Genomic DNA, 57671 nt, shown 5'->3' on the forward strand with positions numbered 1-57671 from the left:
TTCGCAGCGAATGTGCTGAGTACTTCAGGCACCTGTTCTTCTTCTAGAACAGCTTTTGCTTCTTGATTATACTCGATCTCATCCGTAAAGAACAAATCAGTCAGCTCAACAATTTCCGCACCGTAGCTCAATTGCTCATGATATAGAGAAATCAGTTTGCGAACCCATTCTTGTTCTTCAGGAGATAGTTCATTGCCAACTTTGCCGGCTTTTTGAAGATGCGGAAGCGTAAGCTCAACAACCTGATCAAGATCCAATTTTTTCACATATTGGTTGTTGACCCATTTTAGCTTATGCATATCAAACAGAGCTGGTGATTTAGATAAACGATTTACATCAAAAATTTCAATAAACTCTTCTTTTGTGAAAAGCTCTTCTTCTCCCACCGGCGACCAGCCCAGCAGGCCGATAAAGTTGAACAGCGCCTCCGGCAAGTAGCCAAGCTCTTTATATTGCTCAATGAATTGAATAATCGATTCATCACGTTTGCTGAGCTTTTTACGGCTTTCATTTACAATCAACGTCATGTGGCCGAACTGAGGAATATCCCAGCCGAACGCTTGAAAGATCATGATCTGTTTTGGTGTATTCGAAATATGGTCCTCACCGCGCAGCACGTGCGTCATTTTCATTAGATAGTCATCCACAGCTACTGCAAAGTTATAAGTCGGCGTTCCGTCTTTTTTCACAATAACAAAGTCGCCGATGCCATCAGATTCGAAAGAAATTTCACCTTTTACAATATCATTAAACGCAATGATTTTTCCTTCAGGGACACGGAAACGAATACTCGGCTTTCTGCCCTCTGCAAGGAATTTTTCCTGTTCTTCCTGAGTCAGATCTCTGTGCTTTCCGGAATAACGCGGCATCTCTCCGCGGGCAATCTGCTCTTCACGTTCTTTTTCAAGTTCTTCTTCCGTACAGAAACATTTATAAGCAAGCCCTTTTTCAAGCAGCTCTTCATAGTAAACCTTATAGATATCGTTACGCTCGGACTGACGGTATGGGCCGTACTCTCCGCCGACATCCACACTCTCATCCCAGTCGATGCCAAGCCATTTTAAATAGTTGAGCTGGCTTTGTTCTCCGCCCTCAATGTTGCGTTTTTTATCAGTGTCCTCAACACGAATAATAAACTTGCCGCCTTGGTTGCGGGCAAATAAATAATTAAAAAGCGCCGTTCTGGCATTTCCAATATGCAAATGTCCTGTTGGACTCGGTGCATAACGGACGCGTACTTCGTTTCCCATTTCAAATACTTCCTTTCATCTCATGTATGGCCTCAGGCTAAATGTATGCATCTATTCTACCACCAAATAGACCGAGCATCAAAACAAGTTAGCCTTTTTGTATCAGTACTGTGGCTTGAGCCGCTATTCCTTCCGCTCTTCCTGTAAATCCAAGCTTTTCGGTCGTGGTCGCTTTAACATTCACTTGGGAAACCTCTGCCTCAAGCCCTTCAGCGATTCTTTTTCTCATGTCTTCTATGTACGGCGCCATCTTCGGCTTCTGTGCAATGATCGTACAGTCAATATTTCCAAGTATATACCCTTTCTGTTTCACAATCCCCCAGACATGCTGAAGTAATTTAAACGAATCAGCATCCTTGAACTCCGGATCTGTATCCGGGAAATGCTTGCCGATGTCGCCCTCCCCGACAGCTCCGAGGCATGCGTCAGCAACTGTGTGCAATAATACATCCGCGTCAGAATGTCCGAGCAATCCTTTTTCATGCGGGATTTCAACTCCGCCGATAATGAGAGGCCGGCCCTCTACTAATTGGTGCACATCAAAACCTTGTCCGATTCTAAACATGATTATTCCCACTTTCTGCTTCCATGATAGCTTCAGCTGACGTTAAATCATCAGGAGTCGTCAGCTTAATATTTGTATAGTTACCTTCTACAACACGAACCGAACGGCCCTCCAGCTGTTCGACGAGACTGGCGTCATCCGTTCCTAAAAACCCTCTGCACTCTGCCTCAGCGTGAGCCTCCATCAATAAAGAAAGACGAAAAGCTTGTGGCGTTTGGACAGCCCACAAGCTTGAACGTTCAATCGTCTCACTGACTTCTAAATCTTGAACGCGTTTAATCGTATCTTTTACCGGAACAGCCAGGATGGCCGCTCCGGTCTGCTCCGCTTCTGCAATCAGTTCGTCAATCTGTTCATGCTTTATAAAAGGACGAGCGCCGTCGTGAACGAGGACAATCTTTTCTTGTTTAACGGCTTTGAGCCCTTTATAAACACTGTGCTGGCGTTCATCTCCGCCTGCTACAAGCTCGATAGCGGTTTGAAACGGATATTGGTTCAGCAATTGCTTAAAGTCGTCCCGTTCGCGCTCGTTAATCACCAAAATGATTCTGCCGCACGGACGATGGCTGTCAAACACCCGTAAAGTGTGAATGATAACCGGGTCTCCTTTCAGCTCGATAAACAGTTTATTTCTCCCTGCCTTCATCCGTTTCCCCTGTCCGGCCGCAAGAATTACCACATCATAATTCATTGTTCTTTCTCCCTTTACAGCGCCTTCTCCAACAGCTTAGGCTTGGCAAAAATCATTCGTCCCGCTGCTGTCTGCAGCACGCTTGTGACGAGAACATCAATGTGTTTGCCGATATAATTCCGTCCTTCTTCAACGACAATCATAGTGCCGTCATCCAAGTAAGCGACTCCCTGATTATGCTCTTTGCCGTCTTTAATGACCTGAACATTCATTTCCTCACCCGGAAGCACAACAGGCTTGACCGCGTTGGCAAGGTCATTAATGTTTAACACTGCTACCTTCTGGAGCTCGCACACTTTATTTAAATTAAAATCATTCGTCACAACGACTCCGGATGTCAGTTTAGCGAGTTTGACCAGCTTGCTGTCAACCTCCTGGATATCTTCAAAGTCACCTTCATAAATTTCAACTTTAATATCTAATTCTTTTTGAATGCGGTTCAGGATATCAAGACCGCGGCGCCCTCTGTTGCGTTTTAACACATCTGAGGAGTCAGCGATATGCTGCAATTCCTCAAGGACAAACTGCGGAATCACGATAATTCCCTCTAAAAAACCAGTCTGACAAATATCTGCAATTCTCCCATCAATAATAACACTTGTGTCCAGGATTTTCAGCTTTTTGTCTTGGACCTCGTGCTCTTCATCAGCTGTTCCTTTTTTCTTTTGCATTCTGGCGGAAATGGAGAATAGGCTGATCAATTCATCCTTTTTCTTAAAGCCCACCTGAAAGCCAAGATAACCGAGAAAGAAAGCTAAAAACACAGGGATGATTGTGCTGAGTATGCGGTAAGGTATATTGTCTAAAGGAATAACGTTTACGATAAGATAAGCAATTATAAGTCCAAATACTAAGCCAAGACTTCCAAATAACAAATCTGGAACCGGCGCTTTTAATAATGAATCCTCTATCCACTTAACCCAGTTCACAACGTAATCTGTACCCCATATACTGATGAGAAAAAAGATAATTGCACCTATTGCCGCAGACGTATATGCGTTTGTTATTAAAGGTATGTCCTGTAAACTTAACAGTACAAACAATTCAGGTATTAAAAATATACCAACAACGCCGCCGAAGATAATGAAGAACGCCTGAACTATTCGTTTTAACATACCCCCACCTCCTTTAAAGAAAATTATTGTATTTCACAAGATTTTACGCAACCTACGAATATCAGAATAAACAAAAACCAACAATAATATACCCGTAAAGATATGGTTTTAACCAAAAATCATAGCTGTCTGTCTAAATAATGCTTCTCTTGAAGGCGTTTTAAGCCCTTTTTGATTTTTTGGGCTCGTACTTCACCGATACCCTCTACTTCATCTAATTCTTCTGCGCTGGCCTCAATAATTCTCGGCAGTACGCCAAATGCCTCCACCACATTCTCCACAATCGGCATCGGAAGGCGCGGAATCTTATTTAGCAACCTGTATCCTCTAGGCAGAACATAGTCATCAAGATTTGTAGAAGCCGGATAACCAAGCAGCTTATAAACAATGGAATCATCAAGCAAATCGTAGCTGGACATATCCTGCAGCTCTTTTAAAAGGACAAATGGATCTTTAATCTTTTCTTTCACATAATCCTTAATAAATAAAGCAGCCTCTTCTTCCATATCAGTAATCAGTTCGATGACCTGCAGTTTAATCAAATGACCTTCTGTTCCCAGTTCCCTGATATACATGTTGATTTCATTTTTGATTCGCAACACCATTTCATAACGGTGCATCACAGACAGAACATCGCTGAATGTAACGAGTTCCTCAAACTCTAATGCGTTTAGTGCATTAATCGTTTTGTCCAGAATTGTTTTATATTTTTCTAGAGTTTGAATGGCTTGGTTCGCTTTTGTTAAAATAAATCCTATGTCTTTAAGTGTATACTTCATACTTTCCTGATATAACGTTATGACATTTCTTCTCTCAGAAATTGCGATAACGAGACAGCCGGTTTGCTTAGCTACTCTTTCGGCGGTGCGGTGCCTCATTCCTGTTTCGGACGAAGAAATTGTGGCTTCAGGCATCAATTGTGTATTGGCATATAGGATTTTTTGACCAGAATCACTTAAAATAATCGCACCATCCATTTTAGCCAGTTCATATAAATGCGCCGGAGAAAAAGCAGTGTTAATGTGGAAACCGCCATCCACCACTTCTTTTACTTTATCATTATATCCAACAACAATCAGACCGCCTGTATTTGCTCTCAGTACATTTTCTATCCCCGCTCTGAGCGGTGTTCCAGGAGCAACAAACTGCAAAATAGAAGACAGGTCTAACTCATGTTTCGCCCCTTTTTTCTCTTTTTCCATCTATTATCCTCCTAATGAAGTACGAAGTGCCTCTGCAACATTTGCTACTCCGATGACCTCAATCCCTTTTGGTTTCGTCCATCCATCCAGATTTGCCGCAGGTATGATCATGCGTTTAAAACCAAGCTTTGCCGCTTCTTTTACACGCTGTTCAATTCTTGATACCCGGCGGACTTCTCCGGTTAATCCCACTTCTCCTATAAAGCAATCTGCAGGATTTGGAGGTGTGTCTCTAAAGCTTGATGCGATACTGACCGCTATAGCAAGATCAATCGCAGGTTCATCAAGTTTGACGCCGCCCGCTACCTTCAAATATGCATCCTGATTTTGCAGCAGCAGCCCTACTCTTTTTTCTAACACAGCCATTAACAGTGACACCCTGTTATGATCTATCCCTGTTGCCATGCGCCGCGGATTGCCAAAGCTTGTTGGCGAGATGAGCGCCTGAATTTCAACAAGAATCGGTCTTGTACCTTCCATAGAAGCCGTTATGCTCGACCCCGCAGATCCCGCCGAACGCTCTTCTAAGAAGATCTCTGAAGGATTCAGTACCTCAGTGAGCCCTTCTTCCCGCATTTCAAAAATACCCATTTCGTTTGTAGAACCAAAGCGGTTTTTTACAGCCCGTAAGATTCGGAAAGTATGGTGACGTTCTCCTTCAAAGTATAAAACAGTGTCAACCATATGCTCCAGCAGTCTCGGCCCCGCGATGGATCCTTCTTTCGTTACGTGACCTACAATAAATATCGGAATACCTTTTGTCTTTGCAATTTTCATCAGCTCGGCTGTACATTCTCTTACCTGTGACACACTGCCGGGAGCCGAGGTGATATCGCTTTGATAGACCGTTTGAATAGAGTCAACAACCACAAACGCTGGATTCATCTCTTCTATAGCAGACGAAATATACTCCATATCGGTTTCGGATAAAACATGCAGTGAGGGATTATTTATGCCCAGACGGTCTGCTCTTAATTTCGTTTGTTTTACCGATTCTTCTCCTGAAATGTACAGAACATGACGTGTTGAACCAGATAACTGAGCGGATACTTGCAGTAATAAGGTCGATTTTCCGATGCCGGGGTCCCCGCCAATTAAAACAAGTGAGCCCTTCACCACACCGCCGCCGAGCACTCTGTTAAACTCGCCGAGCTGTGTTTTAACCCGGGGTTCTTCTGATGTTTCGATTGATGTTATGGGGGAAGGTTTCTGTACGGTTTGAACAGAATGAGAAAAAGCCGCTCTCCGATTGGCCGGTGCTTTTTTAATCATTTCTTCCACCATTGTATTCCAAGCACCGCAGCCCGGACATTTCCCCATCCATTTTGGAGACTCGTAGCCGCAGGATTGGCAGATGAATTTGGATTTTGTTTTAGCCATAAATAGTGTAAGACCTCTCCCTTGTTCTATTTCTTGATACGAAATTGAGGCATACACTTACATGCTGTATGCCTCTTTTTCGTCTTCTATATTAATTCGTTTTAGCTGTCGTTTTTACGACAAATTCGCCATCTTCTACATCAAGAACGATATGGTGCCCTTTATGAATGTTACCTCTGAGCAGCTCTTCAGATAAACGATCCTCCACATGTTTTTGAATGGCTCTTCTGAGCGGGCGGGCACCGTATTCAAGGTCCACGCCCTCTTCCGCGACTTTTGCTTTCGCAGCTTCCGTCAATTCAATAGAAAGATCCTGTTCTTTAAGACGTTTCGTTAATTGATCAGACATCAATGACACGATTTCAGCCAGATGTTTTTTCTCGAGTGAATGGAAGACGATAATTTCATCAATACGGTTGATGAATTCCGGTCTGAACGCACGTTTCAGTTCACCCATCACTTTATCCTTCATGTCTTTATGATTTTGCGTCTCATCCTGAACGTTGAAGCCGACATATTTGTTGCGTTTCAGCTCACTTGCTCCGACGTTTGACGTCATGATCAGAATCGTGTTGCGGAAATCAACTGTACGGCCTTTAGAATCAGTCAATCGTCCGTCCTCAAGTACTTGAAGGAGGATATTGAAGACGTCAGGGTGCGCTTTCTCAATCTCATCAAGAAGCACAACAGAGTATGGTTTTCTTCTTACCTTCTCTGTTAATTGGCCGCCCTCATCGTATCCCACATACCCTGGAGGTGAACCTACAAGTCTAGAAGTCGAGTGTTTTTCCATGTATTCAGACATATCAATTCTGATCATGGCTTCTTCATCACCGAAGATAGACTCAGCAAGTGCCCGTGCAAGCTCCGTTTTACCTACACCTGTAGGGCCTAAGAAAATGAATGAGCCGATTGGGCGTTTAGGGTCTTTTAGCCCTGCTCTTGCACGTCTGACCGCTTTAGCAACGGCTACAACAGCTTCATCTTGGCCGATGACACGGGAATGAAGAATGCTCTCCATATTAAGAAGCTTATCAGTTTCAGTTTGAGCGATTTTTGATACAGGCACCCCAGTCCAGCTGGATACAACCATCGCAATATCATCCACAGAAACCTCTGAGTTTTCCTGTCCCTGCTTCTCTTTCCATGATTTTTTCGTATCTTCCACTTGTTCACGCAAACGCTGTTCCGTATCACGCAAGGAAGCCGCTTTTTCAAATTCTTGGCTTTGCACCGCAGCATCCTTCTCTTTACGAACTTCATCAAGTTTCTGTTCAAGCTCTTTTAAATTAGGAGGCGTTGTAAAGGAACGCAATCTGACCTTTGAACCCGCTTCATCGATCAAGTCAATAGCTTTATCCGGAAGGAAACGGTCAGAGATATATCTGTCAGAAAGCTTAACCGCAGCCTCAATGGCTTCATCAGTGATAGAAACGCGGTGGTGGGCTTCATATCGGTCACGCAAGCCTTTTAGGATTTGAATGCTTTCGTCTACAGACGGCTGATCAACCTGGATTGGCTGAAAACGGCGTTCCAGAGCTGCATCTTTTTCAATATATTTACGGTACTCATCAAGAGTTGTCGCACCGATGCACTGAAGTTCTCCGCGAGCAAGTGAAGGTTTCAAAATGTTTGATGCATCAATGGCACCTTCTGCTCCGCCCGCTCCGATTAGTGTATGGAGCTCATCAATGAATAGAATGATATTTCCTGCCTGACGGATTTCATCCATCACTTTTTTCAAGCGGTCCTCAAATTCACCGCGATATTTCGTACCGGCAACAACTGTTCCCATGTCTAATGTCATAACGCGTTTATCCCGTAAAATTTCGGGAACTTCATTATTGATAATTTGCTGTGCAAGACCTTCTGCGATAGCCGTTTTCCCTACGCCCGGTTCCCCAATCAGAACAGGATTGTTTTTCGTTCTGCGGCTCAGCACTTCAATGACACGCTGAATTTCTTTGCTTCTGCCGATAACCGGATCAAGGCTGTCTTCCTTCGCAATCGCTGTTAAATCTCTTGCCAGGCTATCTAGTGTAGGCGTATTCGCATTGCTGTTTGTTCCAGCCGCTGATGAACCTGTTTCATTACTTCCAAGAAGCTGAAGCACTTGCTGTCTTGCTTTATTCAAGCTGACTCCGAGATTGTTAAGCACTCTCGCAGCCACACCTTCACCTTCGCGAATAAGTCCAAGAAGAATATGCTCTGTTCCCACATAAGAATGGCCGAGTTTTCTGGCCTCATCCATTGATAGCTCAATGACTTTTTTAGCTCTCGGAGTATAATGAATCGTTTGAGACATTTCCTGTCCGCGCCCAATTAAGCTCTCAACTTCTTTTTGGATTTTATCTGAACCAAGTCCAAGCGCTTGAAGTGCTTTAGCAGCGATGCCCTCTCCTTCTCGCACCAGTCCTAATAAAATATGCTCAGTGCCGATATTATTATGACCTAAACGAAGTGCTTCTTCCTGTGCAAGCGCCAGTACCTTTTGAGCTCGTTCTGTAAATCTTCCAAACATCATATCGATTCATCCTCCTGTCTATTCCCATTCATTTCTAAGTGAAGCCGTTCTCTGATAAGAGACGCTCTTCGTATATCTCTTTCGTTCGGACGCAAAGCGCCTCCCGAGTACTGCTGTAAAAATCCCGGCTGTGTTAAAATCATCAGTTCATTAAGTATATTGCTTGAAAGTCCTTTTATAATGCCTAGGTCTATACCCAACCGAACATCTGAAAGACACTTTGCAGTTTCTTTCGATTCTATCATTCGGCAATTGGACAAGACTCCATAGGATCGATACACACGATCCTCAAGCTCAATCTTAGAGGTTTGGTAAAGCGCTTCTCGGGCAGATCGTTCCTGTTCAATCAGTTGGGCAGCTACGCTGTTAAGGTCATCGACAATATCCTGCTCCGACTTTCCAAGCGTGATTTGATTTGAAATTTGAAAGATATTTCCTACTGCTTCGCTGCCTTCCCCATAAATTCCTCTAACAACTAAGCCTAATTGATTAATAGCCGGTATAATTCGATTTATTTGCCTAGTTAAAACCAGTGCCGGAAGATGCATCATGACTGAAGCCCTTAAGCCCGTACCTACATTTGTAGGACAGCTGGTTAAGTAACCCCTTTGCTCACTAAATGCATAATCAACCTTTTCCTCAATCCAGTCATCAACTTGGTTTGCGGCTTTCATTGCTTGCGGAAGCTGAAATCCTGGGAAAAGACACTGAATTCTTATGTGGTCCTCCTCATTCAACATGACGCTTACTTCCTCATTTTCAGAAAGCAAACAGCCGCCAAAAGGAGACTCTGTCAAATTAGGGCTGATGAGATGCTTTTCAACAAGCACCCGTTTTTCTAAAGGCTGTGCGTCGTTCATTCTGATCAAAAGGAATTTGCCGACACCGGGAATTTCTTGTTCTGAAAACTGTTCTTCAAACTGTTGTAAGATGGATGAGGCTTCTTCATTGGAATATCGCGTAGGGAACCGAATATTTTCAAAGTTCCTAGCTAAACGTATGCGGCTGCTGAGTACAATGTCACTTTCAGGGCCTTTCTGCTTCATCCAACTGCTTAATGCGTCCTGAATAAAATGCTTTAGCGACATTACCCCTGTTCCTCCTCACTATCTGTACTTTTGAGTGACTGTTCTAATGAACGAATTTGATCTCTCACATGGGCTGCATTTTCAAATTCTTCTTGTTGTATTAAAGCTTCTAATTCTTTTTTCAGCATTTCGATCTGTCGTCTGACATGCAGGTTGCCGCCTATACGTTTCGGTATTTTCCCGCCATGCACAGTGTTTCCGCTGTGAACTTTGCGTAAGATCGGTGTAATGTTGCTATGAAATGTTTTATAACATTCGGCACAGCCAAATCGGCCGGTTTTTCTAAATTGCTGAAATGTCATTCCGCACTTCGGACAAGCAGATATTTGCTCGGAATGGCTGAACATTTGAGTTCCAGCATTCTGAAATGAAGAATCCATGTTCAGTAAACCTGATAGTAAATTATGAATAGAGAAACCATGACTTGCACTTATACCATATGAATCGCTATGTTCTTTTGCACATTGTTCGCAGATGTGAACCTCTTTTTTCTCTCCGTTAACAACCTTTGTAAAGTGAAAAGTGGCTGGTCTCTCATTGCACTCTTGACAAATCAATCTTTTCACCCGCTTATTTTAATTTTAAAGCGGTCAGCATAGCTTTCATCATTCTCGCTCTTAATTCATCACGTTCAGGCAAATCAATGTACAGTACTGAGCGATCCATCACGCTGACCATCATTTTTGCTTCTCTTTCAGAGATCACCTTGTCTTCTAATAGCCTTAAAATAATGTCATCAGAGGCTGCTTGAGACAAATGGGTATTAATTTGAGAAATAATATTATTGATTAGGACAACTTCATTATTCATTTTAATTTTAATGATTCTGATGTAACCGCCGCCCCCGCGTTTGCTCTCAACAATATATCCTCTCTCGCTTGTAAATCTGGTGTTGATGACATAATTTATTTGGGAAGGAACACATTGAAATTTATCTGCAATTTCACTACGTTTAATTTCTAGAATTTCCTTGCCATTTTGATCTAACACTTGTTTCAAGTACTGTTCAATGATGTCAGAAATATTATGTCCCACTCAACCCCCTCCTTTATTGACTTTGACTATATTTGACTTTAATCTTACTATAAGGTGTTTTTCGAGAATTTTCAACTTTCTCGCTCTATCTTAAGTATTTCCATTTTCTAAATCCATAAAACCTGATTATTCACTTAAAATTTCTCTGTGAAGTTATTATATTATATAACTAAATGAAATTTTATGATACCAATAAGCAGAATGCAAAAAAGGGCAGCTCATATGAGCTGCCCTTTTGTTAATTGCTTGGCGGCGTCCTACTCTCACAGGGGGAAACCCCCGACTACCATCGGCGCTGAAGAGCTTAACTTCCGTGTTCGGCATGGGAACGGGTGTGACCTCTTCGCTATCGCCACCAAACAATTGAGAGTGTTCTCTCAAAACTAGATAACAGGTGTGACATCATTAGAAATTAGGTTAAGTCCTCGATCGATTAGTATCTGTCAGCTCCATGTGTCGCCACACTTCCACCTCAGACCTATCAACCTGATCATCTTTCAGGGATCTTACTTCCTTGCGGAATGGGAAATCTCATCTTGAGGGGGGCTTCATGCTTAGATGCTTTCAGCACTTATCCCGTCCGCACATAGCTACCCAGCGATGCCCTTGGCAGAACAACTGGTACACCAGCGGTGCGTCCATCCCGGTCCTCTCGTACTAAGGACAGCTCCTCTCAAATTTCCTGCGCCCGCGACGGATAGGGACCGAACTGTCTCACGACGTTCTGAACCCAGCTCGCGTACCGCTTTAATGGGCGAACAGCCCAACCCTTGGGACCGACTACAGCCCCAGGATGCGATGAGCCGACATCGAGGTGCCAAACCTCCCCGTCGATGTGGACTCTTGGGGGAGATAAGCCTGTTATCCCCGGGGTAGCTTTTATCCGTTGAGCGATGGCCCTTCCATGCGGAACCACCGGATCACTAAGCCCGACTTTCGTCCCTGCTCGACTTGTAGGTCTCGCAGTCAAGCTCCCTTGTGCCTTTACACTCTGCGAATGATTTCCAACCATTCTGAGGGAACCTTTGGGCGCCTCCGTTACCTTTTAGGAGGCGACCGCCCCAGTCAAACTGCCCACCTGACACTGTCTCCCCGCCCGATAAGGGCGGCGGGTTAGAAGGTCAATACAGCCAGGGTAGTATCCCACCGATGCCTCCACCGAAGCTGGCGCTCCGGTTTCCAAGGCTCCTACCTATCCTGTACAAGCTGTACCAACATTCAATATCAGGCTGCAGTAAAGCTCCACGGGGTCTTTCCGTCCTGTCGCGGGTAACCTGCATCTTCACAGGTACTATAATTTCACCGAGTCTCTCGTTGAGACAGTGCCCAGATCGTTGCGCCTTTCGTGCGGGTCGGAACTTACCCGACAAGGAATTTCGCTACCTTAGGACCGTTATAGTTACGGCCGCCGTTTACTGGGGCTTCAATTCGCACCTTCGCTTACGCTAAGCGCTCCTCTTAACCTTCCAGCACCGGGCAGGCGTCAGCCCCTATACTTCGCCTTACGGCTTCGCAGAGACCTGTGTTTTTGCTAAACAGTCGCCTGGGCCTATTCACTGCGGCTCTCTCGGGCTTGCACCCTAACAGAGCACCCCTTCTCCCGAAGTTACGGGGTCATTTTGCCGAGTTCCTTAACGAGAGTTCTCTCGATCACCTTAGGATTCTCTCCTCGCCTACCTGTGTCGGTTTGCGGTACGGGCACCTCTCACCTCGCTAGAGGCTTTTCTTGGCAGTGTGGAATCAGGAACTTCGCTACTATATTTCGCTCGCCATCACAGCTCAGCCTTATGGGAAACGGATTTGCCTATTTCCCAGCCTAACTGCTTGGACGCGGATATCCAATACCGCGCTTACCCTATCCTCCTGCGTCCCCCCATTGCTCAAATGGTGAGGAGGTGGTACAGGAATATCAACCTGTTGTCCATCGCCTACGCCTTTCGGCCTCGGCTTAGGTCCCGACTAACCCTGAGCGGACGAGCCTTCCTCAGGAAACCTTAGGCATTCGGTGGAGGGGATTCTCACCCCTCTTTCGCTACTCATACCGGCATTCTCACTTCTAAGCGCTCCACCAGTCCTTCCGGTCTGGCTTCACAGCCCTTAGAACGCTCTCCTACCACTGTTCGAAGAACAGTCCGCAGCTTCGGTGATACGTTTAGCCCCGGTACATTTTCGGCGCAGAGTCACTCGACCAGTGAGCTATTACGCACTCTTTAAATGGTGGCTGCTTCTAAGCCAACATCCTGGTTGTCTAAGCAACTCCACATCCTTTTCCACTTAACGTATACTTTGGGACCTTAGCTGGCGGTCTGGGCTGTTTCCCTTTCGACTACGGATCTTATCACTCGCAGTCTGACTCCCAAGGATAAGTCATTGGCATTCGGAGTTTGACTGAATTCGGTAACCCGGTAGGGGCCCCTAGTCCAATCAGTGCTCTACCTCCAAGACTCTTACCTTGAGGCTAGCCCTAAAGCTATTTCGGAGAGAACCAGCTATCTCCAGGTTCGATTGGCATTTCACCCCTACCCACACCTCATCCCCGCACTTTTCAACGTGCGTGGGTTCGGGCCTCCATTCAGTGTTACCTGAACTTCACCCTGGACATGGGTAGATCACCTGGTTTCGGGTCTACGACCACGTACTCATGCGCCCTATTCAGACTCGCTTTCGCTGCGGCTCCGCATCTTCTGCTTAACCTTGCACGGGATCGTAACTCGCCGGTTCATTCTACAAAAGGCACGCCATCACCCGTTAACGGGCTCTGACTACTTGTAGGCACACGGTTTCAGGATCTCTTTCACTCCCCTTCCGGGGTGCTTTTCACCTTTCCCTCACGGTACTGGTTCACTATCGGTCACTAGGGAGTATTTAGCCTTGGGAGATGGTCCTCCCGGATTCCGACGGAATTTCACGTGTTCCGCCGTACTCAGGATCCACTCTGGAGAGAACGAAGTTTTGACTACAGGGCTGTTACCTTCTATGGCGGGCCTTTCCAGACCTCTTCATCTACCTCGTTCCTTTGTAACTCCGTATAGAGTGTCCTACAACCCCAAGAGGCAAGCCTCTTGGTTTGGGCTAATCCCGTTTCGCTCGCCGCTACTCAGGGAATCGCATTTGCTTTCTCTTCCTCCGGGTACTTAGATGTTTCAGTTCCCCGGGTCTGCCTTCTCATATCCTATGAATTCAGATATGGATACCACTCCATTACGAGTGGTGGGTTTCCCCATTCGGAAATCTCCGGATCAAAGCTTGCTTACAGCTCCCCGAAGCATATCGGTGTTCGTCCCGTCCTTCATCGGCTCCTAGTGCCAAGGCATCCACCGTGCGCCCTTTCTAACTTAACCGTTAAAAAGAATCACTATGTGATATCTTGTGTTACTAATTGAATGTGATGTCTACTGTTATCTAGTTTTCAAAGAACACGTTTCGAAGGAATGATCCTTCAAAACTAAACAAGACAGGGAACGTTCTGTTTATAAGACCCAAGGTCTTATATTCCGTAAATATCCTTAGAAAGGAGGTGATCCAGCCGCACCTTCCGATACGGCTACCTTGTTACGACTTCACCCCAATCATCTGTCCCACCTTCGGCGGCTGGCTCCATAAAGGTTACCTCACCGACTTCGGGTGTTACAAACTCTCGTGGTGTGACGGGCGGTGTGTACAAGGCCCGGGAACGTATTCACCGCGGCATGCTGATCCGCGATTACTAGCGATTCCAGCTTCACGCAGTCGAGTTGCAGACTGCGATCCGAACTGAGAACAGATTTGTGGGATTGGCTTAACCTCGCGGTTTCGCTGCCCTTTGTTCTGTCCATTGTAGCACGTGTGTAGCCCAGGTCATAAGGGGCATGATGATTTGACGTCATCCCCACCTTCCTCCGGTTTGTCACCGGCAGTCACCTTAGAGTGCCCAACTGAATGCTGGCAACTAAGATCAAGGGTTGCGCTCGTTGCGGGACTTAACCCAACATCTCACGACACGAGCTGACGACAACCATGCACCACCTGTCACTCTGCCCCCGAAGGGGACGTCCTATCTCTAGGATTGTCAGAGGATGTCAAGACCTGGTAAGGTTCTTCGCGTTGCTTCGAATTAAACCACATGCTCCACCGCTTGTGCGGGCCCCCGTCAATTCCTTTGAGTTTCAGTCTTGCGACCGTACTCCCCAGGCGGAGTGCTTAATGCGTTAGCTGCAGCACTAAGGGGCGGAAACCCCCTAACACTTAGCACTCATCGTTTACGGCGTGGACTACCAGGGTATCTAATCCTGTTCGCTCCCCACGCTTTCGCTCCTCAGCGTCAGTTACAGACCAGAGAGTCGCCTTCGCCACTGGTGTTCCTCCACATCTCTACGCATTTCACCGCTACACGTGGAATTCCACTCTCCTCTTCTGCACTCAAGTTCCCCAGTTTCCAATGACCCTCCCCGGTTGAGCCGGGGGCTTTCACATCAGACTTAAGGAACCGCCTGCGAGCCCTTTACGCCCAATAATTCCGGACAACGCTTGCCACCTACGTATTACCGCGGCTGCTGGCACGTAGTTAGCCGTGGCTTTCTGGTTAGGTACCGTCAAGGTACCGCCCTATTCGAACGGTACTTGTTCTTCCCTAACAACAGAGCTTTACGATCCGAAAACCTTCATCACTCACGCGGCGTTGCTCCGTCAGACTTTCGTCCATTGCGGAAGATTCCCTACTGCTGCCTCCCGTAGGAGTCTGGGCCGTGTCTCAGTCCCAGTGTGGCCGATCACCCTCTCAGGTCGGCTACGCATCGTTGCCTTGGTGAGCCGTTACCTCACCAACTAGCTAATGCGCCGCGGGTCCATCTGTAAGTGGTAGCCGAAGCCACCTTTTATGTTTGAACCATGCGGTTCAAACAAGCATCCGGTATTAGCCCCGGTTTCCCGGAGTTATCCCAGTCTTACAGGCAGGTTACCCACGTGTTACTCACCCGTCCGCCGCTAACATCAGGGAGCAAGCTCCCATCTGTCCGCTCGACTTGCATGTATTAGGCACGCCGCCAGCGTTCGTCCTGAGCCAGGATCAAACTCTCCGATAAAGTAGTTTGACTGACTACGCACATCGCTGTGCGATTTTATTAAAACTTGAATTAACAGGTACGTTTTGTCTTGTTTAGTTTTCAAAGATCATTTTGTTATCGCTTTGTTAAAGCAACTTTATTAGTATACAACGTCGCTTTCTCAAAGTCAACAACTTTTTTAAATCTTTTTTTGGTGGAGCCTAGCGGGATCGAACCGCTGACCTCCTGCGTGCAAAGCAGGCGCTCTCCCAGCTGAGCTAAGGCCCCGTAAAAATGGTCGGGAAGACAGGATTCGAACCTGCGACCCCATGGTCCCAAACCATGTGCTCTACCAAGCTGAGCTACTTCCCGATTTCCCATATTGATAAAATATATGGCGCGCCCGAGAGGAGTCGAACCCCTAACCTTTTGATCCGTAGTCAAACGCTCTATCCAATTGAGCTACGGGCGCAAATTATAATGCCGAGGGCCGGACTTGAACCGGCACGGTAGTCACCTACCGCAGGATTTTAAGTCCTGTGTGTCTGCCAATTCCACCACCCCGGCGTGGATGGTATAGTTGGAGCGGAAGACGGGATTCGAACCCGCGACCCCCACCTTGGCAAGGTGGTGTTCTACCACTGAACTACTTCCGCAGACAGGATGTCCAGTTTTTATTTAACTGTCATCCTATATAATGCGGGTGAAGGGACTTGAACCCCCACGTCATAAAGACACTAGATCCTAAGTCTAGCGCGTCTGCCAATTCCGCCACACCCGCTTAAAAATGGTGAGCCATGAAGGACTCGAACCTTCGACCCTCTGATTAAAAGTCAGATGCTCTACCAACTGAGCTAATGGCTCTTCTTACAAGAGACTTGAATATTATATCATATAAAAGTGGTGCCGGCAAGAGGACTTGAACCCCCAACCTACTGATTACAAGTCAGTTGCTCTACCAATTGAGCTACACCGGCAAATGGTGGAGGATGACGGGCTCGAACCGCCGACCCTCTGCTTGTAAGGCAGATGCTCTCCCAGCTGAGCTAATCCTCCATAATTGCACTAACGTGCAATTGCTTGGCGGCGTCCTACTCTCACAGGGGGAAACCCCCGACTACCATCGGCGCTGAAGAGCTTAACTTCCGTGTTCGGCATGGGAACGGGTGTGACCTCTTCGCTATCGCCACCAAACAATTGAGAGTGTTCTCTCAAAACTAGATAACAGGTGTGACATCATTAGAAATTAGGTTAAGTCCTCGATCGATTAGTATCTGTCAGCTCCATGTGTCGCCACACTTCCACCTCAGACCTATCAACCTGATCATCTTTCAGGGATCTTACTTCCTTGCGGAATGGGAAATCTCATCTTGAGGGGGGCTTCATGCTTAGATGCTTTCAGCACTTATCCCGTCCGCACATAGCTACCCAGCGATGCCCTTGGCAGAACAACTGGTACACCAGCGGTGCGTCCATCCCGGTCCTCTCGTACTAAGGACAGCTCCTCTCAAATTTCCTGCGCCCGCGACGGATAGGGACCGAACTGTCTCACGACGTTCTGAACCCAGCTCGCGTACCGCTTTAATGGGCGAACAGCCCAACCCTTGGGACCGACTACAGCCCCAGGATGCGATGAGCCGACATCGAGGTGCCAAACCTCCCCGTCGATGTGGACTCTTGGGGGAGATAAGCCTGTTATCCCCGGGGTAGCTTTTATCCGTTGAGCGATGGCCCTTCCATGCGGAACCACCGGATCACTAAGCCCGACTTTCGTCCCTGCTCGACTTGTAGGTCTCGCAGTCAAGCTCCCTTGTGCCTTTACACTCTGCGAATGATTTCCAACCATTCTGAGGGAACCTTTGGGCGCCTCCGTTACCTTTTAGGAGGCGACCGCCCCAGTCAAACTGCCCACCTGACACTGTCTCCCCGCCCGATAAGGGCGGCGGGTTAGAAGGTCAATACAGCCAGGGTAGTATCCCACCGATGCCTCCACCGAAGCTGGCGCTCCGGTTTCCAAGGCTCCTACCTATCCTGTACAAGCTGTACCAACATTCAATATCAGGCTGCAGTAAAGCTCCACGGGGTCTTTCCGTCCTGTCGCGGGTAACCTGCATCTTCACAGGTACTATAATTTCACCGAGTCTCTCGTTGAGACAGTGCCCAGATCGTTGCGCCTTTCGTGCGGGTCGGAACTTACCCGACAAGGAATTTCGCTACCTTAGGACCGTTATAGTTACGGCCGCCGTTTACTGGGGCTTCAATTCGCACCTTCGCTTACGCTAAGCGCTCCTCTTAACCTTCCAGCACCGGGCAGGCGTCAGCCCCTATACTTCGCCTTACGGCTTCGCAGAGACCTGTGTTTTTGCTAAACAGTCGCCTGGGCCTATTCACTGCGGCTCTCTCGGGCTTGCACCCTAACAGAGCACCCCTTCTCCCGAAGTTACGGGGTCATTTTGCCGAGTTCCTTAACGAGAGTTCTCTCGATCACCTTAGGATTCTCTCCTCGCCTACCTGTGTCGGTTTGCGGTACGGGCACCTCTCACCTCGCTAGAGGCTTTTCTTGGCAGTGTGGAATCAGGAACTTCGCTACTATATTTCGCTCGCCATCACAGCTCAGCCTTATGGGAAACGGATTTGCCTATTTCCCAGCCTAACTGCTTGGACGCGGATATCCAATACCGCGCTTACCCTATCCTCCTGCGTCCCCCCATTGCTCAAATGGTGAGGAGGTGGTACAGGAATATCAACCTGTTGTCCATCGCCTACGCCTTTCGGCCTCGGCTTAGGTCCCGACTAACCCTGAGCGGACGAGCCTTCCTCAGGAAACCTTAGGCATTCGGTGGAGGGGATTCTCACCCCTCTTTCGCTACTCATACCGGCATTCTCACTTCTAAGCGCTCCACCAGTCCTTCCGGTCTGGCTTCACAGCCCTTAGAACGCTCTCCTACCACTGTTCGAAGAACAGTCCGCAGCTTCGGTGATACGTTTAGCCCCGGTACATTTTCGGCGCAGAGTCACTCGACCAGTGAGCTATTACGCACTCTTTAAATGGTGGCTGCTTCTAAGCCAACATCCTGGTTGTCTAAGCAACTCCACATCCTTTTCCACTTAACGTATACTTTGGGACCTTAGCTGGCGGTCTGGGCTGTTTCCCTTTCGACTACGGATCTTATCACTCGCAGTCTGACTCCCAAGGATAAGTCATTGGCATTCGGAGTTTGACTGAATTCGGTAACCCGGTAGGGGCCCCTAGTCCAATCAGTGCTCTACCTCCAAGACTCTTACCTTGAGGCTAGCCCTAAAGCTATTTCGGAGAGAACCAGCTATCTCCAGGTTCGATTGGCATTTCACCCCTACCCACACCTCATCCCCGCACTTTTCAACGTGCGTGGGTTCGGGCCTCCATTCAGTGTTACCTGAACTTCACCCTGGACATGGGTAGATCACCTGGTTTCGGGTCTACGACCACGTACTCATGCGCCCTATTCAGACTCGCTTTCGCTGCGGCTCCGCATCTTCTGCTTAACCTTGCACGGGATCGTAACTCGCCGGTTCATTCTACAAAAGGCACGCCATCACCCGTTAACGGGCTCTGACTACTTGTAGGCACACGGTTTCAGGATCTCTTTCACTCCCCTTCCGGGGTGCTTTTCACCTTTCCCTCACGGTACTGGTTCACTATCGGTCACTAGGGAGTATTTAGCCTTGGGAGATGGTCCTCCCGGATTCCGACGGAATTTCACGTGTTCCGCCGTACTCAGGATCCACTCTGGAGAGAACGAAGTTTTGACTACAGGGCTGTTACCTTCTATGGCGGGCCTTTCCAGACCTCTTCATCTACCTCGTTCCTTTGTAACTCCGTATAGAGTGTCCTACAACCCCAAGAGGCAAGCCTCTTGGTTTGGGCTAATCCCGTTTCGCTCGCCGCTACTCAGGGAATCGCATTTGCTTTCTCTTCCTCCGGGTACTTAGATGTTTCAGTTCCCCGGGTCTGCCTTCTCATATCCTATGAATTCAGATATGGATACCACTCCATTACGAGTGGTGGGTTTCCCCATTCGGAAATCTCCGGATCAAAGCTTGCTTACAGCTCCCCGAAGCATATCGGTGTTCGTCCCGTCCTTCATCGGCTCCTAGTGCCAAGGCATCCACCGTGCGCCCTTTCTAACTTAACCGTTAAAAAGAATCACTATGTGATATCTTGTGTTACTAATTGAATGTGATGTCTACTGTTATCTAGTTTTCAAAGAACACGTTTCGAAGGAATGATCCTTCAAAACTAAACAAGACAGGGAACGTTCTGTTTATAAGACCCAAGGTCTTATATTCCGTAAATATCCTTAGAAAGGAGGTGATCCAGCCGCACCTTCCGATACGGCTACCTTGTTACGACTTCACCCCAATCATCTGTCCCACCTTCGGCGGCTGGCTCCATAAAGGTTACCTCACCGACTTCGGGTGTTACAAACTCTCGTGGTGTGACGGGCGGTGTGTACAAGGCCCGGGAACGTATTCACCGCGGCATGCTGATCCGCGATTACTAGCGATTCCAGCTTCACGCAGTCGAGTTGCAGACTGCGATCCGAACTGAGAACAGATTTGTGGGATTGGCTTAACCTCGCGGTTTCGCTGCCCTTTGTTCTGTCCATTGTAGCACGTGTGTAGCCCAGGTCATAAGGGGCATGATGATTTGACGTCATCCCCACCTTCCTCCGGTTTGTCACCGGCAGTCACCTTAGAGTGCCCAACTGAATGCTGGCAACTAAGATCAAGGGTTGCGCTCGTTGCGGGACTTAACCCAACATCTCACGACACGAGCTGACGACAACCATGCACCACCTGTCACTCTGCCCCCGAAGGGGACGTCCTATCTCTAGGATTGTCAGAGGATGTCAAGACCTGGTAAGGTTCTTCGCGTTGCTTCGAATTAAACCACATGCTCCACCGCTTGTGCGGGCCCCCGTCAATTCCTTTGAGTTTCAGTCTTGCGACCGTACTCCCCAGGCGGAGTGCTTAATGCGTTAGCTGCAGCACTAAGGGGCGGAAACCCCCTAACACTTAGCACTCATCGTTTACGGCGTGGACTACCAGGGTATCTAATCCTGTTCGCTCCCCACGCTTTCGCTCCTCAGCGTCAGTTACAGACCAGAGAGTCGCCTTCGCCACTGGTGTTCCTCCACATCTCTACGCATTTCACCGCTACACGTGGAATTCCACTCTCCTCTTCTGCACTCAAGTTCCCCAGTTTCCAATGACCCTCCCCGGTTGAGCCGGGGGCTTTCACATCAGACTTAAGGAACCGCCTGCGAGCCCTTTACGCCCAATAATTCCGGACAACGCTTGCCACCTACGTATTACCGCGGCTGCTGGCACGTAGTTAGCCGTGGCTTTCTGGTTAGGTACCGTCAAGGTACCGCCCTATTCGAACGGTACTTGTTCTTCCCTAACAACAGAGCTTTACGATCCGAAAACCTTCATCACTCACGCGGCGTTGCTCCGTCAGACTTTCGTCCATTGCGGAAGATTCCCTACTGCTGCCTCCCGTAGGAGTCTGGGCCGTGTCTCAGTCCCAGTGTGGCCGATCACCCTCTCAGGTCGGCTACGCATCGTTGCCTTGGTGAGCCGTTACCTCACCAACTAGCTAATGCGCCGCGGGTCCATCTGTAAGTGGTAGCCGAAGCCACCTTTTATGTTTGAACCATGCGGTTCAAACAAGCATCCGGTATTAGCCCCGGTTTCCCGGAGTTATCCCAGTCTTACAGGCAGGTTACCCACGTGTTACTCACCCGTCCGCCGCTAACATCAGGAAGCAAGCTCCCATCTGTCCGCTCGACTTGCATGTATTAGGCACGCCGCCAGCGTTCGTCCTGAGCCAGGATCAAACTCTCCGATAAAGTAGTTTGACTGACTACGCACATCGCTGTGCGATTTATAATAAAACTTGAATTAACAGGTACGTTTTGTCTTGTTTAGTTTTCAAAGATCATTTTGTCACTTCGTTTAAGCGACTTTATTATTATAACTCGTTGACTCATTGAAGTCAATAACTTTTTTTGAAGTTATTTTTTTGTCATCGCCTTGTTTAGCGGCAACGAATAATAATATACCACCTTGTAAATAATAGTGCAATAGTTTTTTGAAGAAAAACCTAAGGAATTATAAAAGAGCGTCATCCTTCTATTAGAAAGGTTGACGCTCTTTTAAATTAGCGCTGTCTCATTTGCGGGAATAACAGTACATCTCGGATCGAAGGAGCATTCGTAAGCAGCATGACCAGGCGATCAATCCCGATGCCTAAGCCTCCTGTTGGCGGCATGCCATACTCCAGGGCTTCAACGAAGTCTTCATCCATTAAATGAGCTTCATCATTACCCTCTTCTCGTTCTTTTAATTGGGCTTCAAAGCGTTCTCTTTGATCAATAGGATCATTTAGCTCTGTGAATGCATTTGCGTGCTCACGGCCTACGATAAACAGTTCAAAACGGTCTGTGAAGCGCGGATCCTCTGGATTTTTCTTAGCAAGAGGAGAAATTTCTACTGGATGTCCATAAATAAACGTTGGCTGGATAAGCGTTTCCTCGATTTTTTGTTCGAAGAATTCGTTTATAATATGGCCCACTGTCATAGAGTCTTTAATCTCTACACTATGCTCTTTTGCATATTCACGGGCTTGCTCAACAGTTACATCTTCCCAGAAGTCAACGCCTGTCGCTTCTTTGACTGCGTCAACCATATGGATTCTTTTCCACTCAGGTTTCAGTTCGATTTGCTCTTCCCCGTATTGGATTGTCGTCGTGCCAAGCACCTCTTGTGCGATATGAGCGACAAGGTTTTCAGTTAAACTCATGATATCTTTATAGTCAGCATACGCTTCATATAATTCAATCATTGTAAATTCAGGGTTATGGCGTGTAGAGACGCCTTCATTACGGAAAACACGGCCGATTTCATATACTTTTTCTAAACCGCCGACAATCAAGCGTTTCAGATGCAGTTCAATCGCAATACGCATGTAGAGCGGAATATCTAAAGCATTATGATGGGTAATGAACGGACGCGCGGAGGCTCCCCCTGGAATGCTGTGCATAGTTGGTGTTTCTACTTCTAAGTATCCATGATCATCAAGGTATCTTCTCATCGCTTGAATGATCTTGCTGCGTGTAATGAACGTATGTTTGCTGTCTGGATTTACGATAAGATCCAAGTAGCGTTGACGGTAGCGCTGCTCAACGTCTTTTAAACCATGGTATTTATCCGGCAGCGGACGAAGCGCTTTTGTCAGCAAATCAAATGATGTTGCTTTTACAGACAGTTCGCCTACATTTGTTTTGAACACTTTTCCGGTTACGCCGATAAGGTCGCCAAGGTCGGAAGATTTGAAGATTTCATATTGGTCGTCACCAACACTGTCTTTTCTTACGTAGATTTGAATTTGACCTTCTAAATCCTGAAGGTGCGCGAAGCCGGCTTTTCCTTTGCCGCGTTTTGTCATCATACGGCCTGCGATTGTGACTTCAATCGCTTTTTCCTCTAACTCTTCTTTCGTTAGATTTTGATATGCCGCAATAATTTGCTCAGATTGATGAGTTCTTTCAAAATGTGCGCCGAATGGATCTATACCGTTTTCTCTCATCTGATTCATTTTGTCGCGTCTGACTTGCAGCTGGTCGTTCAATTCTTCATGATTATGCTCTTCTTGACTCATTGTTATCACTCCATTACAGATATTGTTTCATGAAAAAAGCAGAAAAACTGCCAGCGTAAAACTGGCAGTGAGCAGCAAATAGAGGTGAGTGTTATCCTACTTTTGCGTCTTGAAGCTCTTTTGCCTCAACTTCAACAGTAAATGCATCTAAAAGCTGTACAAGCTCTTCTCTTGTCTCGCAATGATTGATTCCATTACGAACCTCCGCATTGCCTCTTATGCCTTTCAGATACCATGCAGCGTGTTTTCTCATTTCTCTTACCGCTACATTTTCACCTTTTAAGTTAATCAGGCGGTCAAGATGCAGTTTGCATACCGCCATTTTTTCGCGTACTTGCGGCTCTTCTTTTAATTCACCTGTTTCAAGGTATTGAACCGTACGGTAAATCATCCACGGATTGCCTAACGCGGCACGGCCGATCATGACCCCGTCTACTCCTGTTTCATCAAGCATACGCTTAGCATCCTGCGGCGTCTTGACATCGCCGTTCCCGATAACCGGTATCGATACAGATTGTTTTACTTCTTTGATAATATCCCAGTTTGCAGTTCCTTCGTACATCTGCACTCTTGTACGGCCGTGAAGTGCAACTGCTTTTCCGCCCGCACGCTCGACAGCCTGTGCGTTTTTCACCGCGAAAATGTGGTCTTCATCCCAGCCCATTCTCATTTTCACTGTGACTGGTTTATCGACGGCATCCACTACTGCAGAAACCATTTCATAAATCTTATCGGGATCGAGAAGCCATTTTGCTCCCGCATCACATTTTGTAATCTTTGGTACTGGGCATCCCATGTTAATATCAATGATATCAGCAGTTGTGTTCTGGTCTACAAACTTCGCCGCTTCCACAAGGGTTTCCTTTTTTCCTCCGAAGATTTGAAGGCTGAGCGGTTTTTCACGTTCATCAATGTAAAGCATACCCATTGTTTTGGCATTGTTGTAAAGGATCGCTTTGTCACTGATCATTTCAGCGCAGACCAATCCGGCTCCGAATTCCTTTACAGTCAATCTGAATGCTGAGTTGCAGACACCGGCCATAGGGGCCAGCACAACCCGGTTTTTTAATTGAATATCACCGATTTTAAACATTTTTCCCCTCCTTTCATTTGTTATTATTTTCTGGCGGCGCTAATTCGTCCGCGCTTATATTTAAAACATCTGCTGCACTTTGAATGATGGCAGCTGACGGCAATCGGTTTCCGCGTTCAATTTCGCCGAGAATAGAAACTGATATACCTAACGCTTTCGCAAATCCTTCTTGAGTATAACCTTTCAGCTTTCTGAATGCACGAATTCGTCTACCCCAGATTTCTGCTTCCATACTCTTACACCTTCTTGGTCGGTTTCCGCGCTTTTTGCCTCTTTTTCAACCCGCGTGCATATTTCCGCAAGCGGCGCGAGGACAAATAAACGCTCATACATTCTCGGATGCGGAACAATTAGTTGCTCTGTTTCAATATTTTCACGATTAAACAGTAAAATGTCAAGGTCTGCCGTCCGCGGCCCCCATCTGACTTCTCTCGTCCTGCCCAATTCATTTTCTATATGCTGCGTGAGCTCCAGGAGCTGAAACGGATTCAGCGACGTCTCGATTTCAACTGCCATATTTAAAAATTCATCTTGAGCTTCGTATCCGACTGGGTCTGTTTCGTAAATAGAAGACACTTTTGTGACTGTCACTGCCTCATGTTGATGCAGCATCGCCACCGCTCGCCGTAAATACGTTTCTCTATCTCCAATATTAGATCCAAGTGCTATATAAGCTGTATTGTTCATGATTTTTTTCTCGTGATTTCTATTGCTACTGATTTATAGTGGCCGGGAATTGGCGGATCTGGCTTAATCACTTTTACAGTACATTGCTGCACCTGATGAAATTTCTTCAGGACAGTGTCCGCAATACGTTCTGCCAGTGTTTCCACTAGTTTCACAGGCTCACCTTCGACGATATCTTTACATACGTGGTAAAGCTCGGCATAGTTAATGGTTTGCTCAAGGTCGTCTGTTTGTCCCGCTTTGCTTAAATCTAATTCTGCGGTTAAATCGACTTTAAAACGCTGTCCGAGCTTGTTCTCCTCTTTTAACACACCGTGGTAGCCGTAAAACTCCATGCCTTCTACGTAGATTTTATCCATGATGCATCCCTCCCTTGTTCAGCATTGCATCCATCATTTTCGCCATTCTGGCTATTTGTTTTACATCATGGACTCTCACAATGTCACAGCCTTTTTGAATGCCTAGACACACGGTTGCGCCTGTGCCCTCAGCCCGCTCCTCAGGCGGAAGATCCAAGACACGGCCGATAAATCTTTTCCGGGAGGTTGCAAGAAGAACCGGATAGCCAAGTCCGCTGAAAACTTCAAGTTTGTTCATGACTGCCAGATTATCGTGATAGTCCTTCGCAAAACCAATGCCGGGATCGAGGATAATGTTCTTTTCCTCTACACCTGCTTCAACAGCAATCTTTACACTTTCCATTAAGTCCGACAGCATATCCGGTATTAAGTCGTTGTAGTTTCTCTCTTTGCGGTTATGCATGAGAACGATCGGAACATTGTGTTCAGCTGCCACAGAAGCCATTTTCGGGTCATACTTTGCTCCCCAAATATCATTGATGATTGAAGCGCCGGCTTTAACAGCTTCATCTGCGACAGAAGCCTTGTACGTATCTACAGAGATCGGCACTGCGAGCTCTTTTGTAATCCGCTCAATCACAGGAATCACTCTGGACATTTCTTCGTCCTCGGACACATATTCGGCGCCGGGTCTTGTCGATTCGCCTCCGATATCAATGATATGCGCACCGTCATCAATCATCTCTTTCGCATGCAACAGGGCATTGTCCAGGCTGTCATATTTTCCGCCATCCGAGAAAGAGTCAGGCGTTACGTTTAAAATACCCATCACCAGCGTCTTTTCTCGATATGATAATGCGCTGGGTTTGGTATGGATTACTTGTGTTTGGTCTATCGTTTGCCGCGCCATTCTCTTCCTCCCTGTCATGAATTCATGTTCTTTATTTCTTGGTGGTATAGCGTTTGTAAAGCGGAAGTTATTTCTCCGTTTTGGCCCGGATAGTTCACTTCTTCTATTTTAGAAAACGGAATGATCTCAAGAACCGAGTTGGTCATCCATGCTTCATCTGCCGTCAAAAGGGCTTCAAGCTGGTAGCGGCCTGTTTTGACATCCATCCCTATTTTCTTTGCGTTCTCCATGACAAAACGTCTCGTGACGCCGTCAAGAATTCCGGTATCAAGTGATGGTGTATAGATAGAGCTGCCTTTTCTCCAGAAAACATTCGAAATGATGCCCTCTGCTACAGCGCAATCCTCCGTTAAAAAGATCCCTTCAAACCGCGGATCATTTCCGATCTCCCGTTTCGCATACATATTATTTAAATAGTGATGTGATTTTAACCGGAACGGCCCCTCCGGTGTGTTTCTCCGTACCGATAAAACCTTTCCTTCCTTTTGCAAAGGAAGACTTTCTGGTTTTAACTGATTAACAAAACATAAAACAGTCGGGTTATCGTAAGTTTGAGCAGCGAAGCCTTTATCACTGATGCCGGCTGATATGTTCAGCCTGACGCGGGCATTGCCGTCTTTGATATCATTCAGCCCGAGCAGCTTGTCCAGCATTTCAATCATCTCTTGTTTTGTCACAGTGTATTCGATTTGCAGATCCTTAAGTGCGCGTTCAAGCCGTTCTATATGCCAATCAAGCAGGAACGGCCGGCCTTCATAAAGCCTGAAGGTCTCAAAAACACCGATCCCATATAAAAAACCATGGTCAAAAGGAGAAAGAACTGCATCTTTCTCCTCTATAAATCGGCCGTTTACATATATCATCACGCAATGACTTCCTTGCGGTACGTTTCAATAAAATTTCTGAGCATTTCTTTTCCAAAGGAAGTCATAATAGACTCTGGATGAAATTGAACGCCTTCTATCGGAAGGTCATTGTGCCGAATAGCCATGATTTCTCCTTCTTTCGTTTGTGCGGTTACTGTGAAACAGCTTGGCAGCGTCTCAGGTTTTACGATCAGTGAGTGGTATCGTGTCGCCACAAGCGGGTTTTGCAAACCTTTAAAGATCGTCTTGCCGTCATGCTCGATTTCTGAGGTTTTTCCGTGCATCAGCCGCTCTGCTCTGACCACGTCTCCGCCAAACACCTGTGCGATAGACTGATGTCCGAGACACACGCCAAAAACGGGAATTTTGCCTGCGAAGTATTTAATTGCTTCAAGGCTGATTCCAGCTTCATCAGGACTGCACGGTCCGGGTGAAATCATTAAGAAATCCGGTGACAGCTCTTCAATTTGCTCTATTGTGATATCATCATTGCGTTTTACAATCAGCTCTTCTCCAAGCTCGCCCAAATACTGCACTAAGTTGTACGTGAAAGAATCATAGTTATCAATCATTAAAATCATTTCTCCGCTCACCTCATCTAATTTTTGTCTCTGCTTCGCTCAGCTCTAACGCCTTTTGCATCGCAAAAGCTTTTTTGAATGATTCTCTGTATTCATGCTTAGGAACAGAATCAATCACAACTCCTGCTCCGGATTGCATAAACGCCTGCCCTCCGGCTGCATAAATGGTTCGGATCACGATATTAAACTGAAGATCCTGATTATACCCAAACCACCCTATAGATCCAGTATAAAGCCCACGGCGTGTCGGCTCAAGTTCTTCTATAATTTCCATTGTCCTTACTTTAGGAGCACCTGTAATCGTTCCTCCAGGAAATACAGCATGAATAATATCTACAGCGTCGTATCCATCCTGCAGTTCACCTTGGACATTAGACACAATGTGCATGACGTGGGAGTATTTTTCAATTGCCATGAATTCATTAACCCGCACTGATCCGTAACGGGAAACTCTGCCCAGATCATTTCGTTCTAGATCAACCAGCATGACATGCTCAGCGCGTTCTTTTTCATTATGGATTAATTCATTTGCGAGCGCTTCGTCTTCCTCATCCGTTTTCCCTCTGGAACGAGTGCCAGCGATCGGTCTTGTCTCTAACAGTTTGCCCTTTTTGCTGACAAGAAGTTCAGGAGATCCGCAAATAATTTGGAAATCTGGTGTTTCTAAATATGCCATATATGGAGAAGGATTCACTTCTCTCAGCTTTTTGTAGATCTCATACGGGTGAGCAGACAGCGGCTGCGACTGCCTGATCGATAGATTGACTTGAAAAACATCTCCGCTGGCAATGTATTGCTTGATTTTCTCTACAGCCTGAGAAAAGCCTTCTTCAGTAAAAGGCGCTGCAAAGGAACCGTCAGCTGTATATGTCATCTCTTGTAACGGCTCACCGGGAAGCTCAGTCAGCCACATATGTTCGAGCTGGGACAGCTTTTCGTCCGCTGATTCGTTCTCATCATTCACATGAGTGACCAGCCAAAGAGCCTGTTCTTCATGGTCATAGACGGCGATATCATCAAAGACAAGAAAATAGATATCAGGTGTCTCCAGGTCATCTAATGAGAGCATTTTAAAATTTTCAATGTAGCGTGCGTAATCATAGCTAAGAAAGCCGATTGCTCCCCCTTGAAAATCAGGCAATTCTTCATCCGTTTCTGTTTCCAGCGTTTTAAACCAACTGTGGAAGGCGCGTAATGGGTCACCCTCTATAAACAGTGTCTCATCCCCATGCTTAATGGTTGTAATTCCGTCTTTTCCCTTGACAGCCGCAATTGGATCAAGACCGGCTATACTGTATCTGCCGCCTCTTGCACTTTCAAGAAGCACGTGCTGTTTTCTGGATTGTGAAAGTTTCTCATATTGTTGCAAGAATGAATCTTTTTGAAAAGGTACTTTTCTGCCTGCCGGTCTGCGTTGTGCCATTTATATCATTCCTCTGTTTTCTTTTTCTGCTTTTTTTATTGTAAAGCAATATCATGAGTGAAAAAAGTGAATTTCTCTTCCAAGGATAAGATTCGTCGCGGACACGGCATATTTGATGCACAAATAAAAAAACTCCCGGGCACCGGGAGTTTTTTCGAGCTTTTTAATCGAATTGATACAGCGGCGTACTCAAATAACGTTCGCCGTTACTCGGAATGATAGCCAATACTTTTTTGCCCTTTCCGAGTTTTTTCGCTACTTCAATAGCAGCATAAATGGCCGCACCTGATGAGATGCCTCCGAGAATTCCTTCTTCACGTGCAGCTCTGCGTGCATATTCAAATGCTTCTTCATTCTTCACAGGGAAAATTTCATCGTATACTTCAGTGTTTAAGATGTCGGGCACAAAGCCAGCTCCGATTCCCTGAATTTTGTGAGGGCCTGGTTTTCCTCCTGAAAGCACTGGGGAATCTGACGGTTCAACAGCGTAGATTTTGACGGAAGGATATGCTTCCTTCAGGACTTCACCCGCTCCTGTAATCGTTCCGCCTGTTCCGATTCCGGCTACAAATGCATCAAGCTGGTCATCACCGAATTGCTCAACGATTTCTTTACCTGTTGTTTGGCGATGGATTTCAGGGTTCGATGGATTGTTAAACTGCTGCGGCACGAAGTATCCGTGTTTTTCAGCAAGCTCCTCCGCTTTCTTAATGGCGCCTTTCATGCCTTCCGCACCCGGAGTCAGCACAAGCTCAGCACCATATGCGCGAAGAAGGTTGCGGCGCTCCATGCTCATTGTGTCAGGCATAACCAAAATCGCTTTTAAACCTTTAGCCGCAGCAACCATTGCCAGCCCGATTCCTGTATTTCCGCTTGTCGGTTCAATGATTGTATCGCCAGCTTTTAATTTCCCTTCTTTTTCAGCGGCTTCAATCATCGCTAAACCGATACGGTCTTTTACACTGCTTCCAGGGTTCATGTATTCAAGCTTCAAATATACATCCGCACTGTTTTCATCAACAAGGCGATTTAATTTAACGATTGGCGTATTCCCAATTAATTCAGTAATGGAGTTTGCTACACGTACCATTCTCGACACCTCAATTTCCGACTATTTGTATTGGTATTATGTATATAATCTATCAATTTCAAAATTTTTTGTCAATCATTTAGTACTTTTTTCCCCATAGAACCAAGACACGTCAGCTTCTTTCCAAAGCGATTTTACAGTTGCTTTATCACCTAACTGATCCATTGCGATCTGGCGTTTAATCTGATTCTTCACTTCATCATATGAGAACGTTCTCGCATTTAACCTTTCTTTCAGTTGAATAATCGCATAGCCGTTGTTTACCTTTATCGGTTCGTTTGACCATTCATCTTGTTTTAGTGTCTTTGCTTCTTCAATGTATGATGACGGAATGTTGTCTGATGCCACGGTGACAAACCCTAAATCTCCCCCGTACGGTGACGTATACCTGTCTGTGGACCGTTCCGCCGCAACAGCTTCAAAGCTCGAGCCGCCTTCAAGCTCTTTTAAAACTTGTCTGGCTTCCTCTTCATCCTTTACAACAATATGCCGAATACGATACGAATCATCAAACTGATACAGTTCTTTATTTTGATTATAAAATGATTTCATTTCTGTCTTTGAAATATCAATATCCTTTGTTAATAATTCCTCAAGAAGAATATTATAGCGAATTTGGTCTTTCCACTCTTTTTCAGTTGTATGCTCGTCTTCGTAAAATGAATTATTCACCGCCTTAATCAGCAGAAATTCCCGATCAATTTCGCTTTTAGATACTTTGAGATTGTTCTTTTTGGCAAGCTGCTCTACCACTCGGACATTGATCATATCTTCAAGTGTTGATTTTCCGTATTCATCTTCCATTTCCTTCAGCCATTCTTCTCTTGTGACGCTTTTGCCTCCAATAGTAGCAATGGACTCGTCGGACAGGGAAGCACTGGCTTGAGATTTCGTCAGTGTATATGCCACTGCGATACAGCATACCAGCAGCGCGCCCCAAATGATTGTCCAGATTGTTCTTGATTTCAAATTTACTGTCAGCCCCTTTTCTTAAATTCAAAAAACCCGCTAAAGAGCTTAGCGGGTCGTTTGGTCTCGAAGCTCTTCCAGCTCTTCTTTTGTAAATAAGTACTTTTCATTACAAAAATGGCATACTGCTTCGGCTTGTCCATCTTCTTCTATCATATCTTGAATTTCTTTTTTGCCTAGTCCTAAAACGGCTGTTTCAAAACGCTCTTTTGAACAAGGGCAATGGAATTTAACAGGCATGGTTTCCAAAATCTCAGGCTTTTCTCCTAAGACTTCTTCCAAAATTTCTTCCGGTGCAAGCCCTTTTTGAATCAGTTTAGAAATAGGTTCTACTACAGATAAACGCTGTTCAATTTTTGTAATGGTTTCATCATCTGTTCCCGGAAGGAGCTGAAGAATGAAACCTCCTGCCGCCAAAATGGTGTTGTCTGGGTTAACAAGCACGCCGACACCTACAGAAGAAGGAACCTGCTCCGATGATACAAGATAGTACGTAAAATCTTCCCCCAGTTCTCCGGAAACGATTTCTACTTGCCCTGTGAAGAACTCGCGCAGGCCTAAATCTTTTACAACACTTAATGTTCCATCTGTTCCAACAGCTCGTCTGACATCCAGCTTGCCGTGTTCATTCAAGTCAAAATGAACATGCGGGTTTGAGACATATGCCCTGACTTCCCCTTTAGCATTTGCATCAGCAACAATCGCGCCGATTGGCCCGCCGCCTTCCACTTTCACTGTCAGCTTATCATCACCTTTCAGCATAGAACCAAGCATTAGTGAAGCTGTCATTGTACGGCCCAGTGCAGCAGATGCTGTCGGCCATGTATCATGCCGTCTCTGTCCTTCATTCACCATATCAGTCGTTTTTGCAGCATATGCCCGAACTTTTCCGTCATACGCCAGCGCTTTTACTAAATAATCCATTGCAAAACCTCCTATACACTTCCCACGCGGTTTCGTTCATAAATCAATTCCAGCCCTTTTAGGGTTAAGAATGGATCAACGATGTCTATACAATCTGATTCGTTTGCGATTAATGGCGCAAGACCGCCTGTCGCAATGACTTTCGGTTCTTGTTTTGCCTGCCATTTCATTCGTTTTACGATTCCTTCCACTTGGCCGACATAGCCAAATAAAATCCCTGATTGCATCGCGCTTACAGTGCTTTTTCCGATAATATTGTCAGGCCGGGCGATTTCAATACGCGGAAGCTTCGCCGCACGCGAGTACAGCGCCTCAGTCGAAATTGTAATTCCAGGCGCAATCGCTCCGCCCATATATTGTTTGTTTTCATCGATATAACAGTACGTTGTGGCTGTACCGAAATCAACAACAATCAAAGGATTGCCGTACAAGTGAATGGCCGCAACAGCATTTACGATTCTGTCAGCGCCTACTTCTTTCGGATTGTCGTACTTTATATTTAAACCGGTTTTCATACCAGGACCGACAATTTGCGGTTCGATATGAAAGTATTTTGTGCACATTCTCTCTAACGCAAACATGATTGGCGGCACAACTGAAGAAATAATAATGCCTTCTATTTGTTCAAACATGAGACCTGAATGATCAAATAAAGAGCGCAGAATCATCCCAAACTCATCTTCTGTTTTATGCCTGCTTGTTTCTATACGCCAGTGATATTCTAATTCACCCTCATGATATACACCAAGTACAGTATTGGTGTTCCCCACATCAATAACAAGTAACAACCTCTATCACCACTTTTGAATAGTTTCTCTATCATTACTTTTACAAACATTCTACAATACCATACACGATCGGCGGCTCATTTGTAAACAAATCGATACCATAATTGGATGATTGAAAAGAGGGGCAGCAGAGGCGGGATTCACATAAAAAAACTGCCAGCGTCAGCCGGCAGTTTTTATCAGAAAGCGTTACTCTTTCGTATCGTCTTTCTTTTCTTCTTCTGTTTTTGACAGAATGTTTACTTTGACATCATCGTTCTTCTCATCATCAGAGAACTTACGCTCAGGCAATGTTCCGTGATCGACAAGGTGTTTGATTTGTTCAGCATCCAGTGTTTCAACTTCCAGAAGCGTCTGAGCAATCAATTCAAGCTTGTCACGATTTTCTGTCAGGATTGTTTTCGCACGCTCGTAACACTCTTTGATAATGCGCTGAATTTCCTGATCAATTTCGTAGGCAATTTGATCACTGTAGTTTTGTTCGTTGTTGAAATCACGGCCTAAGAATACCTGGCCACCCTGAGACTGTCCAAATTGCAGCGGTCCCAGTTTTTCTGACATACCGAATTCTGTAACCATTCGTCTTGCAATATTTGTCGCACGCTGGAAGTCATTGTGCGCTCCTGTGCTGACTTCGCCAAAGATAATTTCTTCAGCAACACGTCCGCCCAAGAGACCGACAATTTTATCAAGCAGCTCCGGCTTTGTCTGGAAGTAACGGTCTTCTCTTGGAAGCATAACTGCATAACCGCCAGCCTGGCCCCGAGGAACAATCGTTACTTTATGAACCATATCAGCCTCATCTAAAACGAGTCCGATAACGGTGTGTCCGCCTTCGTGATATGCCACGATATTGCGTTCTTTCTTGGAGATGACGCGGCTTTTCTTAGCTGGTCCGGCAATAACACGGTCCGTAGCTTCATCAATGTCGCGAGCATCGATTTTTTTCTTGTTTTGACGAGCCGCCACAAGAGCAGCTTCATTCAATAGGTTTTCTAAGTCAGCGCCTGAGAAACCAGGTGTTCTCATGGCAATCGATTTCAGGTTTACCGTTTCATCCAGCGGTTTGTTTCTCGCATGGACTTTCAATACAGCTTCACGTCCAATTACATCTGGGCGGTCCACTGTGATTTGACGGTCAAAACGTCCCGGACGAAGTAAGGCTGGGTCCAAGATGTCCGCACGGTTCGTTGCGGCAATGATGATAATTCCTTCATTGGCACTGAATCCGTCCATTTCAACAAGCAATTGGTTGAGCGTCTGTTCACGTTCATCGTGTCCGCCGCCGAGACCCGCTCCACGCTGGCGTCCGACTGCGTCAATTTCATCAATGAAGATCAAACAAGGCGCATTCTTTTTCGCGTTTTCGAACAAGTCACGCACACGGGAAGCACCGACACCTACAAACATTTCAACGAAATCAGATCCGCTGATGCTGAAGAATGGTACACCGGCTTCACCGGCTGATGCTCTTGCAAGAAGTGTTTTACCGGTACCCGGAGGTCCTACTAAAAGCACACCTTTAGGGATTCTTGCGCCAAGCTCGGCAAACTTGCGGGGATCTTTCAGAAATTCAACAACTTCCACGAGTTCTTGTTTCTCCTCGTCTGCCCCTGCAACGTCTTTAAATTTGACGCGTTTCTTTTCCTCTGTATATAGCTTCGCCTTACTCTTACCAAAGTTCATGACACGGCTGCCGCCGCCTTGAGCTTGATTGAGCAGGAAGAAGAACAGAATAAAGATAATGACAAATGGGATGATGGTCGTCAGGAACGTCACCCATCCGCTTGTTTCTTGAGCGGGATCAACCTTTACATCTGTCTTTTTTATAGCATTAAAGATCTGGTCTGCTCCCTTTCCTTCAGGAACATGAGTCAAAAAGTATTGATCCTTGTCGTAATTTTTCAGCTGTCCTTTCACCTCATAAACACCTCTGACAGGCTGAACCGACACGCTATCAACTTTCCCGTCATCCAGGTTTTTGATGAACGTGCTGTACGACATATTTTCTGTTTTCGGATTTGAGGTCTGGAAGTAGCTCACAACCCCGATTACTACTAATAAAATAAGTAAATAAAAAATGGTATTACGGAAGACCCGATTCATTCCTTACCTCCTCCCACAGTAAGCACAACTATGTTCAATAGTACCATAGAAAATCATTCCAATACAACCAATAACCATCTCGGAAGCAGGCTGCCGATCAGCTTTCATAAACTGCCGGTTTTAACACTCCGATATAAGGCAGATTGCGATAGCGCTCAGCATAATCAAGTCCGTAACCCACTACAAACGCGTCAGGAACTTTAAAGCCGACGAAGTCTGCTTTAATGTCCGCTTTTCTTCCGCTTGGTTTATCCAAAAGGGTAACAATCTTAATTGATTTTGCTTTACGGTATCGGAAGAGCTCTACTAGATAACTTAAGGTTAACCCACTGTCGATGATATCTTCAATAATTAAGATGTCCCGGCCCTCTACAGATGTATCCAAATCTTTAATGATTTTTACTTCTCCAGATGAAACCGTAGATTTTCCGTAGCTTGATACATCCATGAAATCCATTTCCAAATATGTATCAATATGCTTGATAAGATCCGCCATAAAAGGAAGAGCTCCTTTTAACACACCGATTGCCAACGGAAATTTATCTTGATACTCGCTTGTTAAGTCTGCACCTAACTCTTTTACTTTCTCTTGTATCTCTTCCTCTGAGATCAGAACTGTTTCAATATCATGTTTCATCATGATTATGCTTGCCCCCTACACTTTTCATGCTGTCTATATTGTAATACAATGCGGTCACTGTTTGGAATCACAAGATCTTCAAAAATGGATTTTTTCAAGCCCGGTATCCAGATAATTTCACCGCTTGCATCCGTCACAACCGGCCAGTTGTCTCTTTCTTGCAGAGGCAATTTCTTATCAATAAATATATCCTTTACCTTTTTCGAGCCGTTCATCCCTTTTAGTTTTATCCGATCGCCGGCTTTTCTTGTCCGGATCGTCAAGGGAAATCTCACCTTATCTTGACTTGTAATAAAAACAGAATTCCCATGACCTTCAAGAGATTCCGCGTTACGCTTTGCCTCTATCAGAAATCCGTTTGGGAGCACTGCCGTCTCATCGGCAGCTCCGCTTATTTGATATTCAAAGGGAACATTTTTGCACTGCCATTGTTCAAATGTAAACAAACATGTCTGATATGATTTGACCACCTTCAGTCCTTTCGGAAAGTCCAGTACTCCTGAAGGACCGCCCTTATCCGCCCAATCCAAAAACTGCTGAATATGATGAGCTGAAAAGGATGATGGAACGTTTTCATAAAGATAGTTTAATATTAGTTGAACTCCTCTTCTTTGTAAAGGCATCGGGAGGGCAAGCAATTGAGAGGAATTGATTTCAACTGATATTTTAGACTGGCTTGTGATTACTTTATTCATTTCTTCTTTCGTTAATGACTGTAAGAATTGCTCATCTTCAGTCAGTGCTTCGCTTACTTTCTGAAACCTTTTATGCACATCCGGTGATTCCTGTTTCAAAAAAGGGAGCACTGCTTTTCTGAATCTGTTTCTAGTGTAATCATCTTTGGCGTTGCTTTCGTCCGTCCGGTAGCTCAAAGCGTTTTCATGGCAATAATGAAGAATCTCTTCTTTTGTAATGGCTAGAAATGGTCTGATCATCTGTCCCGTTTCAAACCGTCTTACCGGCTGCATGCCGGCAAGTCCAGCTCCGAGTATGCCTTTGGCCAGTCTCATAAGCATTGTTTCAACCTGATCATCTCCATGATGAGCAAGTGCAAGATAATCCGCTTGATGCTTGGACATCACTTCCTTAAAAAACTGATATCGGCAATCACGGGCAGCTGCCTGCTTGTTGAGACCGTTTTTCTCAGCATACGCAGTTACATTGATTTGAGCCGTTTCACATTTGATCTGTTCAGCCTCACAATATGCTTGGACAAAACGCATGTCTTCCTCAGATTGTGCCCCTCTGAACCGGTGGTCTACGTGAGCCGCAATCACATTGGCTGAACGGCCGTATAACGCATGAAGCGCGTGAAGGAGAGCCATCGAATCCGGACCGCCGGAAACGCCTACAATAATTGTCGCCCCTTTTAACGTAAGATTGTGTTTGATAAAAAAATCTTTGACACTGTTCACAATGTCCTCCTCACAATGAGCAGGTATTTTAAAGATATTCATATCCTATCACTTTCAATCCTTCCAAGCAAAGAAGAAGCATGGGTATTGCAGATTGCGGCTGTCAAATAAGGAAAAAGATAATGTAAGCGAAATAAAGCGCCAAAACACTGATTACGATAAGAGCGGTTTCGAATAACCCTCCGGACTTAGCGCCCTTCTTTTTAGGTGCATATCTCGTCTGTGTTACTTTTCCCTGGCGCATTTTTTGCTGTCTTTGTCTTGAGATAGGTTGCGCCGAAGTTGGCGTTTTTCCGGCCTGTTTTCTTTGCGCTGCCTTTTGCCCTGCTGCGAGCATCTCTCTTTTCATCTCGTCAGCGGAATCATAATGGCCATTTAAAGCAGAAATAAGCACTTTTTTATACTTTTGCAACACCGGACTGCCTTCGATTAAAGATCGCAGTTGTTCCTTTGGCTGGCTTGTTTTTTTGAATTCCTTTTTATGTACACAGTTGATCATAATCATAGCAACCGCAAACAAGTCGTAAGAGGGCTCTGCTTTTCTTGTCCCATACCCCCAATATCCTCTGTCGTAAAACTCGGTATACTCTTTTATCGCTCGGCCCTCCTTGGTTGTTCCGCCTACATCTATGCATCGGATTCTGGCTGGCGGACCGGTGACAATCAGATTATCCGGCTTAAGGTCGCCGAATATCCACCCTTGCTGATGAAGCACGGATAAGCTGGTTAACAGCTGAATCATCAAGACCGGAATCCATTCTGCTCCTTTGTCACTGACGAATTGTAAAAGCAACGGGCCTTTTATGTATTCCATTGCATAAAATGAAACCTTTGTATTAGCACTGGGAATAAAGGCATCATCAGTGTCAAAAAAAGAAGGCCCCATCGTTACGGACTGGGCCTTTGAAAAAGATTTTAAGACATTCACTTCAGAAGTAATAGACAGGCTGTCATCGCTTACCTTTAAGGCAACATGTCCATCTGATGCTTCTGCCAAATACACAATTCCATTGGCCCCTTTTCCAAGCTGTTTACGCAGTGTGTAAGTATTTCCATTCCACTTGCCCTTTACTCTCGTTCCCGGCTTGAGGCTACATGCCAAACTCGTCAAAGTGTCGTTCATCATCTGCTAGCATGCTCCTTCTTGAGCGGATTTTTTCGAATTGCTGTGTCGCTTCACGAATCGCCGGACCTGTCGGCGTGATGCCGCCTGTCGATAGCTTCGCAAAGAGTGTGGAAAGAGACTGCAGCTTCGGTGTCCAATTTAGCACAAGCTCGACCTCCTGTTTTTTCCCGGGAAATATACACATCGCAAATTCGTTATTCCCTATTCGGGAGTTAAGACTAACGGACAAGTCAATCAGTGCTTCTTTCACTGTAGGGAGCTTTGGCGCCATACTAGCGCTTGTATCAACGAGAACCAAAACCTGAAGATGCACTGTTTCTCCCAGTTCATCTACCACTTCCATGACTTCGCCGCGTTTTTCCGGAGAAAGCTCCTCCATTTCCACATTCTTTCCCAGGATTTGCTTCAGTTCTTGATTTACCACCCCTTGCAGGGTTTGCGTCATTGCTTTTTTGGTTACCATTTGAACCGTTTGCGAAAGCTGTGATGCGTAAACGACCTGATGCACGCCGCCTCCAGCAAGCGCAATCCCTTCGACTTCTTTCATAGCCTCGTGGTCAATTTTGTTTTCTTCCATTATACCTATGACATTTACTGTAATCCCTTGCTCTTTAGCAAAAGCAGCCATAGCAAGCGGATCTTCACCATGATTTGAGCAGCCATCCGTTATCAGCAGAATTTGATTTAAACGTCCGTTGTTCACATTCATTCCTCCTGGAGAATACGATGATTCTCAGATTCATATAGTTCCATCTTCGCCAGAAGAAAATTGATTTATACGGAAGCGTTATGAAATTTCTTGTTTGCTTTGAAAGATGGCCGGAACGGGAATAGACGCCCACTTTGGTGTGTTGTGATCAATTCGGACGACAACAACCGTCATATCATCATCAATTTGGCCTGATCTTGTGCGAATCACTTCCTCCATGAGTAAGTCAGCAATTTCCTGCGGATCATCTGTTTTTAACCCTTTCATTTTGCGCTTCATCCATAAATCATGATTTTCCACGTGTTTAGGGCCTTCGAAAATACCGTCACTCATCATGATCAGGAGGTCTCCCGCCTTCAGCTGCTCACTCACAACCTCAACGTCGAATTCGTTAATAATGCCGATTGGCAGATTGCTCGCTTGGACTTTCATCACCTGCTCACCCCGTTTGATAAAGCTCGGTGTTGATCCAACCTTTAAAAACTTACAGCTCGCATCCTGAAGGTCGATAATAGAAAGATCGAGCGTGGAATATATTTCATCCGTTGTCCGCAGAGACAGTATGCTGTTGATCGTTTTGATTGCTATTTTTTCATCAATTCCTGATTCAAGGATCTTTTCAAGAAGTTTAATCGTTTCATTGCTTTCAAAGTGAGCCCTCGCGCCATTGCCCATGCCGTCGCTGATAGCAGCTGCATATTTTCTTGCGCCCAGCTCCATCATGCTGTAGCTGTCGCCGGAGACAAGGCCGCCGCCCTTCGCTGCATGAGCCGCACCCGTAGACACTCTGTACGATTTTGTTGATCCAAACGCGACATGGCTGTATCCATTTGGATGCGGCGAATGCTGCTCGGCTTTCACGAGAACTTGCTCTTCCAAAATGTCAGAAAGCATAGGCGCTATGATTTTTTCACTTTCTCCATGCCCGCTGAATGGGATTGTCATTTCAATATCAATGTTCCCCTGTTCAAGGCTGTAAATTTCCACCTGCTGAATCTCTATTCCAAAATGCTGAAGAGCCTCAATAATTTGTTCTTCTTGGATAAAGTGCTGTTCCCTCTCCCTTTTTATTTCCCGAGAAAAGTCTGCCATGACCTCTGAAACACCCAAGAGCTGTTCAGCCACAAGCCGCCTGCTGTCCTGCACTTTTTTCTTAAGGGTTAAATGCGCATGATGATAGGCAAGTTCATCCTCTATCAACTCTTCAACCTGACGCGATTTAGAGCAATACTGGTGAAACTCTTTTTTCAGCCTTCGGTTTGAAGCATACTCTTTTTCCTCTGTTTCAAGCATAACTTGTTTCATTAAATCATATGTTTTATCAAAGTTCTGAACCCAGCACCTGTTTTTCTTGTAGCACGTTTGACAGGAATGCTCCGTAATTTTACTTAAAAACAGATCGACTTCGCTGTCATCTGTTTGTTCGTCAGACGCTTGATAAAAGGTTGCAAAGCTTTCTGACAATGCATGAAATACATTGGAGAACTGATCCACCTTTTGAGCAGTGACATCTCTGATTTTTCTCGCGTATTGCTGCTGCTCCTGAAGATGTTCCACAGTGCCCGGAATATATCTCGCCACTTTTCTTGTGATGGACTGAGGCGTAAGCAGAAACAGGCCGACTGCTATCAATGACTCATAGAGCGTTGTCATCAGACCGGCAGAGCCTTCTCCATATAAAGAAATAAGAAGCGACCCGATAATCAGCCCGATTGCCGCACCTGCTTTTTTTCCTTCTTTCAGCAAACCGCCTAATAAGCCCGAAAAAGCGAGCAGACTCATTTGATAGAGATTTCCGATATTGGCTAAGCCGAGAATCAGGCCTGTCACGACACCCACTGTACAGCCGATGCTTGCACCGCCGATGAAGGAAAAGCTTAATACAACATAACGGGCCAGGATATGTTCTGCCTGCATCCCTTGATAGGACAAGCCTGCAAGTCCAGTCAGCACCGAAGCAATCAGAATCATAAAACAAATGATTTCTTCTATTTTTAAGGATTGTTTTACTTTCTTCACTGTGAAAATCGGAAGGCTTTGGAGGAAAATCAGCGTTAAAATAAAGGACAGCCCCGCTTCTACAACAGCCATCACATAATCATAGGTTGTAAACGCGCCATTCTGAGCGTAAACAAAACCCGCTCTTGCCGCCGCCATGGAGAAGAACACGACAATCGGAAGGGCTTTCACACGATCATCTGTGATGAAGGATGCTACTTTAGAAAACACGAAGAATGCAAGCAACGCCGCTAATATGAGTAATGAGTGCTTCGGAGAAATTGTCATTGCACCTGCAAGCACAGCCAGCACTGCATACAGCGCCTTGTCTCTTCTGATCAGAAGCATTGCCCCAAAGAAAGGAAGGGCGAAAGGAAGGACCTCGGATAATATGAAAGCTCGTCCAAGCAAAAACCCGATGACGACATAAATGAATCCTTTATAGAAAAACAGTGAATGCAAATGATGAGTCACCAGCTTCGCTCCCCTGTTAAAAAACGATTGGAGTTTTTCAAAAGCTTGTCCCGCCATTGGCCCGTTCACTCTTCTTTCTGCTTTTTCCATTTCTCTCATCTCCCACCTGTTATATTCGTTGCCTGTCATTATAGCGAAAGCACAGATAGGATTTTGTCAAAAGAAGGTAAGTATACCAAAGAAGTCTTCGACGGTTTCTGCCCTGAAATTCGTTTATGCGGAGAATTTCCAGAAAGATGTCTAAAAATGAAAAAAATCGGTTTCTGTAACAGAAACCGATTTTTCAGTATGACCCGTACGGGATTCGAACCCGTGTTACCGCCGTGAAAGGGCGGTGTCTTAACCGCTTGACCAACGGGCCTAACAAATATGGTAGCGGCGGAGGGGATCGAACCCCCGACCTCACGGGTATGAACCGTACGCTCTAGCCAGCTGAGCTACACCGCCATATTGTTTTGTGCTTCTAAGCACAAGTTATATAATACAAAGGTTTGTCCTTTTCGTCAACAGAAACTTTAATGTTATAATTTTCTGACTCTTACCTTGAGAGAGCATATAAAAAAAGCACCCGTTGGGACGAACGGATGCTTCATTTATTTATAGAAAGCAGCAAGTTATCCTCTTCTTGCTCCGCGCCCTCCACGTTTTGATTCCGTATTGCGTTTTAAAGATGACAAGCGATCTTCGCTATCTTTTAAAAACTTGTTCATTTTCTGTTCAAAAGATTCTTTCGGACGGAAATCATTTCTAGGTCTGGCTTGCGGACGGTCTTTAGCTTTTTTAATAGATAAACCAATTTTCCCGTCTTTTTCAACGTTGATGACTTTCACTTCAACTTGGTCGCCGACTTTTAAGTGATCATTAATGTCTTTAACATAATTATCGGCTACCTCACTGATATGAACGAGACCGGTTGAGCCTCCAGGCAATTCAACAAATGCTCCAAAATTTGTAATACCTGTAATTTTCCCTTGCAACTTGCTGCCCACTTCAATCGACATAAAAAAAGTGCTCCTCCTTAGGCTTATAAAAAGATCGTTTGCTTAATTATACCTAAATAAAAATTTAAGTGTCAACAAGGCTACTTGTTCTTCTTCTCCACATTAAAGATTATTTCACCGTCTCCAGACATGAATAAGTCTCTTCTGGCAAGCTCTGTGACGTAATCTTCATCTTTTAATTTGGATATTTCTTCTTTTAAATCCGTTTGCTTTGTCTTTAAATTCTTCAGTTCTTTTTCAAGCTGTTCTTTCTTTTCTTCTTTTGCGCTAAGGGAAGATGTTTGGCTCCATACAGAGCTTGCCAGTACAATTGCCGTCAGAAATACGAGGGCGCCGAATACAGTCAACCGTCTGTACAGCCCTTTTCTTCTTCTTTTCTTCAGCTGATTTTGCCGCTCTACTTTTTCTTTATAGTCGTTTTGTATTTCAGTTATCGTTCGTTCCCTGGAAAAATTCAAATCAGACGGTCCTCCTTTCATCTCTTCAAAAAACGTGTAATGGTCGTTCTTATGGTTACCAATAGTTTCTTCTTCTTTTTTAGAAATCCTGCACCTTTTTGAAAATATCGTCTGAAAATTAGACGCAGTTTTTCAGGAAGAAGTTTCATACATTGTTTCACGATAAAGCGGATCGGAAAACACAGAACCATGACTATTTTATAAAGACATAACATGAGAAAACCGATCAGGCGGTATGTTCTCTGAAAGAGAAACGTGACCAGCCAGATGATGACTCCGCATGTCCACACAATAGGACGAAATAACACGTGCTGAATGAGCTTTTTTAAGAATTGATAAACAGAAACAACAAGATAAATGACGAATTTCAGTATTTTTATATAGATTCGTTTGCAAAGGCTTTGATACGTCGCAACGCCCAGCAGAACCGCCAAAAAAATGTACAGCCTGAATTCTCCCTCATTTACATGAAGCAAGACATAAAAGAAGAGCAGCCCCTGCAAAATCCAGAAAAGAATATCATGAATAAATAAAAGCCATCTGGCTGTTCTGGCACGAATGACAAAGAGCCTGTACGTATCAAGCGACGCGCCAAGCCAGAGGCCCATACCGGACATCGCCAGCATTGTATAGAATTGTGTCGTCAGCGTCATTTAAACAACTTGCTAAAAAACCCTTTAGCTTTATCCCCTTGTTGCTCGTCTAAATACACTAAATCAAATACCCTGCCTTTGATCGAAACAATCCCTTTTTCTACATCAAGATTTTTCATTTGAAGGTTTTCGCCTCTGACTGAGAGCATTCCCATCACTGTTTCCAGCAGGAATTCTTCGTTATCAAAGCTTTCAACTTGCTTAACCCCAGAAATATCTAAATGTTTCCGGCCTTTCATTGTCACATCGTGCTGTTCCGGAACAGAAGAAGAACCTTTTTGTTCATAATATGAATTCATCTATTCAGCCCCCATATCCTCGATACTTTTAGCATTATTACTGCATTGTATGAGGCGGGGGATTCTTTTAGAACAAGCCTATTCGCCGAGTTTTTCTTCCTTTAGCACCGTATACATATTTGCGGCTTCTTCTTTTTTCGTCGTGTCTTTGAGCTCATTCACTTGTACCGTTACAAGCTTTTGGCCGAAGCGGACCGTTAATTCATCTCCAGGTTTTACGTCTGAGCTTGCTTTAGCCTGATTTCCGTTAATGGAGATTCTGCCTTGATCAGCTACTTCCTTCGCTAGTGTACGTCGTTTAATCAGCCGTGATACTTTTAAAAATTTATCTAATCTCATATTATGATCTCCTCTCAGTTTCTTTTGCTTCATTCCACAGGTTGTCCATGTCCTCAAGAGACATATTAGCCAGCTCGATTCCCTTTTCCTTCGCTGTTTGCTCAATATAAGAGAAACGTCTCCGGAATTTATCGTTTGTCATCGCCAATGCTTCCTCCGGTTCTATTTTGTAGAAGCGGGCTACATTTACCAAGGCGAAGAGAACGTCGCCAAATTCGGCCTTGAGATTGTGTTCATGAGGGTCTTCAGAAACCTCCGAAGAAAATTCCGCCATCTCCTCATTCACCTTTTCCCAAATATCACTCACATCTTCCCAGTCAAAACCGACTTTTGCCGCTTTTTTCTGAAGTTTAGCAGCTTTAGAAAGAGCAGGAAGGGTTTTCGGGACGTTGTCTAACAAGGATTCTTCAGATGTATGTTTTTCTGCTTTTTTAATATCTTCCCAATTTGCCAAAACATCGTTTTCATCCTGAACCTTAACATCTTTAAACACATGGGGATGTCTTCGGACCATTTTTTCACTGATCCCTTTAATCACATCATCTATTGTGAAATAACCATCATCTTCACCGATTTGCGCGTGAAGCAGGACCTGAAGCAAAACGTCGCCAAGCTCTTCGATCATATGGTCTGTGTCTTCTTCGTCAATTGCTTCGAGAAGTTCATAACACTCTTCAATCATGTATTGTTTTAATGACTGATGAGTCTGCTTTTTATCCCACGGACAGCCGTTAGGCCCGCGAAGCTCTCTGATAATGCGCCGAAACGCGGAGAACTCCCGGTACAGCAGCTTCTCTTCTTTAATCGGCGGAATATACACACTTGTTAAGTTATTCATGGCGACATTACGGTCCAATTCAAATAAAGGCACTCTCCGAATATCCTCATCGCGGCTTCCGGCGGCCGTTACAATTACAACTTCATAATCATCCGGCAGCTTCTCCATTAATGTCAGCTTCACTTCGGATGCAGTCATTTGGTCGTAAACCTGACAAATGATCAGGTGATGTCTGAGCTCAAGCTCATCCGCGCTCAATGTGCCGGCATCCACAAATTGAAAGCCTTCAATGGGATCAATTTGCAAGGCATTAAAAGTGGCATCAAGAAAACTTTGCCCTCCCGCGACTTTCACCTGAATGTTTTTTTCTTCCTGCCGCTCCGTCAGCAGCTGTACTGTTTTTTCTGCTACAAATGGATGCCCCGGAACCGCATAAACAACGTCCTGATGCTTCGCTTCTCCAAAGAGAATGTCAGCAATTTCTTCGTATACCGCATCAAACTGGTCGTGCTTCTCATATATATCATCAAAATAACGAATGTTCTTCGTTTCGCTTTCTAGCTCCTGAATTAAAGGATGGTCTTTTGTTCTGACAAACAGAGTGTCCGCCTTTGTCAGCAGCTTATGTATGCCAATTGTCAACTGGTCCATGTCTCCGGCGCCAAGCCCGACGACTGTAATGTTACCTGCCATTTTGTTCTCTCCTTCTTGTGAGTTTGCTTAACTTGCTGCCAAAAGGCACACTGTTGAGCTCTTCATCCGTAAATATTCCCAATTTCATCATACAATAAATAAACACCGCGCCTCCAATGGCGACAGCAGAAACACTTTCAACCGCCGCATATCCTCTTCCTTCCGCATCAAACAGAAAAGACCAAAGGCGTAAATAAGCAAGCAAGACAGCTGACATCAATAAAGCGGACCCAATAATCGGAAGCATAACGCCTCTCAGCTTGTCCAGCCATTCTTTTTGCCGCAGGCGATATAAATTAAGGCCGGCGACAGCCGCAAAGGTAGCCGCTGTCGCAAATGAAGCCCCTTCAATTCCATAACGCGGAACCAAAAAGGTATTTAACACCCATTTCACAGCCACGCCTGCGCCTACCGCTATTGCAGGAAATACCGTGTTTCCCGTTCCCTGTAAGACAGCAGCAGCCGTGACCGCCAAGGACGCAAACAAAATGGAGCAGCTAAATATCTGTAACGCAGCTGTTCCTTCACTATTTTGAAACAGCATAATGTTGACCGGCTTGAGGATGCAGATGAGACCAGCAGACGCCGCAACGCCAATCGCAAGACACAGCTTTAAGGAAGACGTCACTCTTTGTTTCATCACCAGCACTTGATTGTCCTTTACCGCCTTTGAAATCAACGGTACGAGTGAGGTCCCGATGCTCATTGCGAAAACAGAACCGAGCTGCAAAAGAGGCTGCCCCCGGTCATAAATTCCTTTCAGCCGCTTTGCTTCTTCACTCACCTCACCGCCAGACAGCAAAGAATATAAATTCAGCGCATCGACAAGCTGAATAAACAAAAGCAGCAGGCTGCTGACACAGACCGTTACCGAATATAAAAGCAGTTTCTTAATTAATTGATTTGTTGTAATGTGACTTTCTTTTTCTATTTCCGCTTTTTCAGGCTTTTTCGTTTTGAACCAAAAAAAGACAAGGATGATAAGCGCAATCAAACTTCCGGCAAGAGAACCAGAAGCAGCTGCCGCTCCCGCGGTATAAAGCGAGGCACCCTTTTTGATGAGCCAAAAAGATAACCCTAAAAGCACCGCTACCCGCAAAAACTGTTCCATGATTTGCGATAAAGCGGATGGCAGCATATTGTGCCTCCCTTGAAAAACGCCTCTGAGCAGCGCGACAAATGGAAACAGAAGAAACGCATATGCTGTTACTTGAATTAACTGGGCGAGATGCGAATCACCCATAAACAGAGCGATCGGAACAGCTCCCATATATAAACACAGAAATAAAAAAACACCTATTACCGATAAAACCAGCGCTGAAATTTTCATTATGGTGTTATGGTTTTTTTCACTATAATCATTCATCAGTTTAGAAATAATCACCGGAAATCCTGATGTTGAAAGCATGACGGCAATACCAAGAAAAGGGTATACCTGCTGATATATATAAAATCCAACATCGCCGACAATGTTTTGAAATGGGACTCTGTAAACGGCGCTTAATATTTTTGAAATAACGCCTGCCAGAATTAAAACAAAAGCCCCCTGCCACATCCAATGCCGTTTGACGCGTATTGAATCATCCATCCAAAAGCTCCTTCCCAACGTCAGGGGCCATGCAGAGTTCGCAATGACCTTGGTACAAATAAAAACGAGGTTATTATACCATATCCCAACCCTTGGAATCCTTTTTCAGCCTGCACAAAAAAGAACAGCGTCCCAAGGAGAGCTGTTCTTTCTATACCTATTTTGATAATTGTAATAAGACCTACTGTTCCATTTGACGAGCCAAAAACCCAGCTGCTGTTTCAACGGCTTTATGCTCTACTTCGCCCATCGTCTGATCCTTTGAAAAAATCACGACAGCACCTATCGGGTCGCCATTCGCCACAATTGGGCCGACAGTATAAGAACTCATATCTTCATCAATTCCATTCACAAGCTGCACGGATTTTGCATCGCTCTCAAGCACGGAACTTCTCTGATCCATTGTTTTTTCCAGCATTTCGCTGATCGGCTTGTTTAAGTAGTCTTTTTTGGAACTTCCGGAGACGGCAATGTAGACATCACGGTCACAGATAAGCACTGAATGGCCAAGACTGTCATAAAGCGCGTCTGCATACTCCTTTGCAAAGTCTCCAAGCTCACTTATCGGAGAGTATTTTTTCAAAATGACTTCTCCGTCACGATCTACAAAAATCTCAAGCGGATCGCCTTCCCTGATTCTCAGCGTTCTGCGAATTTCTTTAGGAATCACGACCCGTCCTAAGTCATCAATACGACGTACGATACCGGTTGCTTTCATCTCTGGTGCCTCTCTTTCATTTGATGGTTATACAATGTGGGAAAGACCTAAAGCAGTTACTTTATGTACCTTCCGCTCGCTTGAAATTAGTATCCGTCACATCAAATGTAATATACACCAGAGAGTAACAAAATTTACGTTGATGAAATGGTTTGTTTTTTCACATCTTTAAGGCCCTTCAGCATGCCCAGCACGGTTTCGAGCCATTCATCCGCAGTCTTGCCTTTCGTTTGAACGGAAATTTTGAGTTTTTTTCCTTCCATTCCCAGTCCGATTTGTCTGCCGTATTTGTTGCCAAGCTCAAACAGTTTCTGGCCGTCAATATCAGCACTAGCCTCTTCAGAAATGGTCAGCCTGACTGCATCTTTATCTTGCTTAATCAATTCGACCCGTTCATTTTTCGCATAAACCTTCATTTCAGCTACGGTAAACAAGTATTCAACTTCTTTTGGATAATTTCCAAACCTGTCAATCATCTCATCTTGAAGTTCATTTTTCTCTTCAATTGAAGCCACAGATCTGAAGCGTTTATACATATCAATTTTCTGTTTGCCGTCTTGAATGTAAGTTTCCGGAATGTACGCATCAAGCTCAAGATCAATTTCTGTTTCAAAATGCTCCGTTTTCGCTGTATCGCCTTTCCGCTCTTCTATGGCCTCTTTTAGCATTTGCGAATAGAGGTCAAATCCGACCGAATCGATAAAGCCGTGCTGCTGAGCGCCAAGGAGGTTTCCGGCTCCGCGAATCGTTAAGTCGCGCATGGCGATTTTAAAACCAGATCCCAGCTCCGTAAATTCTTTAATCGCCTGCAGTCTTTTTTCAGCTACTTCAGTAAGCACTTTATCCCGGCGATACGTGAAATACGCATACGCTACACGGTTAGAACGGCCGACACGTCCACGCAGCTGATAAAGCTGGGAAAGACCCATCTTGTCGGCGTCAAACACGATCAGCGTATTCACGTTTGGAATATCTACACCCGTTTCAATGATTGTTGTGCTGACGAGAACGTCTGATTCCCCTTCCAGGAAACTCAGCATGACAGCTTCTAATTCATTTTCTGTCATTTTCCCGTGGGCATACGCAACCTTCGCGTCAGGGACAAGCATTGAAATCTCATCTGCTTTCCGTTCGATATCCTCTACCCTGTTGTATAAGAAATAGACTTGGCCACCGCGCGCAAGCTCGCGCTCAATCGCCTCTCTGACAAGGGCACCATTGTATTCCACAACATATGTCTGTACAGGGAAGCGGTTTTCCGGCGGCGTCTCGATCACCGAGAGATCCCTTACGCCAAGCATAGACATATGCAGCGTACGCGGAATCGGCGTTGCTGTTAATGTTAATACATCCACATTGGCTTTAATCTGTTTGATCTTTTCTTTATGGGTGACACCAAAACGCTGCTCCTCATCAATGATGAGCAGCCCTAAGTCTTTATAAACAACATCTTTTGATAACAGTCGGTGTGTCCCAATGACGATATCAACCGTTCCGTTTTTCAATCCTTTGATCGTTTCGTTTGCTTCTTTTCTTGTTCTGAATCTGCTAAGCAGGCCGATATTCATCGGGTAGTCCTGAAAGCGCTCTGTAATGGTCTCATAGTGCTGCTGAGCCAAAATGGTTGTCGGGACAAGCAGTGCGACCTGTTTTCCATCAGCGATTGCTTTAAACGCCGCCCGGATGGCAACCTCTGTTTTCCCGTAGCCTACGTCTCCGCAAAGCAGTCGATCCATCGGCCGCTCTCTTTCCATGTCTTTTTTGATTTCGTGAATAGAGCGGAGCTGATCTTCTGTCTCTTGATAAGGGAACGCCGATTCAAATTCACGCTGCATTTCATGATCAGGAGAAAATGCGTAGCCCTTGCTCGCTTCCCTTTCGGCATACAGTTTAATTAAGTCATCAGCGATGTCTTGAACGGATGTTTCTACTTTTTTCTTAACCCGCTTCCATTCGCTGCCGCCTAACTTATACAGCTTCGGTTCTTTTCCTTCTGATCCGACATACTTCTGTACCTGGTCAATTTGTTCAACCGGCACATAAAGCTTGTCGCTTCCCTGATAGTGAATGTTTAAATAGTCTTTATGAATTCCATTGATCTCAAGGGTTTCGATCCCTAAATACTTTCCGATCCCGTGATTAATATGAACGACATAATCACCAATTTGAAGCTCGGAATAGCTCTTGATGCGCTCTGCATTCGTAAGCTTCTGTTTTCGAGGTTTCTTTTTCACGCGGTTTTTAAACAATTCTTCTTCAGTAATGACAGCAAGCTTCATTAACGGCAGCTCAAATCCTGATTGAAGCTCGCCTTCCATGATATAAACCTGTCCCTGAACAAGCGCCTTTTTGCTGTCAGTCATCGCCGCTTCGATTTCATAATCGGCCAAAACAGAAGACAGTCTTTGTGTACGTTCCTTATTTGCTCCCAAAAACACAACGGTGAAGTTTGATTTTTTAAACCGCTCCATTTCACCGGCAAGAACATTCATTTGCCCGTGGAAGCTCTGCATTTGTCTGCTGGATACATTTACGATATTTTGCGGGCTCGTATGCTGAACATGGCGTAAAAACAAAGAATAGTACAGCAAAGGCCGTCTTTGTTCAGCAGCTATTTTTTGGAAGCTGAATGACAGACTGATGTCATGCAAAATCTTCCCTTCCTCCAGCAGATTTGTGACAAACTCCGCTTCTTCCTTTTGAAGCTGCTCTTCCATTTCATGAATCCGGCTGACTTCGTCCAAAATAAGAAGCGTGTTATCAGGTGTATAATCTAGCAAACTAGCAGGTTTTTCATAAAAATATGAAAGGTACTTCACCAGTTCTTGATCTGTCTGGCCTTCAGATAAACGCTCTTTATCATGAGAAATATTCATATGCAGGATTTCTTTTTGCTTGTCGAGCTTTAATTTTTTCAAGCTGTCGGCAAGGCCTTTATCCATCTTCTCTATTGCACGTGCTTTTTCTTCAGCTCTGATAATCAGTTCCTTTGCCGGACCGATACTGATGGAGGTCAAGGTTTCAATTGACCGCTGATCGTCGGAGTTAAAGCTGCGGATGGAATCAACCTCGGTGTCGAATAATTCGATTCTGACCGGATGCTCAGAGGTCAGCGGATAAATGTCGATAATTCCGCCGCGAATACTGAATTCACCGGGTGCAGAAACCATATCAGACCGCTCGTATCCCACCTCTACCAGTCGGGATGCCAGCTGATCCGGTTCGATATCATGACCCACCTGAATGAGCATTTGGCTGTTTTTCCACACCTCTACCGGCGGCAGCATTCTTCTGACAGCCGCCACCGGAGCAACAACTATAGGCGTTTCTCCGTTTGTTAATCTATTAATGACATCTAAGCGCTGCGCCCGCAGTTCAGGGCTAGCCACCGCGATTTCTGATGATATGAGTTCATTGACGGGGTACAGAAGGACAGACCGATCTCCAAGAAGTGAAGTCAGATCATCCGTTACTTTCTGAGCTTGGTATAAATTATGGGTGATTAGAAAGATAGGCTTATTCGTTTCATTAGCCAGAGCAGAAGTAAAAACAGAACGCGCGGAACCTGAAAGACCCGCGAGCAGTTGTTCCTTCAGCCCCTCGTTTAAACCGTTGACGATGGATTTGAAGTCATCGCTTTCTTTAATAAAGGTTTGAATGTTGTCCATATGGCCCCTCCTCTCTGTTTTCTGTAAGAACAGAAAAACGCTTTGGTCTAGTGTCTACACCAAAGCTTTTTATTGAATAAATGTGTGATGTTCGTGGTAATGCGGATTTCGTTCAAGCGCCTCTTGGCAATCTTCACATATTGTAAGAACATGGACATCTCCATTGTCTTTATATGAAATCATATCGTTTCTTTCCTCGTTTGTTAAGTGCTCAAATCCAAGTGAGTTTGTCGATACCATGGAAGATTCCAGACTTCCAACTTTTACTCCGCAATGACGACAATAATAATGCAAAGCCATACAAGGGACCCTCCTGATGAAAAAGTCATTTTGGTGTAGTATGGACTTTGATTATGAATTTTATACCTTCGCGTTGAATTCGTTCATAACCTCTAAAAATGGTTTGCTGAGAGAAGCCTCACAAGCCTTAACGGACTTTCCAATCGCTTCATCAATTGCTGGTGTTTCATCCTTTGTAAAAGCGCCTAAAACATAATCAACCACCTTCACCCCGTTCACTGGCCGCCCGATTCCGATGCGGATGCGATCAAACTCAGGCGTTCCGAGATGCTGGATCAGTGATTTGATGCCATTATGCCCGCCGGCACTGCCTTTCGTTCTTAGACGGATCTTGCCAGTCGGAAGATCAAGGTCATCGTAAATGACTTTTAAATCTTCGTTGTCTACATCATAATAATCCATTAAAGGCCGCAAACATTCTCCTGATAAATTCATATATGTAAGCGGTTTAACAAGTAGAACCTTTTTGCCGGAAACAAATCCGGTTCCGTATAATCCGTTAAATTTGCTCTGGTTCAGCTCAATGTTCCATTCCTTCGAAAGCTGGTCTATTGCCATAAATCCGACATTATGCCTTGTATTTTCATAGTTCTTTCCCGGGTTTCCGAGGCCAGCAATTACAAGCATGGCAAATCCTCCCTTAGTCACATAAGCTCCCGCTCTAACACGGGCTATAATTCTTCTCATTCTAGCACAAAAGACGTAACCGCGGGAGGGTTACGCCTTAAGCTATTATTGATCTTCGTTTTCACCTTCAGGCTGAGCATCGGCAGTTTCCTCAGCGTCTGTTTCTGCAGCATCCTGCTGCTGCGGAGGAAGAATAGAAGCCACAACTTCATCTGATTCGTGATTATAGGAGTAGTCACCGCCGGCAGGCAAGTCCTCAATCGTGAGTACATCATTTACATCAAGACCAGAAATGTCTGCCTCGATCGATTGCGGAATTGCTTTTGGCTTCGCCTTCACGGTAAGAGCGTAAAGCGGCTGTTGCAATACGCCTCCATTTTTCACTCCAATTGCTTCTCCGGTCAGATGAATCGGCACTTCCACTTCAATTTCTTCACTCATATTGACTACTTGGAAGTCAGCATGAGTGACCTCATTTTTCAGCGGGTCCGTTTGCAGCTCTGTTACCATGACAGCGTGCTTCTCTCCGTTGACGTCGAGTGTAATGACTGTATTCTTGCCTTCATCCCTCAGTGTTTTGATAAGTTCCACACTGTCTAAGGATACCGGTTTGTTTGCCGTGTCTTTTCCATAAATGATACCTGGAACATGTCCTGAAGTACGGATATCCCGAAGAGACGAACGGGTGAAACCTGTTCTTTCTTTTGCCGTTAACGTTGCCATATTCAGCACCATCCTATTATCGTTTTATTGTCCTATTAGAAACAATACCCATAACGATAAAGGTTTAAACCTTTCAAAATCGGTTTAGCTGAAAAGGTAGCTGACAGATTGCTGCTCATGAACGCGAATAATCGCTTCAGCCAGAAGCGGTCCGACTGAAAGCTGCTTAAACCGTTCAATTTTCTTTTCTTCAGGAAGCTTGATGCTGTTTGTCACAACAAGCTCTTTAATTGTTGAGTTATTAATCCGTTCAACAGCAGGTCCTGATAGTACCGGATGTGTACAGCATGCATAAACTTCTTTTGCTCCGTTTTCAACGAGCGCATTAGCTGCAAGTGTAATGGTGCCGGCAGTATCAATGATATCATCGATAAGGATAGCGGTCTTCCCTTCGATATTACCTACAATATTCATGACTTCTGCCACATTCGGTCTCGGACGGCGCTTATCAATGATCGCAATCGGCGCTTTTAGTCTGTCAGCCAGTTTGCGGGCACGTGTCACACCGCCGTGGTCTGGTGAAACAATGACGATATCTTCAAGGTTTTTGCCTTCAAAATATTCTCCTAAAATCGGAACACCCATTAAGTGGTCAATCGGTATATCAAAGAATCCTTGAATTTGCGGTGCATGCAGATCAAGCGCAATGACACGAGTCGCACCGGCAGTTTCAAGCAGGTTTGCGAAAAGCTTTGCTGTGATTGGCTCACGGGATCTAGCTTTTCTGTCTTGACGCGCATAACCGTAATAAGGAATAACAATGTTAATGGTTTTTGCAGAAGCGCGTTTCAACGCATCTACCATAATCAACAGTTCCATAATATGCTCGTTAACGGGGTCACTTGTAGACTGGATGATGTAACAGTCACATCCGCGAATACTTTCTTCGATATTAATTTGGACTTCCCCGTCACTAAATCTTGTGACAGAACACTTCCCTAATTGAACTCCAACTATATCTGCGATTTCTTTTGCAAGCTCTGGATTAGAATTCAAAGAAAAAATCTTTAAATTCTTATCTCCGTATTGATTAGACATGGATAAACCTCCGAATTTAGGATTATTTTTTATGAATATTTTTCACATAATCGTCTTTATTTACTTGTCTCGCTCTGGCAATAGCAAGTGCTTTTCCAGGTACATCTTCCGTAACAGTTGAGCCTGCCGCTACATAAGCGCCTTCTCCGACTGTGACAGGGGCAACCAAATTGGAGTTGCAGCCGATAAATGCGCCGTCTTCAATTTTCGTCAAATATTTATTCTTTCCATCATAATTGACAGTAATTGAACCGCAGCCCAAGTTGACGTCTGTGCCTACTTCAGCATCCCCGACATAGCTTAAATGAGAAGCCTTGCTTCGGTCTCCGAATTGCGTCTTTTTGATTTCAACAAAATTCCCGATCTTCACTTCATTCCCGATGACAGAATCAGGCCTGATGTGAGCAAAAGGTCCTATGTTTACATCATTCCCCACTTTACTGTTATTGACTACCGATTGTTTAATCACAGTACGGCTGCCAATTGAACTATTCATAATCTCAGTATGAGGGCCGATAATCGTATCTTCTCCGATTTGCACCTCACCTTTAATCACAGTTCCAGGATAAATCACAGTATCGCTTCCGATGACAGCTTCAGGAGAAATATACGTATTCATCGGGTCAATCAGCGTAACGCCATTTTGCATATGCCGTTTATTAATCCGCTCTTTCATAAACAATTCAGCCTGAGAAAGAGCAACTCTATCATTAACTCCGAGCGTTTCTTGGAAGTTACCAGTCTGGTAAGCGGCAACAGTTTCGCCTTCATTTTTGAGGATCTCTATCACATCCGGCAAATAATACTCGCCTTGAACATTATCGTTCGATACTTGGTCAATGGCCCGGAATAGAGCTTCATTATCAAAACAATACGTTCCAGTATTGATTTCAGTCACAAGACGTTCTTCCTCTGAAGCGTCCTTGTGCTCCACGATTTTTTGAACCGCTCCGCTCTCACCGCGAATGATTCGGCCGTATCCAGTCGGATCTTCTGCAACTGCAGTCAAGATCGTAGCTTTTGCTTCTTTTTGTGTATGTTCTTTCAGCATCGCTTCCATTGTCTCCGCTGTTAAAAGCGGCGTATCTCCGCAAATGACAATCGTTACACCTTTTTCGTCAGCAAGAAATGGCTGTGCCTGTTTTACAGCATGAGCAGTGCCAAGCTGTTCTGCTTGAAGCGCATACTCGCTTTTATCACCAAGCTGCTTTTTCACTTCTTCCGCACCATGTCCGACAATCGTGACAAGCTTCGTTAAAGATAACTTTAAGGCTTCGTCTACGACGTGCTCTACCATAGGCTTACCGCAAACTGGATGAAGGACTTTGTAAAGCTTTGATTTCATTCTTGTTCCTTGTCCAGCCGCTAAAACAACTGCAAACCGCTTATCCATTTAATGGCCTCCAATATCCCTTTTATCCATAGAAAAATATATCCTAAATATCAGTTGATTTCAAGGAGACTTCATGAAGTGCAAGAATTTTCTATGGGTGCATTTTAGTTTGAAAAATCAGAATTAAAAAAGGACTGCCGGAAAAAGGCTTGTCTCAGCCCTATCAGCAGTCCTTGCTTTTTGGTTATTTTTTAAGAAGCTCCAGCTTCTTCGAATTCTAATGCTTCAGTGTCACCCAGACGATGATACTCATTTAACACGGCATCTTGAATTTTTCCTCGCGTGCTTGAATTAATAGGATGAGCAATATCGCGGAACTCTCCATCAGGGGTGCGTTTACTCGGCATCGCAACGAAAAGACCATTGTTTCCATCAATCACACGAATATCATGAACAACAAATTCGTGATCCAGCGTGATGGATGCAATCGCTCTCATGCGACCATCGGTATTCACGCGGCGTAATCTTACGTCAGTAACTTCCACAGTAGTTCACCACCTTTTCCCTATATAAAAGCATTAGTGTATCAATTCCACGATTTTTTCTGAATTCCTGCTGTTTTTTAAAATATTTTTTGAAAAAATAGGATATACATACACAATTAGGTCATAACGCTTTTATTTCGGGCATAAGGTAAATAAAAAAGTGATTCCGAGTTTACCCAGAATCACTTTTCTTATTATTTTACTAACGCAATAACTTCAATTTCGACTAATGCATCCTTTGGAAGTCTCGCAACTTCAACGCAAGATCTCGCCGGTTTGTGCGTGTCAAAATATTGTCCGTACACTTCGTTCACTTCCGCAAACTGTTCCATGTCCGCGATAAATACAGTTGCCTTTACAACTGTTTCAAGAGAAGCACCCGCTTCTTCCAACACCGCTTTTAAGTTGCTGAATACTTGATGCGTCTGCTCCTTAATATCACCGTTTACCATCTCGCCTGAAGGCGTCAAAGGAATTTGGCCTGAGCTGTAAAACATATTATTGACGATGATCCCTTGTGAGTAAGGTCCAATTGCCGCTGGGGCATGTTTTGTGTGGACTGCTTTTGTCATGATTCTGTCTCTCCATTCTTCAAAAGATTGTCTTTAAAAAAACGCAGAAAATTGCCATTCTGAATTTCAATGGACTTATCTTTCATGTTGATCGTTGAAAGAGTTAGAAGTGACATATATTCATCAACAAGACGTTCATCTACTCCTTCGGCTTCGACCAAGACGCCGATCCCCGCGACATTCGCATTAAACTCATCCAACAGGTTAATCATACCATTAATTGTGCCGCCTGCTTTCATAAAGTCATCAATAATGAGTACGTTTGAACCCGTTTTCATGCTTCTTTTTGCAAGTGACATCGTTTGAATGCGGTTTGAGGAGCCTGACACGTAATTAATGCTCACCGTGGAGCCCTCAGTTACCTTGTTATCCTTGCGCACAATGACGACAGGCACATTCAGATAACTTGCAGCTGCATACGCAAGAGGGATGCCTTTCGTGGCAACGGTCATGACAACGTCAATTTCGCGGTCCGCAAATACAGAAGCAAACAGCTTTCCAACCTTGGAGAGAACAGATGGCTTTCCTAAGATATCCGTTAAATACACATAACCGCCCGGAAGGATACGCTCAGGATTTGCCAATGACTGTCCAAGTGTCTGAACGAATTCTTCAGCTTCAGCCTGCTTCATCTTCGGAATATATTTGACACCTCCGGCAGCAC

Annotated in this window: 46 protein-coding genes, 11 tRNA genes and 6 rRNA genes (2 of these 63 only partly in view); all 63 read right to left on the reverse strand. The window is 45.0% G+C overall.

All coding sequences use genetic code 11. The features are described 5' to 3' along the window. A protein-coding gene (gene gltX / locus ACQVGS_RS21555) for a glutamate--tRNA ligase (protein WP_044153440.1) crosses the window boundary here: on the reverse strand, positions 1-1250 show its 5' portion. It extends 202 nt beyond the left edge of the window; only the first 1250 of its 1452 coding nucleotides appear in the window; its start codon is at positions 1248-1250; its stop codon lies beyond the left edge, outside the window. Between the two features lie 88 nt (positions 1251-1338). Beyond that, on the reverse strand, positions 1339-1815 hold the full coding sequence (ispF, locus tag ACQVGS_RS21560) for a 2-C-methyl-D-erythritol 2,4-cyclodiphosphate synthase (RefSeq protein ID WP_198097889.1): 477 nt from the start codon (positions 1813-1815) through the stop codon (positions 1339-1341). Continuing rightward, on the reverse strand, positions 1808-2506 hold the full coding sequence (gene ispD, locus ACQVGS_RS21565) for a 2-C-methyl-D-erythritol 4-phosphate cytidylyltransferase (RefSeq protein WP_400152817.1): 699 nt from the start codon (positions 2504-2506) through the stop codon (positions 1808-1810). The genes ispF and ispD overlap by 8 nt, the downstream gene beginning before the upstream one ends. Before the next feature lie 14 nt (positions 2507-2520). Further along, positions 2521-3621, reverse strand: coding sequence for a PIN/TRAM domain-containing protein (locus tag ACQVGS_RS21570; RefSeq protein WP_059291688.1), 1101 nt, complete (start codon positions 3619-3621; stop codon positions 2521-2523). Between the two features lie 119 nt (positions 3622-3740). Next, positions 3741-4823 carry a DNA integrity scanning diadenylate cyclase DisA gene (gene disA / locus ACQVGS_RS21575; RefSeq protein WP_003242042.1) on the reverse strand — a complete coding sequence of 361 codons (1083 nt, stop codon included), beginning with the start codon at positions 4821-4823 and terminating at the stop codon, positions 3741-3743. Positions 4824-4826: 3 nt separating this feature from the next. After that, entirely contained in the window at positions 4827-6203 is a 1377-nt protein-coding gene (gene radA, locus ACQVGS_RS21580; protein ID WP_044153447.1) for a DNA repair protein RadA, read from the reverse strand. 91 nt (positions 6204-6294) lie between these two features. Further along, entirely contained in the window at positions 6295-8727 is a 2433-nt protein-coding gene (clpC, locus tag ACQVGS_RS21585) for an ATP-dependent protease ATP-binding subunit ClpC (RefSeq protein ID WP_010332750.1), read from the reverse strand. Further along, on the reverse strand, positions 8724-9815 hold the full coding sequence (gene mcsB / locus ACQVGS_RS21590; RefSeq protein WP_106021668.1) for a protein-arginine kinase McsB: 1092 nt from the start codon (positions 9813-9815) through the stop codon (positions 8724-8726). Before mcsB ends, clpC begins: the two co-directional genes overlap by 4 nt. After that, positions 9815-10372: a protein-arginine kinase activator protein McsA gene (gene mcsA / locus ACQVGS_RS21595; RefSeq protein ID WP_095714843.1), complete on the reverse strand. Its 558-nt coding sequence runs from the start codon at positions 10370-10372 to the stop codon at positions 9815-9817. Before mcsA ends, mcsB begins: the two co-directional genes overlap by 1 nt. 13 nt (positions 10373-10385) lie before the next feature. Continuing rightward, positions 10386-10850, reverse strand: a complete 465-nt coding sequence (ctsR, locus tag ACQVGS_RS21600) for a transcriptional regulator CtsR (protein WP_010332747.1) — start codon at positions 10848-10850, stop codon at positions 10386-10388. A 244-nt stretch (positions 10851-11094) separates the two neighbouring features. Next, positions 11095-11210: ribosomal RNA gene (gene rrf / locus ACQVGS_RS21605) — 5S ribosomal RNA — on the reverse strand. 53 nt (positions 11211-11263) lie between these two features. Next, positions 11264-14191 (reverse strand): 23S ribosomal RNA (locus ACQVGS_RS21610). A 169-nt stretch (positions 14192-14360) separates the two neighbouring features. Next, a 16S ribosomal RNA gene (locus tag ACQVGS_RS21615) occupies positions 14361-15910 on the reverse strand. A gap of 173 nt (positions 15911-16083) precedes the next feature. Beyond that, a tRNA-Ala gene (locus ACQVGS_RS21620) sits at positions 16084-16159 on the reverse strand. A 7-nt stretch (positions 16160-16166) separates the two neighbouring features. Next, positions 16167-16243: transfer RNA gene (locus ACQVGS_RS21625), tRNA-Pro, on the reverse strand. 23 nt (positions 16244-16266) lie between these two features. Further along, positions 16267-16343: transfer RNA gene (locus ACQVGS_RS21630), tRNA-Arg, on the reverse strand. A 9-nt stretch (positions 16344-16352) separates the two neighbouring features. After that, positions 16353-16438, reverse strand: a tRNA-Leu gene (locus ACQVGS_RS21635). Positions 16439-16452: 14 nt separating this feature from the next. Then, a tRNA-Gly gene (locus ACQVGS_RS21640) sits at positions 16453-16527 on the reverse strand. A 42-nt stretch (positions 16528-16569) separates the two neighbouring features. Then, positions 16570-16652: transfer RNA gene (locus ACQVGS_RS21645), tRNA-Leu, on the reverse strand. 7 nt (positions 16653-16659) lie between these two features. Then, a tRNA-Lys gene (locus ACQVGS_RS21650) sits at positions 16660-16735 on the reverse strand. Positions 16736-16772: 37 nt separating this feature from the next. Further along, a tRNA-Thr gene (locus ACQVGS_RS21655) sits at positions 16773-16848 on the reverse strand. Positions 16849-16851: 3 nt separating this feature from the next. Beyond that, a tRNA-Val gene (locus ACQVGS_RS21660) sits at positions 16852-16927 on the reverse strand. 22 nt (positions 16928-16949) lie between these two features. Then, positions 16950-17065: ribosomal RNA gene (gene rrf, locus ACQVGS_RS21665) — 5S ribosomal RNA — on the reverse strand. Positions 17066-17118: 53 nt separating this feature from the next. Then, positions 17119-20046 (reverse strand): 23S ribosomal RNA (locus tag ACQVGS_RS21670). A 169-nt stretch (positions 20047-20215) separates the two neighbouring features. Beyond that, positions 20216-21765: ribosomal RNA gene (locus ACQVGS_RS21675) — 16S ribosomal RNA — on the reverse strand. Together the 16S, 23S and 5S rRNA genes with 9 tRNA genes alongside form the textbook arrangement of a ribosomal RNA operon. Before the next feature lie 311 nt (positions 21766-22076). Continuing rightward, positions 22077-23576 (reverse strand): lysine--tRNA ligase, encoded by a 1500-nt coding sequence (gene lysS / locus ACQVGS_RS21680; RefSeq protein WP_491830595.1) that lies wholly within the window; start codon positions 23574-23576, stop codon positions 22077-22079. 91 nt (positions 23577-23667) lie between these two features. Continuing rightward, positions 23668-24669, reverse strand: coding sequence for a tRNA dihydrouridine synthase DusB (gene dusB, locus ACQVGS_RS21685; RefSeq protein ID WP_024123646.1), 1002 nt, complete (start codon positions 24667-24669; stop codon positions 23668-23670). 13 nt (positions 24670-24682) lie between these two features. Continuing rightward, positions 24683-24901: a helix-turn-helix domain-containing protein gene (locus tag ACQVGS_RS21690; protein ID WP_024123645.1), complete on the reverse strand. Its 219-nt coding sequence runs from the start codon at positions 24899-24901 to the stop codon at positions 24683-24685. Next, positions 24853-25356, reverse strand: a complete 504-nt coding sequence (gene folK / locus ACQVGS_RS21695; protein ID WP_024123644.1) for a 2-amino-4-hydroxy-6-hydroxymethyldihydropteridine diphosphokinase — start codon at positions 25354-25356, stop codon at positions 24853-24855. Before folK ends, ACQVGS_RS21690 begins: the two co-directional genes overlap by 49 nt. After that, the gene (folB, locus tag ACQVGS_RS21700; protein ID WP_095714744.1) at positions 25353-25715 is read right to left on the reverse strand and encodes a dihydroneopterin aldolase; all 363 of its coding nucleotides are present in this window, start codon (positions 25713-25715) and stop codon (positions 25353-25355) included. The genes folK and folB overlap by 4 nt, the downstream gene beginning before the upstream one ends. Then, positions 25708-26565, reverse strand: coding sequence for a dihydropteroate synthase (folP, locus tag ACQVGS_RS21705; RefSeq protein ID WP_101860936.1), 858 nt, complete (start codon positions 26563-26565; stop codon positions 25708-25710). Before folP ends, folB begins: the two co-directional genes overlap by 8 nt. A gap of 14 nt (positions 26566-26579) precedes the next feature. Next, positions 26580-27428 (reverse strand): aminodeoxychorismate lyase, encoded by an 849-nt coding sequence (gene pabC / locus ACQVGS_RS21710; protein WP_095714742.1) that lies wholly within the window; start codon positions 27426-27428, stop codon positions 26580-26582. Next, positions 27428-28012, reverse strand: coding sequence for an aminodeoxychorismate/anthranilate synthase component II (gene pabA / locus ACQVGS_RS21715; protein WP_024123640.1), 585 nt, complete (start codon positions 28010-28012; stop codon positions 27428-27430). Before pabA ends, pabC begins: the two co-directional genes overlap by 1 nt. Before the next feature lie 13 nt (positions 28013-28025). Beyond that, on the reverse strand, positions 28026-29435 hold the full coding sequence (locus ACQVGS_RS21720; protein WP_188323431.1) for an anthranilate synthase component I family protein: 1410 nt from the start codon (positions 29433-29435) through the stop codon (positions 28026-28028). A 163-nt stretch (positions 29436-29598) separates the two neighbouring features. Next, positions 29599-30525 (reverse strand): cysteine synthase A, encoded by a 927-nt coding sequence (gene cysK, locus ACQVGS_RS21725; protein WP_024123638.1) that lies wholly within the window; start codon positions 30523-30525, stop codon positions 29599-29601. Between the two features lie 75 nt (positions 30526-30600). Further along, positions 30601-31494, reverse strand: coding sequence for a peptidyl-prolyl cis-trans isomerase (locus ACQVGS_RS21730; RefSeq protein ID WP_491830600.1), 894 nt, complete (start codon positions 31492-31494; stop codon positions 30601-30603). Between the two features lie 48 nt (positions 31495-31542). Next, complete coding sequence (hslO, locus tag ACQVGS_RS21735) at positions 31543-32418, reverse strand: redox-regulated molecular chaperone HslO (RefSeq protein WP_024123636.1); 876 nt, start codon at positions 32416-32418, stop codon at positions 31543-31545. Between the two features lie 11 nt (positions 32419-32429). After that, on the reverse strand, positions 32430-33206 hold the full coding sequence (locus ACQVGS_RS21740) for a type III pantothenate kinase (protein WP_024123635.1): 777 nt from the start codon (positions 33204-33206) through the stop codon (positions 32430-32432). 189 nt (positions 33207-33395) lie between these two features. After that, complete coding sequence (gene ftsH / locus ACQVGS_RS21745) at positions 33396-35312, reverse strand: ATP-dependent zinc metalloprotease FtsH (protein WP_024123634.1); 1917 nt, start codon at positions 35310-35312, stop codon at positions 33396-33398. 97 nt (positions 35313-35409) lie between these two features. Then, the gene (hpt, locus tag ACQVGS_RS21750) at positions 35410-35952 is read right to left on the reverse strand and encodes a hypoxanthine phosphoribosyltransferase (RefSeq protein ID WP_038954341.1); all 543 of its coding nucleotides are present in this window, start codon (positions 35950-35952) and stop codon (positions 35410-35412) included. Between the two features lie 2 nt (positions 35953-35954). Beyond that, entirely contained in the window at positions 35955-37367 is a 1413-nt protein-coding gene (tilS, locus tag ACQVGS_RS21755) for a tRNA lysidine(34) synthetase TilS (protein WP_095714738.1), read from the reverse strand. 103 nt (positions 37368-37470) lie between these two features. Next, positions 37471-38493 (reverse strand): serine/threonine protein kinase PrkT, encoded by a 1023-nt coding sequence (gene prkT, locus ACQVGS_RS21760; protein ID WP_106021680.1) that lies wholly within the window; start codon positions 38491-38493, stop codon positions 37471-37473. Next, the gene (locus ACQVGS_RS21765; RefSeq protein ID WP_024123631.1) at positions 38459-39196 is read right to left on the reverse strand and encodes a vWA domain-containing protein; all 738 of its coding nucleotides are present in this window, start codon (positions 39194-39196) and stop codon (positions 38459-38461) included. Before ACQVGS_RS21765 ends, prkT begins: the two co-directional genes overlap by 35 nt. A gap of 84 nt (positions 39197-39280) precedes the next feature. Next, on the reverse strand, positions 39281-41764 hold the full coding sequence (spoIIE, locus tag ACQVGS_RS21770; protein WP_024123630.1) for a stage II sporulation protein E: 2484 nt from the start codon (positions 41762-41764) through the stop codon (positions 39281-39283). A 199-nt stretch (positions 41765-41963) separates the two neighbouring features. Then, positions 41964-42035: transfer RNA gene (locus ACQVGS_RS21775), tRNA-Glu, on the reverse strand. Between the two features lie 9 nt (positions 42036-42044). Then, positions 42045-42121, reverse strand: a tRNA-Met gene (locus ACQVGS_RS21780). Between the two features lie 167 nt (positions 42122-42288). Further along, positions 42289-42675, reverse strand: coding sequence for a S1 domain-containing RNA-binding protein (locus ACQVGS_RS21785; RefSeq protein WP_003218379.1), 387 nt, complete (start codon positions 42673-42675; stop codon positions 42289-42291). A gap of 80 nt (positions 42676-42755) precedes the next feature. Continuing rightward, the gene (gene divIC / locus ACQVGS_RS21790; RefSeq protein WP_010332711.1) at positions 42756-43133 is read right to left on the reverse strand and encodes a cell division protein DivIC; all 378 of its coding nucleotides are present in this window, start codon (positions 43131-43133) and stop codon (positions 42756-42758) included. Positions 43134-43150: 17 nt separating this feature from the next. Then, positions 43151-43786, reverse strand: a complete 636-nt coding sequence (gene yabQ / locus ACQVGS_RS21795) for a spore cortex biosynthesis protein YabQ (protein ID WP_095714735.1) — start codon at positions 43784-43786, stop codon at positions 43151-43153. Beyond that, entirely contained in the window at positions 43783-44085 is a 303-nt protein-coding gene (gene yabP / locus ACQVGS_RS21800; protein WP_024123628.1) for a sporulation protein YabP, read from the reverse strand. The genes yabQ and yabP overlap by 4 nt, the downstream gene beginning before the upstream one ends. 78 nt (positions 44086-44163) lie before the next feature. Next, entirely contained in the window at positions 44164-44424 is a 261-nt protein-coding gene (locus tag ACQVGS_RS21805; protein WP_024123627.1) for an RNA-binding S4 domain-containing protein, read from the reverse strand. Position 44425: 1 nt separating this feature from the next. Further along, complete coding sequence (gene yabN, locus ACQVGS_RS21810; RefSeq protein WP_491830607.1) at positions 44426-45895, reverse strand: bifunctional methyltransferase/pyrophosphohydrolase YabN; 1470 nt, start codon at positions 45893-45895, stop codon at positions 44426-44428. Then, positions 45885-47483 carry a putative polysaccharide biosynthesis protein gene (locus ACQVGS_RS21815; protein WP_491830609.1) on the reverse strand — a complete coding sequence of 533 codons (1599 nt, stop codon included), beginning with the start codon at positions 47481-47483 and terminating at the stop codon, positions 45885-45887. The genes yabN and ACQVGS_RS21815 overlap by 11 nt, the downstream gene beginning before the upstream one ends. A 181-nt stretch (positions 47484-47664) precedes the next feature. Further along, positions 47665-48201 (reverse strand): stage V sporulation protein T, encoded by a 537-nt coding sequence (spoVT, locus tag ACQVGS_RS21820; RefSeq protein WP_024123624.1) that lies wholly within the window; start codon positions 48199-48201, stop codon positions 47665-47667. 134 nt (positions 48202-48335) lie between these two features. Continuing rightward, positions 48336-51869 (reverse strand): transcription-repair coupling factor, encoded by a 3534-nt coding sequence (gene mfd, locus ACQVGS_RS21825; RefSeq protein ID WP_095714733.1) that lies wholly within the window; start codon positions 51867-51869, stop codon positions 48336-48338. 69 nt (positions 51870-51938) lie between these two features. Continuing rightward, positions 51939-52169, reverse strand: coding sequence for an anti-sigma-F factor Fin (gene fin / locus ACQVGS_RS21830; protein ID WP_024123622.1), 231 nt, complete (start codon positions 52167-52169; stop codon positions 51939-51941). Between the two features lie 60 nt (positions 52170-52229). Next, on the reverse strand, positions 52230-52796 hold the full coding sequence (gene pth / locus ACQVGS_RS21835) for an aminoacyl-tRNA hydrolase (protein ID WP_491830613.1): 567 nt from the start codon (positions 52794-52796) through the stop codon (positions 52230-52232). Positions 52797-52901: 105 nt separating this feature from the next. Beyond that, positions 52902-53519 (reverse strand): 50S ribosomal protein L25/general stress protein Ctc, encoded by a 618-nt coding sequence (locus ACQVGS_RS21840; RefSeq protein ID WP_024123620.1) that lies wholly within the window; start codon positions 53517-53519, stop codon positions 52902-52904. An 84-nt stretch (positions 53520-53603) separates the two neighbouring features. Beyond that, positions 53604-54557: a ribose-phosphate diphosphokinase gene (locus ACQVGS_RS21845; RefSeq protein ID WP_003218353.1), complete on the reverse strand. Its 954-nt coding sequence runs from the start codon at positions 54555-54557 to the stop codon at positions 53604-53606. A 22-nt stretch (positions 54558-54579) separates the two neighbouring features. Further along, complete coding sequence (gene glmU / locus ACQVGS_RS21850; RefSeq protein WP_024123619.1) at positions 54580-55950, reverse strand: bifunctional UDP-N-acetylglucosamine diphosphorylase/glucosamine-1-phosphate N-acetyltransferase GlmU; 1371 nt, start codon at positions 55948-55950, stop codon at positions 54580-54582. Between the two features lie 191 nt (positions 55951-56141). Further along, entirely contained in the window at positions 56142-56435 is a 294-nt protein-coding gene (spoVG, locus tag ACQVGS_RS21855) for a septation regulator SpoVG (protein ID WP_003218346.1), read from the reverse strand. A gap of 194 nt (positions 56436-56629) precedes the next feature. Next, a complete protein-coding gene (gene ridA, locus ACQVGS_RS21860; RefSeq protein ID WP_003218344.1) occupies positions 56630-57007 on the reverse strand; it encodes a 2-iminobutanoate/2-iminopropanoate deaminase in 378 nt (125 codons plus the stop codon). Then, positions 57004-57671: the 3' portion of a pur operon repressor gene (gene purR / locus ACQVGS_RS21865; RefSeq protein ID WP_024123618.1), read on the reverse strand. Its footprint extends 190 nt past the window's final position; 668 of the gene's 858 nt are visible here — the last part of the coding sequence; the start codon falls outside the window, past its right edge; its stop codon occupies positions 57004-57006. The genes ridA and purR overlap by 4 nt, the downstream gene beginning before the upstream one ends.

This window comes from Bacillus sp. SD127, from assembly GCF_058566445.1.

Bases quoted from the DNA above. Each gene is read 5' to 3' on its own strand.
- ispF (WP_198097889.1), bottom strand. From the start codon at position 1,815: ATGTTTAGAATCGGACAAGGTTTTGATGTGCACCAATTAGTAGAGGGC.
- ispD (WP_400152817.1), bottom strand. From the start codon at position 2,506: ATGAATTATGATGTGGTAATTCTTGCGGCCGGACAGGGGAAACGGATG.
- ACQVGS_RS21570 (WP_059291688.1), bottom strand. From the start codon at position 3,621: ATGTTAAAACGAATAGTTCAGGCGTTCTTCATTATCTTCGGCGGCGTT.
- disA (WP_003242042.1), bottom strand. From the start codon at position 4,823: ATGGAAAAAGAGAAAAAAGGGGCGAAACATGAGTTAGACCTGTCTTCT.
- radA (WP_044153447.1), bottom strand. From the start codon at position 6,203: ATGGCTAAAACAAAATCCAAATTCATCTGCCAATCCTGCGGCTACGAG.
- clpC (WP_010332750.1), bottom strand. From the start codon at position 8,727: ATGATGTTTGGAAGATTTACAGAACGAGCTCAAAAGGTACTGGCGCTT.
- mcsB (WP_106021668.1), bottom strand. From the start codon at position 9,815: ATGTCGCTAAAGCATTTTATTCAGGACGCATTAAGCAGTTGGATGAAG.
- lysS (WP_491830595.1), bottom strand. From the start codon at position 23,576: ATGAGTCAAGAAGAGCATAATCATGAAGAATTGAACGACCAGCTGCAA.
- dusB (WP_024123646.1), bottom strand. From the start codon at position 24,669: ATGTTTAAAATCGGTGATATTCAATTAAAAAACCGGGTTGTGCTGGCC.
- ACQVGS_RS21690 (WP_024123645.1), bottom strand. From the start codon at position 24,901: ATGGAAGCAGAAATCTGGGGTAGACGAATTCGTGCATTCAGAAAGCTG.
- folK (WP_024123644.1), bottom strand. From the start codon at position 25,356: ATGAACAATACAGCTTATATAGCACTTGGATCTAATATTGGAGATAGA.
- folB (WP_095714744.1), bottom strand. From the start codon at position 25,715: ATGGATAAAATCTACGTAGAAGGCATGGAGTTTTACGGCTACCACGGT.
- folP (WP_101860936.1), bottom strand. From the start codon at position 26,565: ATGGCGCGGCAAACGATAGACCAAACACAAGTAATCCATACCAAACCC.
- pabC (WP_095714742.1), bottom strand. From the start codon at position 27,428: ATGATATATGTAAACGGCCGATTTATAGAGGAGAAAGATGCAGTTCTT.
- pabA (WP_024123640.1), bottom strand. From the start codon at position 28,012: ATGATTTTAATGATTGATAACTATGATTCTTTCACGTACAACTTAGTG.
- ACQVGS_RS21720 (WP_188323431.1), bottom strand. From the start codon at position 29,435: ATGGCACAACGCAGACCGGCAGGCAGAAAAGTACCTTTTCAAAAAGAT.
- cysK (WP_024123638.1), bottom strand. From the start codon at position 30,525: ATGGTACGTGTAGCAAACTCCATTACTGAATTAATTGGGAATACGCCA.
- hslO (WP_024123636.1), bottom strand. From the start codon at position 32,418: ATGGATTATTTAGTAAAAGCGCTGGCGTATGACGGAAAAGTTCGGGCA.
- ftsH (WP_024123634.1), bottom strand. From the start codon at position 35,312: ATGAATCGGGTCTTCCGTAATACCATTTTTTATTTACTTATTTTATTA.
- hpt (WP_038954341.1), bottom strand. From the start codon at position 35,952: ATGATGAAACATGATATTGAAACAGTTCTGATCTCAGAGGAAGAGATA.
- prkT (WP_106021680.1), bottom strand. From the start codon at position 38,493: ATGATGAACGACACTTTGACGAGTTTGGCATGTAGCCTCAAGCCGGGA.
- spoIIE (WP_024123630.1), bottom strand. From the start codon at position 41,764: ATGGAAAAAGCAGAAAGAAGAGTGAACGGGCCAATGGCGGGACAAGCT.
- ACQVGS_RS21785 (WP_003218379.1), bottom strand. From the start codon at position 42,675: ATGTCGATTGAAGTGGGCAGCAAGTTGCAAGGGAAAATTACAGGTATT.
- yabQ (WP_095714735.1), bottom strand. From the start codon at position 43,786: ATGACGCTGACGACACAATTCTATACAATGCTGGCGATGTCCGGTATG.
- yabP (WP_024123628.1), bottom strand. From the start codon at position 44,085: ATGAATTCATATTATGAACAAAAAGGTTCTTCTTCTGTTCCGGAACAG.
- ACQVGS_RS21805 (WP_024123627.1), bottom strand. From the start codon at position 44,424: ATGAGATTAGATAAATTTTTAAAAGTATCACGGCTGATTAAACGACGT.
- yabN (WP_491830607.1), bottom strand. From the start codon at position 45,895: ATGGCAGGTAACATTACAGTCGTCGGGCTTGGCGCCGGAGACATGGAC.
- ACQVGS_RS21815 (WP_491830609.1), bottom strand. From the start codon at position 47,483: ATGGATGATTCAATACGCGTCAAACGGCATTGGATGTGGCAGGGGGCT.
- spoVT (WP_024123624.1), bottom strand. From the start codon at position 48,201: ATGAAAGCAACCGGTATCGTACGTCGTATTGATGACTTAGGACGGGTC.
- mfd (WP_095714733.1), bottom strand. From the start codon at position 51,869: ATGGACAACATTCAAACCTTTATTAAAGAAAGCGATGACTTCAAATCC.
- fin (WP_024123622.1), bottom strand. From the start codon at position 52,169: ATGGCTTTGCATTATTATTGTCGTCATTGCGGAGTAAAAGTTGGAAGT.
- pth (WP_491830613.1), bottom strand. From the start codon at position 52,796: ATGCTTGTAATTGCTGGCCTCGGAAACCCGGGAAAGAACTATGAAAAT.
- ACQVGS_RS21840 (WP_024123620.1), bottom strand. From the start codon at position 53,519: ATGGCAACGTTAACGGCAAAAGAAAGAACAGGTTTCACCCGTTCGTCT.
- ACQVGS_RS21845 (WP_003218353.1), bottom strand. From the start codon at position 54,557: ATGTCTAATCAATACGGAGATAAGAATTTAAAGATTTTTTCTTTGAAT.
- glmU (WP_024123619.1), bottom strand. From the start codon at position 55,950: ATGGATAAGCGGTTTGCAGTTGTTTTAGCGGCTGGACAAGGAACAAGA.
- ridA (WP_003218344.1), bottom strand. From the start codon at position 57,007: ATGACAAAAGCAGTCCACACAAAACATGCCCCAGCGGCAATTGGACCT.